Here is a 55,475-nt window from a genome sequence, read left to right on the forward strand (position 1 = left end):
ATCGGTTGGATCAGCCGCAACCGCCGCCTCGCCCGCGACTTCGAGCGACACTGCCGCATCGCCGCCGCCTTCGTCCGCATGGCAATGATCCGCATCATGCTCCGCCGGCTGGCCAGAAAGCCCTCAGCGTGAATCGAAACTTCCCGGATGGGCTCTCAGACCGGTGCCTTCACCATCACCACCTCTGGCGAAAACTACACCCTCGGCGATAGCGCCTCGGCGGAGACCTTCACCGCTCGCGCCAGCGGCCTGCCGAAAACCTACACCTACCTGGGCCTCGCCTCCACCGACGGCACCTCGGGCTTCTATGCCTCCAACACCACCAACGGCATCACCACCATCTACTACTTCACCAAGCAGACCATTGCCTCCGGTGCTACGGTTACCACCACGCCCGACACGGTGGGCCCCGGCGGCGCGGACTACACCTTCTGCTTCATGCCCGGCACGCTGATCCGCACCCCGGCCGGCGAGGCGGCGGTCGAGAGCCTCGCCATCGGCGACCTGGTGCTGACCGCCGCCGGCGAGACCCGGCCGATCCGCTGGATCGGGCGCCAGACCGTCTCGGCGCTCTTCGCCGACCCGATCACCAAGCTGCCGGTCCGCATCAAGGCCGGCGCCCTGGCCGAGAACGTGCCGAGCCGCGACCTGCTGGTCTCGCCCGGCCATGCCCTGCTGATCGACGGCGTGCTGATCCAGGCCGGCGCCCTGGTCAACGGCACCAGCATCCTCCGCGACGACAACGTGCCGGCGAATTTCACCTACTACCACATCGAAACCGCCGACCATTCGATCATCCTGGCCGAGAACACCCCGGCCGAGACCTTCGTCGACAACGTCACCCGCGCCAGCTTCGACAACATCCACGAGTATGTGGCGATGTTCGCCGACGCCCCGGCGGTGGAAGAACTCGACCTGCCGCGCGCGCTGTCGCACCGCCAGGTGCCGATGGCGGTCCGCCAGCGCATCGCCGCTCGCGCCGCCGCGATGTTCGGCGCGGAGGCCGCCGCGGCCGCCTGAGCGCATCCGCCGGACCAGAACAAGGGCGGCCCGCCATGCGTGGGCCGCCCTTTTTTGCTGCGCGCCCGCCGCCCTATATCCGGGGCAGCGGAGCGGGGAGCGAAGGCCGATGTCGGAGACAATTCTGCTGGGGGCCGGCGAGCGCCCCTGCACCTTGCTGCTCTCCCGCGCCAATCGCCACGGGCTGATCGCCGGCGCCACCGGCACCGGCAAGACCGTCACCCTGCAGACCCTGGCGGAGGGCTTCTCCCGCGCCGGCGTCCCGGTGTTCTGCGCCGACATCAAGGGCGACCTCTCCGGCCTCGCCGAAGCCGGGCGATCCAACCCCAAGATCGAGCAGCGGGCGCATGAGCTCGGCGAGGCGGATTTCGCCTATGAACCCTCTCCGGCGGTGTTCTGGGACGTCTTCGGCCAGCAGGGCCATCCGCTGCGCGCAACGGTGGCGGAAATGGGCCCGGTGCTACTCGCCCGGATGCTGGAACTGAACGAGACGCAGGAGGGGGTGCTCAGCATCGCCTTCGCCCTGGCCGATGACGAAGGGCTGCTGCTGCTCGACTTCAAGGACCTGCGCGCCATCCTCAGCCATGTCGCCGATCGCGCGGCGGAGCTGGGCACCGCCTATGGCAATGTCAGCAAGGCCACGGTCGGCACCATCCAGCGCCGCCTGCTGATGCTGGAACAGGCCGGCGGCGAGCAATTCTTCGGCGAACCGGCGCTCGCGCTGGCCGACCTGATGCTCGTCACCCCGGATGGCCGCGGCGCGGTGAACGTGCTGGCCGCCGACAAGCTGATCGCCTCCCCCCGGCTCTACGCCACCTTCCTGCTCTGGCTGCTGTCGGAACTGTTCGAGGAACTGCCGGAGGTCGGCGACCTGCCGAAGCCGAAGCTCGTCTTCTTCTTCGACGAGGCGCATCTGCTGTTCCGCGACGCGCCGCGGGCGCTGGTCGAGAAGGTGGAGACGGTGGTGCGGCTGATCCGCTCCAAGGGCGTCGGCATCTATTTCGTCACCCAGAACCCGCTGGACCTGCCGGCGGCGGTGCTCGGCCAGCTCGGCAACCGGGTGCAGCACGCGCTGCGCGCCTTCACCCCGGCCGAGCAGAAGGCGGTGCGCGCCGCCGCCGAGACCTTCCGCCCCAACCCAAGGCTGCGGGTGGAGGCGGTGATCGGCGAACTCGGCGTGGGGGAGGCGCTGGTCTCCACCCTGCAGGCCGATGGCACGCCGAGCCCGGTGGAGCGTGCCCGCATCCTGCCGCCGCGCGGCCGGATCGGTGCCCTGACTGCCGAGGAGCGCGCGGCGATCATCGACCGCAGCCCGCTGGCCGGGCATTACGACACGGCGGTGGACCGCGAGAGCGCCTATGAGCATTTGGTCGGCCGCACCACCGCCGCGCCGGCCGAGGGGCCGCGCCGCACCGGCGGCGCCCCGGTCCGCAGCGGCAACCCCTGGGGCGGCGCCGCCCTGCCGCCCCGGCCGCTGCCGCCGGTGCCGCCGCCCACACCCCGCGGCAGCCGCATTCCGCAGCTCCCCCAGGGCCAAGCGGGCGGCGGGCTCGGTGGCATGCTGGGCGATATTCTCACCGGCCGTGGCGGCAAGCGGGAAGGGGTGGCGGAATCCATGGCGAAATCGGTCGCCCGCAGCATGGGCAGCTCGGTCGGGCGGCAGATCGGCAATGCGGTGCTGCGCGGGGTGCTGGGATCGATCCTGAAGCGGTAGCTGCCCGGCCCAAGCATGGCCGGGGCGCCGTGCCCAGGGTTGGAAGCCCGGGCCGGACGGGGCATATCTGCGCCCGTGATGGTTCCCTTCCGCAAGATGCACGGCCTCGGCAACGACTTCGTCGTGCTGGATGCGCGCGCGACCCCGCTGCCGATCACTCCCGGCCGCGCCGCCGCCATCGCCGACCGCCGGCGCGGCATCGGCTGCGACCAGTTCATCGTGCTGGAGCCCGGCCGGGACGGGGCCGATGTCTTCATGCGCATCCGCAATCCGGACGGCTCCGAATCCGGCGCCTGCGGCAACGCCACCCGCTGCGTCGCCTCGCTGGTGGCGGCGGAGGCGGGGCGGGACCGCGTGGTGGTCCGCACCATTGCCGGCGACCTGCCGGTGGAGGCGCTGCCCGGGGGGCTGTGGCGGGCCGACATGGGCCCGGCCCGGCTCGGCTGGCAGGAGGTGCCGCTGGCGGCCGAGATGGACACGCTGCACCTGCCGCTGACCCGTGGCGTGCTGGCCGAGCCCGCCGCCTGCTCCATGGGCAACCCGCACGCGACCTTCTTCGTGCCGGATTTGGATGCGGTGCCGGTGGAGGTGCTTGGCCCCTCATTGGAACACGACCCGATCTTTCCCGAGCGGGCCAATATCGGCTTCGTCCAGGTGCTGGACCCCGCGCACATCCGCCTCACGGTCTGGGAGCGCGGCGCCGGGCTGACCCTCGCCTGCGGCTCCGGCGCCTGCGCCGCGCTGGTGAATGCGGCGCGGCGCGGGCTGACCGGGCGGCACGCCACCGTCGCCCTGCCCGGCGGCGAGCTGGTGATCGAATGGCGTGACGACGGCCATGTGCTGATGACCGGCCCGGTCGCCACCGCCTTCACTGGCAGCCTCGACCTCGCGGCCTACGGCGCATGACCGCACCCGGCGCGGCCCGCGATCCGGTCGAGGTGCTGACCTTCGGCTGCCGCCTCAATACCTATGAATCGGAGGGCATGCGGGCCTTGGCGACTGCGGCCGGCCATGACCGAACCATCGTCGTCAACACCTGCGCCGTCACCGCCGAGGCCGAGCGCCAGGCCCGCCAGGCGATCCGCCGCGCCGCCCGCGACAACCCCGGCACCCCCATCATTGTCACCGGCTGCGCCGCGCAGATCGCGCCAGACCGTTGGTCCACCCTGCCCGGCGTCACCCGCGTCATCGGCAATGCCGAGAAGCTGAAGCCCGAGAGCTGGGCGCTGGACGCCCCACCCGCCCCGGTCTCCGACATCATGGCGGCAACCGAGACGGCGGCGCATCTCGTCACGGAGTTCGCCGGCCGCGCCCGCGCCTTCGTCCAGGTGCAGCAGGGCTGCGATCACCGCTGCACCTTCTGCGTCATCCCCTATGGCCGCGGCCCGTCGCGCAGCGTCCCCGTAGGCGCCATCGTTGAGCAGGTGCGCACCCTGGTGGCCCATGGCTACCGCGAGGTGGTGCTGACCGGCGTCGACATCACCAGCTATGGTCCTGACCTGCCCGGCACCCCCACTCTCGGCCAGATGATCCGCCGCCTGCTGGCGCTGGTGCCGGAGCTGCCGCGGCTCCGGCTCTCCTCGCTCGACCCGGTCGAGATCGACCCAGACCTTTGGCGGTTGATCGAGGCGGAGCCGCGGCTGATGCCGCATCTGCATCTTTCGCTGCAGCACGGCGCCGACCTGATCCTGAAGCGGATGAAGCGGCGGCATTTGCGCGCCGATGCGCTGGCGGTCGCCCGCCGCGCCCGGGCGGCGCGGCCGGACATCGCCTTCGGTGCCGATCTCATCGCCGGCTTCCCGACCGAGACCGAGGCGGCCTTCGCCGAGACGCTCGATCTGGTGGCGGCGATGGAACTCACCTTCCTGCACGTCTTTCCCTACTCCGAGCGGCCGGGCACCCCGGCCGCCCGCATGCCGCAACTGCCGGTGCCGCTGCGGCGGGAACGCGCCGCCCGGCTGCGCGCCGCGGGCCAGGCCAGCGCCGCCCGCTTCTACGGGACGCGGCTGGAGGCGGCTCGGTCGGGAGGGGAGGAAGCCGTGCTGTTCGAGCGTGAGGACCGCGGCCACACCGCGCATTTCGCCCCGCTGCGGCTGGTGGGCGGCAGCGCCGCGCCCGGCGAGTTGCGCCTGGTCCGTGTCACCGGCGCCGATGCGGAGGGGCTGCTGGCCGAGGTGGCGCCGCGGATGGGGCAGAGCTGATGGCATTGCGAGACTGGATCGGCCGGCTGCGCGGCAAGGAGGCGCCGCCGCCTGCCGAAGCGCCGCTGACCTCCCCGCCCGGCCAGCCGCCGGCGCCGGTCCCGCCACAGGGCATGCCGACCGCGCCGCCGGTCGCCGCGCCCGACATCCCGGTGCCGCCGCAGCCAGCGAAGCCGCCGCCCTTCGCCGCGCCAAGCCCGCTCACCCGGGTCGGCGCGGAGCCCAGCCCGCCGCCCCAGCCCGTCATCGACCACGAGCTGCCGCCGCAGGATGACGAAGGCGCGCTGCGCGAGGTGGAGGCGCGCGAGGCGGTCCCCGCGCCGCCGCCACAGCCCACGGAACCGCAGGGCGAGGCGGAGCAGAAGACCGGCTGGTTCGCCCGCCTCAGGTCCGGGCTGTCGCGCTCCACCGCCAAGCTGACCGACAGCGTCACCTCGCTGTTCCGCAAGCGCCGGCTGGACGAGGCGGCGCTGGAGGAGCTGGAGGAGATGCTGATCGGCGCCGATCTCGGCGTCGCCGCCGCTGGCCGCATCGTCGAGGGCTTCCGCAAGACCCGCTTCGGCAAGGAAGTGACCGACGAGGAGGTGAAGGCGGCGCTGGCCGAGGAGATCGCCGCCATCCTCGCCCCGGTCGCCAGCCCGATGCCGCTCGACCCCACGCGGGCGCCGCATGTGGTGCTGGTGGTCGGCGTCAACGGCACCGGCAAGACCACCACCATCGCCAAGCTCGGCCAGCAGTACCGCGAGCAGGGGCTGCGCACCGCCTTCGTCGCCGGCGACACCTTCCGCGCCGCGGCGGTGGAGCAGTTGCAGATCTGGGCCGACCGCACCGGCGCCAAGGTCCATGTCCCGGCGAAACAGGGCGCCGACGCCGCGGGCCTCGCCTTCGATGCGCTCTCGGCAGCACGGGGTGACGGCACGGATGTGCTGCTGGTCGATACCGCTGGCCGGCTGCACAACAAGTCAGCGCTGATGGAGGAATTGCGCAAGGTCATCCGGGTGATGCGGCGCGTCGATGACAGTGCGCCGCATTCGGTGCTGCTGGTGCTGGATGCGACCACCGGCCAGAACGCCATCCAGCAGGCCAAGGTGTTCAAGGAGATGGTGAACGTCAGCGGCCTTGCCGTGACCAAGCTGGACGGCTCGGCCAAGGGCGGCGTGGTGGTGGCGCTGGCGCAGGAATTCGGCCTGCCGGTGCATTTCGTCGGCGTCGGCGAGAAGGCCGCCGACCTGCGGCCGTTCGAGGCACGGGATTTCGCCCGCAGCCTAGTCGGGCTGGAATGAGCCCGGCGCGCCGCCTGGCCCTGGCCGCCGGCGCGCTGCTTGTCGCCGCCGCCGCCATGGCACAGGATCTGCCGCCGCCGACGGCCGCCACCGCCAGCGCCTTCATCGACATCGTGCCGACCGAGGGGCGGGTACCGGTGCGGCTGGCCGTCGCGCATGTGGTCCGCATCGGCCGGGTCGAGGGCCATACGGTGATCGACACCACCGCCTGGGTGCAGCAGCGGACGGTGGAGCCGGTGGAGTCGGTCGCCCGCCGGCTCACCGCCGCCGGCCAGCGGCTAATCGCCCTGACCGATCTGAACGGCGCGCGGATCTACCTGGCGACCAATCGCGTCGTGCTGGTGCGCGATTCGCAGGAACGCCATGCGGCGGGCGCCCGCGCCGCCATCGTCATGGTCGGGCTGCGGTTCAACACCGACATCGCGGTGCGCGAATCGCCGGATGAGGTGATGGCAGCCCTGCGCCAGGCAGCCGGGCCGTTGGAGATCCCGGCCGCTGGCCAGCCCGCCCGCTGATCCCGGCGCGGCCGCCTTCCCACGCCCCGGCCCGCTGGGGTTGCCCCCATTCACCACAACGGAGGCCCTCCGCCATGCCCGATTCCGCCCCGGTCAGCCGCTACCCCGTGCCGCGGCTTGAGGAGATGCCGGAGGACATCCGCGCCCGCATTCTGAAGGTGCAGGAGAAATCCGGCTTCATCCCCAACGTCTTCCTGATGCTGGCCTACCGGCCGGAGGAATTCCGCGCCTTCATGGCCTATCACGACACGCTGATGGACAAGCCGGAGGGGCTGACCAAGGCGGAGCGGGAGATGATCGTCGTCGCCGTCTCCTCGCTCAACCAGTGCCAGTACTGCGTCATCGCGCATGGCGCGATCCTCCGCATCCGGGCGAGGAACCCGCTGATCGCCGACCAGATCGCCGCCAATTTCCGCAAGGCCGACATCACCCCGAAGCAGAAGGCGATGCTGGAATTCGCGCTGAAGGTGACGCAGCGCGCCAATGAGGTGGAGGAGGCCGACAGCGAGGCGTTGCGTGCCTTGGGCTTCTCCGCCGACGAGATCTGGGACATCGCCGCCATCGCCGCCTTCTTCGGCATGTCGAACCGGCTGGCGAATTTCACCAGCCTCAGGCCCAATGACGAATTCTACGGCATGGGCAGGGGCTGACACCGATGACCGAGATCCGCTGGGACCGCATGACCGCGCCGGAGCTGAAGGCGCTGGCGGCGCGGGAGGCGCTGGTGGTGCTGCCGATCGGCAGCCTGGAGCAGCATGGCCCGCACCTTCCGGTTTGGACCGACAGCGTCTGCGCCCATGAGATCGCGCTGCGCGCCGCCGCGGCGGTGGCGGAGGATACGCCCATTGCCGTGCTGCCGCCGCTCTGGCTCGGCCTCTCGGAGCATCACCTGCCCTTCGGTGGCACCATCACCCTGGACCATGCGACCTTCCAGGCGGTGCTGCGCTGCGTGGTGCGGTCGCTGCTGGCGGATGGCTTCAAGCGGCTGCTGATCGTCAACGGGCATGGCGGCAACATCGACCCGCTGGCGGTCGCCTCCCGCGAGCTGGCGGTGGAATTCGGCATCCCGATCGTCGTCACCACCTGGCCCCATCTGGCGCCGAAGGAGATCGGCGCCATCCTGACGACGCAGCCCGGCATCCAGCACGCCTGCGAGGGCGAGACCAGCCTCTGGCTGGCGCTGGATGGGGCGCAGGTGCGGCAGGACAAGCTGGCCGAGACCATCTCCAATCCGCCGCCTAGCCCGCCCGCCGGCATGGTCCGCTTCTGGTCCTTCGAGGAGCGGGCGCCGCGCACCGGGGTCCGTGGCGACCCGCGTGCCGCGACGGCGGAGAAGGGCGAGGCCATCCTCGCTGCCGTCACCACCGCGCTGGCGGCAGCAATCCGCGATCCGCTGCTGTGGAGCGTGCCGGACCCGGTCTGGGCGCCGGGCCGCGCCCAGCGGGATCAGTAAGGGAAGCCCAGCCTCACAGCCCTGCCGGCTGCGGCAGCGGGCGGGTGCCGCGGGCATCCTCCGGCGGGTTGGTCGCTGGCGCTGCCAGCGGCTTGCCCGCCATCTCCTGCCAGCGGGTCAGTGCCCAGCGGGCGGAGGGGAAGGCGATTTCCGCCCAGGGGATCTCCTCCCAGCCGAACAGCCGCACCTCCAGGCTTTCCGGCCCGGCGGCGAAGCCTGGCTCGGCGAAGCCGGCGCGAAAGATGACCTGCACCTGGCCGAGCCGGGCGATGGAATAGACCGCCAGCACGCCCTCCAGCGCGATGCGGACCTGGGCTTCCTCCCAGGCTTCGCGCCGGGCGCCTTCCTCCACCGTCTCGCCCATTTCCATGAAGCCGGCCGGCAGGGTCCAGAAGCCGCGGCGCGGCTCGATGGCGCGGCGGCAGAGCAGGATGCGGCCTTCGGCGGAGACGACGCTGCCGACGACGATCTTTGGGTTCTCATAGGCAATGAAGCCGCAATCCGGGCAGGTCAGCCGTTCGCGGTCATCGCCATCCGGGATGGCGCGGATGAAGGCAGGCATGCCAGGACGATGGGCGGGTGCGGGCGCCGGCGCAAGTCCGGCGCTGCTGGGGCTGCCGAGGTCCTGGACGGCTGGCAGAGGGTTGAGCAGGGGCGGATCGCCCGCCATCGGTCATGCGCGGGCTTGACCCGCGCATTCGCCTCCGCTGTGAAAACCCGGGTTGGATGGCCCAATCAAATCCGGCCATGACGGGCTGCGCGCGGCTGGCCGGGCGGTCAGACCCGCAGGTCGAGCAGTGAGCCGCGCGGCGTGGGACGGTTCGGTGGCGGCGGGACGGTTTCCAATGTGCGTTGCTGCGGCCCGGTGTCGCCGCCGGGGGTGGGCGCGATGCCGCGTACCGGCTGGGCGCGCTCGGGGCCGTTGACGGGCGGCGTGCCGCCGATTCCGGAGGTGAAGGCCGCCAGGGAGTTCGTCGCGATCATGCGCAGGACCATGACACGGATATCTGAATCGCCGGTTAAGGCACCCCGCGCCCAGAAGCGGCGGCGGCCGGGCGGCGGGCGGAGCTGCGGGATCGGGGCGATGCGCATGCCCCAGCCTCGGCCGAGGCGGCATTAACCATCCAGCAGCCTAAGGTTGTGTTTTCCGCATTTATGTAAGGATGGCGAACGCGACCTACCCGAGCAGCAGCGCCCCCATCACCCCGCCCCCGGCCAGCATCCAGAGCGGGCTGTAATCCGTCCGCCAGACGAAGACGCTGGCCACCGCCACCAGCAGCAGCGGCATCACCCCTTGGCTGTGCGCCGAACCGTGTGTCGCCTGGGCCATGGTGATGCCGGCCGCCAGGATCAGCCCGATCGCCACCGGCACCAGCCCGCCCTGCGCCGGCTTCAGCCAGGGCGCGCCGCGCAGCCTTTGGGTCAGCCCGGCCATGCCCCAGGCCAGCACCGCCGCCGGCACCAGCATCCCGAGCGTCGCCGCCGCCAGCCCGGGGCCGCCGGCGATCCGCCAGCCCATCACGCTGGCGACCAGGATGTTGGGCCCCGGCGCCGCCTGCGCCAGCGCGTAGAGCTGGGAGAAGGTCGCATCGTCCAGCCAGCCGTGCAGCTCCACCAGCTGGCGGTGCATCTCCGGCAGCACCGCATTGGCGCCGCCGATCGCCACCAGCGACAGGATGGAGAAGGTCAGCAGGATTTGCAGCACCAGGGTCATCGCGCCGCCCCCTTGCCCAGCAGCCCGGCCCGTCGCAGCGACAGCGCGATCGAGACCGGCGCCAGCACCACGACGATCAGCGGCAGCGATATCCGGAACCAGGCCGCCGCCACCGTGGCCAGCAGCAGCACCACCAGCGCCTCTGCGTGCAGCTTCAGCTTGCCCGCCATCTTCAGGGCGGTGCCGATCACCATGCCGGCGGCGCCGGCGGCGATGCCGGCCATCACCGGCGCCACCGCCGGAAGCTGGCCGTACCGGTCGTAGAACAGGCACAGGATGATCAGGATGATCAGCGGCGCGAAATAGAGGCCGGAGGTCGCCAGCAGCGCCCCGGCCAGGCCATGGAAGCGCCGCCCGATCATCACCGCCGCATTCCCGACGTTCGGCCCCGGCAGGATCTGCCCGAGGCCGAGGACCTCGGCGTAGTCCCGCTCCGTCAGCCAGCGCTGCTCCTGCACGATGACATGCCGCGCCCAGGCGGCGACGCCGCCGAAGCCGAGCAGTCCGATCTTGAGGTAACCGAGGAACAGGCCGGCATGGCTCGGCCGCGTCAGGGCCGGGGCGGCGGCGTCGGACAAGGGCGGGGACTCCAGAATGGGGCGGCATGGTCGCGCGGATCGGCGCCCGGGGAAAGCCGGGACGGCCGCCAAGGTGGTGGCGCTGGGCCGGTGCCGCCGGCATCATCGGCGCCGAACGACAAGCCGAGGTGGACGCATGCATTGCACGGATCACTCGCCGCCGGGCTGCTGGCGATGACGCTCGGCGCCGGCGCCGCAGCCGAGCCGGTCGCGCTCGAGCGCTGGGGCAGCTTCCACGTCGGCGGGCGGGAGGTGGTGATCAGCGGCCAGCCGGTGCGGGAAATGGCCTTCAACCCTGGCAGCGTGCCCGTCCGCATCGACCCCAACGGCACTTATCTGATGGGCAGCATGTACGCCCAGTACATGATCCCGGCCAACCCGCGCGGCCAGGCGCCCCTGCTGATGTGGCACGGCGGCGGCCTTACCGGCGTCACCTGGGAGACCACGCCGGACGGCCGCGAGGGCTGGCAGCATTTCTTCCTCCGTCGTGGCTGGCCGGTCTATGTCTCGGATGCGGTGGAGCGCGGTCGCTCCGGCTGGAGCATGATTCCGGAGCAGACCGGCGGCCAGCATGTGCTGCTCACCCAGGACAATCCCTGGGAGCGCTTTCGCATCGGCGACGGCGCCGGAAGCTTCGCCCGAGGCACCACCAACCCCGGCGTCCAATTCCCCACCGACCCGGAGAGCTACCGCAACTTCGTCCGCCAGGTGGTGCCGCGCTTCACCACCACCGATGCGCTGACGCTGGATGCCTATCTGGCGCTGCTCGACCGCGTCGGGCCGAGCGTGGTGATGGTGCACAGCCAGTCCGGGCAATTCGGCTGGCGGGCGGCGCAGGAACGGCCGGACAAGGTCCGGGCTCTGGTGCTGGTGGAGCCGGCTGCGACCGGCGATCCGGCGAAGGTGGCGGCGCTGCGCGACATCCCGATGCTGGTCGTCTATGGCGACTACATCGCCACCGACGCCCGCTGGCCGACCATCCGCGCCAATGGCCTCCGCTTCGCCGAGGCGGTCCGGGCGGCGGGCGGCACCGTCGATGTGGTGGACCTGCCGGAGCGCGGCATCCGCGGCAACAGCCACATGGTCATGATGGACCGCAACGGCGACCAAGTGGCGGCGATGATCCAGGATTGGCTGACGGCGAAGGGGCTCTGGCGGTAGCGCGGCGCGGCTGAGGCGAATCGGACGGCGACAAAACGATGTTTTGCGCCGCCGCCGGAGTGTTGCATTGCTGTGGCAATGCTTGACCGGGCTGCGGAGGGGCGTGGACGCCGATCCGCTGGAGAGGCCCGCCTGCCGGAGATCGCCGCATGGACCGCTGTCGCCGCATCAGCTTCGCCGTCATCGGGTTGCTGCTCGCCGCGCTGCCGGCGCGGGCCAGCCTGGTCGGCAGCGTCATCGACGGCGCCTACTACTTCGGCACCACGGCCTCGCCGTACGAGAACGCCAGCGTCTCGCCCACGCCCTTCACGGTCGGGGCCGGCACCGAAGCCCTGCTGACCGTGGATGGCAACGTCTTCACGACCATCGACTTCGCCGCCAGCAGCCTGATCCTGACCGCCACGACCGACGTCGACTATGCCAACGCCGCCTACAACGGCCTGAAATTCACTGTCCTCTCCGGCGACGGCTTCGGCACGGTGCGCGCCGTCACCACCTCGGCCGGGCAGGTGGTTTCAACCGCCGTGATCAACGGCGTGCTGGAGATGAACTGGGCCGGCCAGCACTTCGCGGCGGGCGACAGCATCACCGTCACCTTCACCCCGATCGACATACCGGAACCGGCGACCCTGCTCCTGCTCGGCGCCGGACTGCTGGGCCTGCAGGCGGTGCGCCGCCGTCGCCCCGTCGCGGGCTGAGGCCGGGGCAGGCATTTGCAGGCGAAGCAACGACCGCAGCCATGGCATGCGGTGGTCTCAATCATTTATACCGGTTATATAGTCGTTTGTCACCCAGGAGTTGCCATGCCGGAGCCCCGGTCCAAGCGCCGAGCCTGACCCCATGCCGGATGGGCTGTCGACAGGCGCCGCCGCGCGGCTGCTGCCGCTGCCGCGCACCGGGCTGCCCGGCTGGTGCGACCGCTACCTGTCGCCCGCCGGCGAACTTGCCACCGGCCGCATCTGGCTCGACACCACCCTGGCCCATGCCCTGCCGCCGACGGCAACGGCCCTGGCCGCGGTGACCGATGCGGTGCTGGTGCCACTGCTGCGCCAGGGCCGCCGTCTCGGCAGCCTGACCACCGATTACTCCCTGCTCTGGCAGCCGCTGATCGCCCCCGGCACCGATGACGCGGCGCTGCGGACGGCGGGGCGCACCCTTGGCCGGCTGTTGCGCTTCCGCCCGCCGCTGCGGCTGGAGGCGATGGACGCCGAGGCACCAGGGCTGGAGCCGCTGCTGGAAGGCTGCCGTGCCGCCGGGCTGATGGCGCTGCGCTACCGGCATTTCGGCAATTGGCATGAGGAATTCGCCGAGGGGCTGGGCTGGGACGCCTATCTCGCCGCCCGGCCGCCGGCGCTGCGCACCACCATCGGCCGCAAGCTCGCCCGCGCCGGGCGGGAGCTGCGCTTCGAGCTGCTGACGGCGCCGGGCCTGGCGTTGGAGACCGGCATCGCCGCCTATGAGGCGGTGCGCGCCGGCAGCTGGAAGCCGCATGAGCCCTTCGCCGGCTTCGACGCCGCGCTGATGCGGGCCATGGCGGCGGCGGGCGCGCTGCGCCTCGGCGTATTGCGGAACCAGCAGGATGGCGCCCCGGTCGCGGCGCAATACTGGGTGGTGGCGGGGAGGCGCGCCACCATTCCGAAGCTCTACCACCTGGAAGCCGCCCGCGCCGCCTCCCCCGGCACCGTGCTGACCGCGCTGATGATCCGGCGGCTGCTGGAGACGGACCGAGTGCGGTCGATCGACTTCGGCCGCGGCGACGATGCCTACAAGCAGCTCTGGGCCGGGACGCGGCGGCAGCGTATCGGCGTGATCCTGCTGGACCCGCGCCACCCGGAAGGCTTGCTCGCCCTGGCACGGGACACTGCCGGGCGGCTGCGCCGCCGCTTCCGCCCCGCAATCGAAAGCCTTGCATGAAGATCCTCTACAGCCACCGCATCCAGTCACGTGACGGCATGAGCGTGCACCTCGAGTCGATGGTCGCCGCCCTGCGCGCGGAGGGGCATGAGGTGCGGGTCGTCGGCCCCGCCGCCTATGCCGAGGCCAGTCTCGGCGGCGAGAGCCGTTTGACCGCGCTGCTGCGGCGCTGGCTGCCGGGTGCCGCGGCAGAGCTGGCGGAGCTGGCCTACAGCATTCCCGCCTATCTCCGCCTCGCCCGCGCCGCCGCCGGGTTCCGGCCGGATGCGATCTACGAGCGGTACAACCTGTTCTTCCTCTCCGGCGCGCTGCTGGCGCGGCGGCGGCAAGTGCCCTTCCTGGTCGAGGTCAACGCCCCCTTGGCTGAGGAGCGGTCGCGCTTCGGCGGGCTGACGCTGCAGCGCTTGGCCCGCTGGACCGAACGCTTCGTCTGGCGGACCGCCAGCCACGTGCTGCCGGTGACGGAGGTGCTGGCCGGACATGTGCGGAATGCCGGCGTGCCGGCGGCGCGCATCGTCGTGGTGCCGAACGGGATCGAAATAGCAGAATTCCCCACGCCTGCGCCTGCGCCTGCGCCGGCGAAGCCCGTCGTCACCCTTGGCTTCGTCGGCTTTGTCCGCGACTGGCATGGGCTGGATACGGTGGTGCGGGAAATTGCCGGCTTCCGTGGCGCGACGCCGCTGGAACTGCTGGTTGTCGGCGAGGGCCCGGCGCGGCCAGGGCTGGAGCTTCTGGCGGCGGAGCTCGGCATCGCCGACCGGGTACGCTTCACCGGCCTTGCCGAGCGGCAGGCGGTGCCCAGCCTGGTCGCCGGCTTCGACATCGCGCTGCAACCGGCAGCGGTCGCCTATGCCTCACCGCTGAAGGTCTTCGAATACATGGCTGCGGGCCGCGCCATAGTCGCCCCGGACCAGCCGAACATCCGCGAGGTGCTGGAGCACGAACGCACTGCCCTGCTGTTCGAGGGCGGCAAGCCTGGGGCGATGTGGGCGGCGGTGAAGCGCCTGGCGACCGACCCTGTGCTGCGGGCACGGTTGGGCGCCGCGGCGCGGGCGGAGGTGCTGGCGCGCGACCTGACTTGGTCCGGCAATGCCCGCCGCGCCGTGGCGCTGGCCGAGGCCGAGATTGCCCGCCGCGCCAAGGCCGCGCCCGAGGCCGCACGATGAGCCACGCCGCCCCCCTGCTGCTGCACGTCTTCCCGGGCTTCGGCGTCGGCGGGGCGCAGGTGCGCTTCGCCGCGCTGGCCAACCGCTTCGGGCCGCGCTGGCGGCACGCGATCCTGGCGCTCGACGGCAATACCGCCTGCACCGAGCGGCTGCGGCCGGAGGTGCCTTGCACCCTGGTCCCACTGCCGCATGCGCGCGACGCCACGCCGGCGCAGCGGCTGCTGGCGATCCGCAGGCTGTTCCACCGGCTGCGCCCGGCGCTGCTGGTGACCAGCAATTGGGGCAGCATCGAATGGGCGATTGCCAACCTGCTGCCGCCCCGCCTGCCGCATCTGCACACCGAGGATGGCTTCGGCCCGGATGAGGCGGCCGGTCAGAAGCCGCGCCGCATGTTGGCCCGTCGCCTGGCCCTGCGCCGGAGCGAGGTGGTGGTGCCTTCCACCCTGCTGCTGGACGCGGCGCGGCAGGGCTGGCGGCTGCCGGAGGCGCGGCTGCATCATATCCCGAACGGGCTAGACCTGCGGCGCTTCCGACCGGACGGGCCGCCGGCGCCGCTCCAGGTGCCGGGCGAGGGCCCGCTGATCGGCACGGTGGCGGCGCTGCGGCCAGAGAAGAACCTCGGCCGGCTGCTGCGCGCCATGGCGCTGCTGCGGGCGGAAGGGCTGGTGGCGCGGCTGGCGATCCTCGGCGACGGGCCGGAGCGGAGGGGGCTGGAGGCGCTGACGGGGCAGCTCGGCCTCGGCGGCTGCGTGCGCTTCCTCGGCCATGTGCCGGATCCGGCGGCGGCCTATCGAGGGATGGATCTGCTGGCGCTCTCCTCCGACACCGAGCAGATGCCCTTCTCGGTGCTGGAGGCGATGGCGAGCGGGCTGGCGGTGGCGGCGACCGAGGTGGGCGACCTGCGTGCCATGCTGCCGGCTGAAGGCTGGCCGCATCTCGCGGCGCGCGAGGATGCCGCCCTGGCCGTGGCGCTGCGGCCACTGCTGGCGGATGCCGCGCTGCGCGCCCGCCTCGGCGCCGCCAACCGCGCCAAGGCGGAGCGCGACTATGACGAGGAGGTCATGTACCAGGCCTATGCGCGGCTGTTCGACGGGCTGGCGCGCGGCTGAGGCCTGCGGCCGGAGGCCGGAAACCGTCATGACCGGAGTTGATCTGGCCATTCAGCCTCCGGTTCTTGCTGTGGAGGCGGATGCGCGGGTCAGGCCCGCGCATGACGGAAGATGGGCGGCCTGTCCTGCTTCAGCGCATATCTGGCTCCAGACGAAATCCCGCGCCGGGAGACTGGCCGCGCTCATCCCGGTCAGCGTGATGCCGAGATCGGCCACGGCATGGCCATTCGCACCGGTCTGGAACTGCGGCGTCGCGATGGCGAACCGCGCCTCGGTCTTCCCTAGGCACTGAAATTGCCGACGCCGCGTGCGATGAAGGAGGGCAGCGCGGTGTTCCCCAGCCATGGCATTCCTCCGGCAGGCATCGGGCAGGATTCGCTGTGCCGCTGGTCCGGCAGAATGATCTGTATGAAACAACATGTTGAAGGCTGGATCAGCGACGCTGGGCCAAGCCGGATCGACGGGCTGCCAACCGCGCTCCCTTTCGAACTTCTGTCGGTTTCCTGGCGCGAACTGAATCCGGCTGGCGATTGCCGGCATGGCGTTCCGCTGCGGCAGCCGCCGCATCCTTCCGGCGCCGCGTTGACGGTCCCGGATAGCGCGCTTAGTGGTGGAAACAGTGGGAGGAACCGGCGGGTCAGGCGTCGCTGGGTCGGACCATTGCGCGCAGGGCTGGTCGCGCGGACCACCGGCGTCGCCGTCCCGTAACATGCCGCAACAACCGCAGGAGGAAGCGATGGCGAACAAGGTCAAGGAAGCTTGGAAGGCCGGCAAGGCCGTGGTCAACGGCTGGCTCGCCATCCCGAATGCGTTCAGCGCCGAGATGTACGCCCAGTGCGGCTGGGACAGCGTGACCGTCGACATGCAGCACGGCGTGCAGGACTACCTCTCCTGCGTCGCCTGCTTCCAGGGCATCCAGCCTTCCGGCGTGACGCCGATGGTGCGGGTGCCGTGGAATGAGCCGGGCATCATCGGCAAGGTGCTCGACGCCGGCGCCCAGGGCGTGATCTGCCCGATGGTGAATACGCCCGACGAGGCCAGGCGGCTGGTGCAGTACAGCTACTACCCGCCGCAGGGCACCCGCAGCAACGGCCCGATCCGCGCCGGTGTCTACGGCGAGGCCGGCGGCTACCAGAAGACCGCCAACGAGAACATCCTCGTTATCCCGATGATCGAGACCAAGCAGGCGATCGAGAACATCGAGGCCATCCTCGACGTGCCGGGGATAGACGGCATCTATGTCGGCCCCTCGGACCTCTGCTTCTCCTATGGGCTTGAGCCCAAGCTGGACGTGGAGGACCCCTTCGTCCTCGGCATCTACGAGAAGCTGCTGAAGGAGACCAGCAAGCGCGGCATCGCCGCGGGCCTGCACAACGGCAGCCCCGCCTATGCCCACCGGATGATCCAGATGGGCTTCAAGCTGGTGACGATCTCGAATGAGGTGGGGCTGATGGTGAACGCCGCGAAGGCGGCGGTGAAGCAGGCCCGCGGCGGCTGAATTACCGCCACGCAGTCGCAATAGAGACGCGATCGTTTCGATTTTCGCGTTGCACCATACGCGACTGTTAGAAGCGCTAGCCGTAAAATTGTCTACCACATTCCGGAACATCTTAAAGGGATGCATCCGGAATGGCCATCGTGAACTCCCCCCGTTACGGCACCCTGGTGCTCGGCACGCCGCTGCGGGACGCTATCGGGCCGTTCAGCCCGGCGACCGTGGTCCCCGGGCTGGGCGACGACTACATCGTCCTGGGCCCGGGGGCGGACATCTTTGCCTATGCGCCAGGGCATGGGATGGATTGGATCGATAATTTCACCCCTGGCGTGGACAAGCTGCAATTCGGCGGCGGACTGACCGCCGCATCCATCATCGTCAATGCTGTATCCATCGAGGGGGTGCCGGGCCTCGCCGTCTACGACGGGCGCTTCGGCGACGCGATCTTCCTCGCCAGGGTCACCGCCCTGCAGCCGGGGGACATCACCTTCGCGCCATTGCCGAGCAATTTCCTCAACCTCGCCGCCAACGACCTCAACGCCGACGGCTACTCCGACATCTTGCTGCAGCATGTCACCGGCGGGATCTCGCGCTGGTCGATGAATGGTGCCGCGGTGGTGGATGCCCCGGCCTACGGCGTCCTCAACCCCGGCGCCGAGGTGATCGCCAGAGTCGACCTGAACGGCGATGCCCAGGACGAGGTGCTGTGGCGCCTGCCGGATGGCACCATCGGCGTATGGAACCTGCCCGGCGCGGTGGCGACGGGCGCGGTCATCGCCCCGGGGGTGCCGCTGGCCTATTCGGTGGTCGCCACCGGTGATTTCAACGGCGACGGCAAGGACGATCTGATGTGGCGGCACACGGATGGCACCGTCTCGGCCTGGCAGATGAACGGCCTGGGCGTGACCAGCGCCCTGGTCGTCGCCACCGCCAGCGCCGAATGGTCGGCGGTGGGCAGCGGCGACTTCACCGGCGATGGCCGCGCCGATGTGCTGTGGCGCAACACCGATGGCGTCATCTCGCTGTGGGAGATGAATGGCAGTGCGGTGGTGAACGCCACCATCGTCGCCATGCTCGGCGCCGCCTGGAACGTCGCCGCCGCTGCGGATTTCGACGGGGACGGCAAGACCGACATCCTGCTGCGCCACGACGACGGGCAGGTCGGCCTCTGGCTGATGGACGGTGATGCGGTGCGGGAGGCGGTGACGCTGGAGAATCCGACCACCCGTTGGACGGTGATGGACACCGGCGACTACAACGCCGACGGCAGGGCCGACATCCTCTGGCGCCAGGACGATGGGATGATCAGCCAGTGGCAGATGGATGGCACCAGCATCCTCGCCAAGACCTTCGTCGCCAGCCCGGGCACCGACTGGACCATCGTCTGAGCCCGTCCCTGCATTGAGTCGCCGCCGCCATCCCGGCAGACTGCGGCCGGGATGGCGGAGACGGTGGTGGCGCAACGGAGCGGGATTGCGGCGTGCTGCGACTGATCGGCGGGCGGCTGGTGCAGATCGCCGTCACCCTGGTGGTCGTCTCGGCGCTCAGCTGGCTGGCGATGGGGCTGATGCCGGGCGATCCGCTCGACCTCGCCATGCTGGGCGACCCCACCCTGACCGCGGCGGATCTGGCGAAGCTGCGGGAGATCCATGGCCTCGACCGGCCGCTGCATGAACGCTACCTGGCCTGGGCGGCGGCGGTGCTGCGCGGCGATTTCGGCTATTCCCGGCTGTATTCGGTGCCGGTGCAGGCGGTGCTCTGGCCGGCGCTCGGCTCCACCCTGGTGCTGCTCGGCTGGGCGCTGGCGCTGGCGGCCGGCGGGGGCGTGCTGCTGGGGGTGGCGGGGGCGGTGCGGCCGGGGCTGGGGCGGCTGGCCGATGGCTTCAGCATCCTGGTCCAGGCGACGCCGGCCTTCTGGCTCGGGCTGCTGCTGATCATCCTTTTCGCCGTCACCCTCGGCTGGCTGCCGGCCGGCGGCGTGGCGGAGGATGCCGGCCTAGTGGAAGCGTTGCGCTTCCTGGTGCTGCCGGTGGCGACCCTGGCGCTGGTCAACATGGCGGCCTACGCAAGGCATGGGCTGGCGGCGATGCAGGCCGAACTCGCCGCGCCCTACATCCGCACCGCCCGGATGAAGGGGCTGTCCGAGGGCGCGGTGCTGTGGCGCCACGCCTTCCCCAATGCGGCGGTGCCGCTGGTGACCATCGCCGCGCTGGATGCCGGGGCGCTGGTCTCCGGCGCCTTGGTGACGGAGACCATCTTCGCCCGGCCCGGCATGGGCAAGCTGATCTACGATTCGGTCATGGGCAATGACTACAACCTTGCGCTGCTCGCCCTGCTGCTGGCGGCGCTGGTGACGATGCTGGCGACCCTGGCGGCCGATGTGGCGCAGCGGCTGATCGACCCGCGGCTGGCCGGCTGATGCGGCTCTGGCTCGGCCTTGGCCTGCTGGCCCTGCTGGCGGCCGGCGCGGCCGGCGCCGGGCTGGTGCGCGACTGGCTGGGCCATGACCCCTTCGCCCCGGATCTGTTCCTGCGTTACGCCGAAGCTTCTGCCGCGCATCCGCTCGGCACCGACGAGCTGGGTCGGGACATCCTGCTGCGGTTGCTGTTCGGCGCCCGGGTCTCGCTGGTGGTGGGGCTGACGGTGGCGCTGGGAGCGACGCTGCTGGGCACCGCCGCCGGGCTGGCGGCAGCCTGGCGCGGCGGCTGGCTGGATGCGGTGCTGATGCGCCTGGCGGATGGGCTGCTGTCCTTGCCGGCCCTGCCGCTGCTGATCGTGCTGGCGGCGATCGATACCGGCCGCTTCGGCCTGCCGCGCGGCGAGGCGGGGTCGGACATCGCCCGCATCACCGTCATCCTGACCCTGTTTGGCTGGGTCGGCGTCGCCCGCCTGGCTCGCGCCGCGGCGCTGACCCAGCTCTCGCTCGACTACGTGGCGGCGGCGCGGGTGGCGGGGGCCTCGGAGCCGCGCGTGCTGCTGCGGCATGTGCTGCCCAACATCCTTGGCCCGATCGCGGTGGCGACGGCGCTGGCGGTGGCCGGGGCGGTGCTGGCCGAGAGCACGCTGAGCTTCCTCGGCCTCGGCATCCAGCCGCCGGCGCCCTCCTGGGGCAACATGCTGGCCAATGCGCAGGAGATGGTCTTCGCGGCGCCCTGGGCCGCGGTATGGCCGGGGGTGGCGATCCTGCTGACGGTGGCGGGATGCTCGCTGCTGGCGGATGGGGTGCGGGGGCGGCTGCCGCGCTGACGCGCCCATGCAGCGGGTGATAGCGTCGGGGCGAGGGCGGCACCCGATCGCCCCAGGGCCACCCCGGCCGCATGAGGAGCGCCAGGATGAAAATCGGAGTTTTCGCCACCTTCATGTCGCCGCTGGCGACGCCACAGATGATCCGCGACTTCGGCCGGCGCGCCGAGGACACGGGCCTCGACTCGATCTGGATGGGCGAGCACGTGGTGTTGTTCGACAGGAACACCTTCGGCTATCCCAGCTCGAAGGACGGGCGCATCCCGGTGCCGGACGGCGGCGGCATGCTGGACGTGACCGCGACCTTCGGCTTCCTCGCCGCGGCGACGAGCCGGCTGCGGTTCGGCACCGGCGTCGCGCTCGTGCCGCAGCGCAATCCGATCTACACCGCCAAGGAAATCTGCACCCTGGACTGGCTGACCGAGGGCCGCATCGACTTCGGCATCGGCGTCGGCTGGAACAAGGAGGAGGTCGAGGCCTGCGGCTACCGCTGGGAAGACCGCGGCGCGCGCTGCGACGAATTCCTCGAGGTCATGCGGCGGCTGTGGACCGAGCCGGTGGTGGACTTCGCCGGCAAATGGGTGAGGTTCGAAACTGCCCGGCTGGACCCGAAGCCGATTCAGAAACCGCATGTGCCGATCATCGTCGGCGGCTATGCCGATGCCGCGATGCGGCGCGCCGTGCGCTTCGGCGCCGGCTGGTACGGCTTCAACCGCGACCCCGCCGGCGTCCGGGAGATGCTCGGCCGGCTCGACGCGGCCTTCGCCGCGGCCGGCCGCACGCGTGGGCCCGAGTTCGAGATCATCATCACGCCGCCGATGTCGATGCCCGTCGATGCGATGGCGGCCTATGCCGAACTCGGCGTGCACCGGCTGGTGGTGAACCTCGACAGCCAGCGGCCAGAGCGTGTCGATGGCCGCATGGCGGAGATTGAGAGACTGGTGCGCTTGGCCGCGTGATCCGCAAGGCCGCGGGGGCGGCAACCCGCCTGTCCCGGCGCCGTTGCTTTGCCGGGCCAGGCGCGCATGCCCTGCACCAAGGGTCGCGTGGCGGAACGCCCCGGCCGCAGAGGCCGATCGCCCCGAAGCCCCTGCCCGGAGGATTAGCCATGGCAACCCCGCAGAACCTGGCCGTGATCGTCGGCAGCCTTCGCGAGGCCTCGCTCAACCGGCTGGCCGCGCGGCAGCTCATCCGCCTCGCGCCGGAAGGGCTGAAGGGCGAGATCGTCGAGATCCGGCAGCTTCCGCTGTATGACCAGGACCTCGACGAGACGCCGCCACAGGAATGGACGGCGTTCCGCGGCAGGATCCGCGCCGCCGACGCCGTGCTCTTCGTCACGCCCGAATACAACCGGTCGGTGCCGGGGGTGCTGAAGAATGCGATCGACGTGGGTTCGCGCCCCTACGGGAAAAGCGCCTGGAACGGCAAGCCCGCGGCGGTGATGAGCGTCTCGCCCGGCGCCATCGGCGGGTTCGGCGCCAACCATCATCTGCGCCAGTCGCTGGTCTTCCTGAACATGCCGATATTGCAGCAGCCCGAGGCCTATGTCGGCCAGGCCGGCACGCTGTTCGACTCCAGCGGCAACATCGCCGATGCGGGCACGCTGAAATTCTTCCAAAGCTTCATCGATGCCTTCGCCACATGGATCAGGCGCAACACCGGCTGAGGCGAGACCGTCATCCGCAGCATGGCTACCGTCAGCCCAAAACCAACGGATCGGTCGCTGGACCGGCCCGAGGCCGCTCCGCGGCCCGCCGCCAGTACGGCGAAGCCAAGCAAACCGGAGGGCCGTGCCGCAAGGCACGACGCCCGGCGTTTGACAGGGCCTGAACGTCTCAACGCTCAGAGCCGCTGGTAGAAAGTTTAGCGGCATGCAAGCCACAGACGCGCCGGAAGGACCGGCGCGCGTGGCCAAACCGCACGAACCCCGCCATAAACGTCGCGGACATGGCTCAGCGCGGCGCGGGAACCCGACAGCATGCTACGGCGCGAATCGCCATGCGGCTTCGCGCCGCCGGGTGGCCCATGCCCGGACGATCCGCCTGCGCCGCGGCGCTGCTCGTCGGGCTGCTGCTGGCTGGCTGTGCAGGCGACCCGGTGCCGGTCGCCAGCGGGCGCGGCGCCGTGGATCGCAGCTGCGCTCCCTCAGGGCCGACGGGGCAGAGCCTGCCGGACCCGCTCTCCCTGCCGGAGGCCGAGCGGCAGGCGATCGCCGCCAGGCTGGCCGCGTTGGACTACCCACCCGCCGCCATCCGCATCGCCACGGTGATCGGCGCGTTGAGCGAGCTGCGCGACCTCGCCGCCGCCGAGGCCGCGACCGGCCCGGATGCCGTGCTTCGCTGGCTACGGCTGCGCCAGGTGATCACCGAACGGGTGCTGCTGGCGATGCTCGACGTGTCGTCGGCCCTGGCCGAGATCGACTGCGAGGGCGAGCGTGGCGACCAGCTGCGGGACCGGCTCCAACGGGCCGATACGACACTGACCCGCCGGCTTGGCCTTGCCGGCGTCATGCTCGGCGCGGCGACCGCGGCGGTGACCGGCGGCCTTTCGCTGGCCGGGGCCGGTGGCGGCGACATCGCCGGCATCGTTGGCGGCACCGCCGAAGCCGCGGTCAGCGGCTCGGTCCTCTTCATCGGCAGCTCGGCCGAGTTCCACACGCCGCGCAACATGCTGGCGGAGATCCGCGACCAGCCGGAGCGCTCGGCGGTCTTCCCGCCGGTGGTCTGGCGCTACCTGAGGCGCGGCGGCCCCGAGGGCAGCACCGCCGCAACCCTGGCCGCCGATTGGGCAGACGGGGATCGCGCCCGCTTCGCGCTGCTGTCCGGCCCGGGCGGCCGCTACACCGTCGAGGATCTGGAAGCCCGCGATGGCATGCTCGACCTGATCGAGACCAATGTGGCGCGGATGAGCCAGGAGCTGCGCAGCCTGCTCGGCGCCCTGCTGGTCCGGCCGGAGCCGCGCCTCCGCCGCTGAACCGGCCGGCGCTTCCGGCGCTTCACGCCGCATGGCGGCACCGCGGGAGGATCCGAAGCACCAGCTGGAGGCGCTCGGCGCGCATCTCGCGCGCTACCCTTACCTCGGTCTCGACCACCCGGTGGGGAGGCGCATCCTGGCGGCGGTGCGACGCGCTCCGAAAGTGACGCTGGAAGCGGCCCTGTGGCATCGTGCCCGGCTGCCCCAGGGGCCGGAACGCCACACCGCCGCACAGATGGGCCCGCCGCCCGCCAACTGGACCGAGGGCCGCTTCAACCATCACGGCCAGACGGTATTCTACCTGGCATCCACCCCCTGGGGCGCCTGTGCCGAGACCGCGCCGCTGCCGTGCTGCATTCTCTGGGTGCAGAATTTCCGGGCGCGGCAGGTGCACGGGCTATTGGACCTGGCCGGCACATCTGGCGTCGACGGCAAGCGTCGGTCAGGCACCGCGCTGCTTACCGCCGGGCTGAATGCGGTGATGCACCGGCTGCGGCCCGACCCCGACAGCCCATGGAAGCCGGAATACTTCGTCCCGCGCTTCGTTGCCGATGCGGCGCGGGCGGCAGGGTTCCGCGGCATCCTCTACTGCAGCACGCGCTTCGACGGCTACAACGCCGTGCTGTTCGAATGGACGGCGCGGGAGATCAGGCCCGAGGGCCATCCCACCATCTTCGACTACGACGCGGGACGCGCGCCGGGCGTCACAGGTAGCGCAGCGCCGCGAAGCCGAGGAGGATCCCGGCCGCCGCGCCGGTAGTCACCAGGGTCAGCCGCCGCTCGATGAACTCGCGGATGGGCGGTCCGTAGCGGCGCACCAGGAAGGCCAGCAGGAAGAACCGGGCGCCCCGGGTCACGATGCTGGCGGCGAGGAAGATCAGGAAGTCGAATTTCGCCGCGCCAGAGGCGATGGTGACGATCTTGTACGGGATCGGCGTCAGCCCCTTGATGAGGATGACCAGCGCCCCCCAGCGCTCGTACCAGCCCTGGAAGCGCAGCAGCGCATCGGCGTGGCCATAGGCGCGCAGCACCGGCTCGGCCAGCGCCTCGAACAGCCAATAGCCGATGGCATAGCCGGCGACGCCGCCGAGCACCGAGGCGATGGTGCAGACCAGCGCGTAGCGATAGGCCCGCTCCGGCCGCGCCAGGCACATCGGGATCAGCATCGCATCCGGCGGGATGGGGAAGACGCTGCTCTCGGCGAAGCTGACGCCGGCCAGCCAGGCCGAAGCCCGCCGGTGCGCCGCCAGGGCCAGGACGCGGTCGTATAGGGCACGCAGCATGATCGATTCCCACGATAGCTGCGCGCGGCTTCGCATACCCCCGGGCGAGGCGCAATTCACGCCGGCTTTGCCCCGCGGGTCCCGCATGCCTCGCCGCTGCTGCCATGCAGCAGGGTGCCTTGCCGGCTCCGCGCCCGGAATGGGACCATCACGGCCGACCGAGGAGAGCACGATGTCAGGAGCGACCGGGGCCGCTGCGCCCGTCCCGAAAGTGGCCATCGGCCTGTTGCTGGCCTGCGGGGTCCTGGTGGCCGCGATGGCGATGGGCCTGCGGCAGACCTTCGGCCTGTTCCTGGCGCCGATGACCGCGGCGCGCGACTGGGGCGCCGCCGACTACTCCTTCGCCATCGCCCTGCAGGTGCTGATCAACGGCGTCACCCAGCCGCTGTGGGGCCAGCTCGCGGATCGCATCGGCGGCCGGCGGGTGATCATGCTGGGCGCCGCGCTGCAGGCGGCTGGTGTGCTGGGGATGGCGCTGACCGAGAACCTGCTGGTGTTCACCGCCTTCGCCGGCCTCGTCGTCGGCGCCGCGGTTTCGGCCGCCGGCATGCCGGTGATCATGGCCAGCCTGACCCGGCTGCTGCCGGAGCGCCTGCGCGGCCGCGCCACAGGCCTTGGCACCGCCGGCTCCTCCTTCGGCCAATTCCTGGTGGTGCCGCTGGCGCATCTGGCGATCAGCGGCTTCGGCTGGCAGGTGGCGCTGTTCATCGTCGCCGCCAGCGCGCTGGTGATGATCCCGCTGGCGCTGCCGCTGAACGATGCCCCGGCGCCACCCGCGGCCGGCGCCGTGGCGGAGGAAACGGCCCGGCAGGCGCTGCGCCGCGCCTTCGCGACGCCGAGCTTCTGGTTCCTGTTTTTCGGCTTCTACGTCTGCGGCCTGCATGTCTCCTTCATGGGGATCCACCTGCCGGGCTTCGTCGCCTCCTGCCACCTGCCGGCGGCGGTGGGGGCCGGCGCGCTCAGCCTGATCGGGCTGTTCAACATCGTCGGCTCGCTGACGGCGGGGGAGATTTCCGGGCGCTGGTCGCGGCGCGGGCTGCTGGTCTTCATCTATGCGGCGCGCGGCGTGGTGATCGCGGGTTTCCTCCTCGTCGAGAAGACCACCGCCTCGGTGCTGGTGTTCTCCGCGGTGATGGGGTTGCTGTGGCTGTCCACCGTGCCGCCGACAGTGGCGCTCTGCGCCCGGAATTTCGGCACCCGCTGGCTGGCGACGATCTTCGGCATCGTCTTCCTCGGCCACCAGATCGGCGGCTTCACCGGCGCCTGGCTGGGCGGGCTGATCTTCGACCGCACCGGCAGCTATGATTTGATGTGGAGCCTCTGCATCGCCGCCGCCGCCTTCGCCGCGCTGGTGCATCTGCCGGTGGCGGATGGGCCGCCGAAGCCGGTCGCCGTTCCGGCCTGACGGCCACCGGTGATTCCCGGCGTTCCTCCCGAGGCGATCGCGGGCTAGAAGGGTTGCCGGAGCCAGAAGGGGGAGAGTGCCGCATGCGGCGTTGGGTTTTGCTGATGGCTTTGGGACTCCCGCTGGCAGCAACGCTGGATGCGGACGCCCAGGGACCGGCGCCGCAGCGTCAGGGGCCGCCGCATGAATGGACCTTCGGCGCTTGGACTGGCGGGCAATTCCCGGCCGGCGACACCGATACCCCGGCCTGCTTCGGCAGCCCCACGGTGATCTTCACCCGCGACGTCGTGATGCGCGCCACGCCGCTCGATACCGCCTATCGCCAGCGCAACATAGAAACGGTGGCGGTGCAGCCGAATGGGCTGGAATTCCGCTTCACCCCGGCCGCGCCGGTGATGGGCGCGATGGGGCCGCGGGCGGCGAATGACGCCGGCTTCGGCTGCTCCGGCAACCCCAACCTGCTGCGCGTCGAGCGTCGCGGGCCGGATGAGATCGTCTTCCCGGACTGCAGCGAATTCCCCTCGCCGCTCAAGCGCTGCGTGACGAAATAGCAACGGCGGAGTGGCGTTCGGATCCGAATGCCACTCCACCGCAGCCCGTTGTTTGCCGAGCGGATTCAGCCTCCGGGCCCGGCCGCCGACCTGCCCGCCAGGAACCCCGATGATGCGCATTGCCCTGATCCACGCCCTTCGCCACTCGCCGCCACCGATCGAGGCTGCCTTCGCCCGCGCCTGGCCGGAGGCGGTGCTGATGAACCTGCTGGACGACAGCCTCTCGGCCGATCTGGCCCGCGCCGGCACGCTGGATGCGCGGATGACCGAGCGTTTCCAAACCTTGTCCCGCTATGCCGTGGGCACCGGAGCGGATGGCATCCTCTTCACCTGCTCCGCCTTCGGCCCCTGCATCGAGGCGGTGGCGGCGGAACAGGCGCCGATGCCGGTGTTGAAGCCGAATGAGGCAATGATCGAGGAAGCCTGCGCCGCAGCCTTCGAAGCGGCAGGCGGGCGGCGGCCGCGCATTGGGCTGCTGGCCAGCTTCGCCCCCACCCTCGACAGCATGCCGCCGGAATTCCCCGCCGACGTGACCCTGGTGCCGAAACTTGCGGAGGGCGCGCTGGCCGCGCTCGACCGCGGCGACCACGCCGGGCATGACCGGCTGGCGGCCGAGGCGGCGAAGGATCTCGCCGATTGCGATGTCATCGCGCTGGCGCAATTCAGCCTGGCCAGCGCCGCCCCGCTGGTCGCCGCAGCCACCGGCAGGCCGGTGTTCACCACGCCGGACAGCGCGGTGCGGAAGCTGAAGCGACTATTGGCGACGTAACGCCCGGAAGGCCGCCAGGAAGGCGTCCACATCCGCCTCGTCATTATAGACATGCGGGCTGATGCGCATCCGGCCCAGCCGCGGCGCGACATACACGCCACGCGCCGCCAGCGCCTCGATCAGCCCCGCCGGCATGCCCTGCGGGAAGCCAAGGCTCAGCACATGCGGGGCCCTGACCCGCGCCGCCGGGATCTCGACACCGGCATCGGCCAGGCCGGCCGCCAGCCGCTCCGTCAGCATCGCCAGCCGTGCGGTTATGGCGGCGGCGCCCCATCCTGCCATCATCTCCATCCCGACCGCCGCCATCTCCAGCGAGATGAAATGGTCGCGCTCCCCCATGTCGAAGCGGCGGGCGCCATCGGTGAAGGCAAGGTCGGCGAAATAGGGCGCGCGTTCCGAATCGACGCCGCGACGCCCATAGGCGGTCTGCTCCAGCGGCACCCCGCCCTGGTGCCGCTTCGCCACATAGAGGAAGGCGCGGCCATAGGGGCCGAGCACCCATTTATAGGTCGGGAAGACCAGCACATCCGGGTCGAGCCGCGCGACATCCAGCGGCAGCACCCCGGCATGGTGGGTCGCATCCACCAGCAGCGCCGCCCCCGCGCCCCGCAGCGCGGCCGCCACCGCCTCCAGATCGATCAGCCCGCCGTCCGCCCAATGCACCGAGGAGATCGAGGCCAGCGCCAGCGGCGCCGCGCCCGGCCGGGCGATCGCCGCCAGCAGTGCCGCGGTCCAGTCGCCATCGCCGGGCCGGGCCACCGCCTCCACCACGAAGCCGCCTTCCGGCGCGCGTTGCAGCCATTCGAGGGTCGGCGAGGAATGGTCCTCCGCCAGCACCAGCACCCGGCTGCCGCGGGGCACCGGCAGCAGCTTTCCCGCCGTGGCGACGCCGTAGCTAACCGAGGAGACCAGCGCGACATCCTCCGGGACGGCGCCGATCAGCGCCGCGGCGGCGGCGCGGGCGCGGGCGATCTGCCGTGGCTGGTACTCCGCCGGCAAGGTCCAGGGCTGCGCCTTGCGGCCGACGCCGGCATGCCCGGCCGCCTGCACCGCCCGCGGCAGCGGGCTCCAGGAGGCGGCATTGAGGTAGGCGACATCACGGGGAATGTCGAAGGCGTCGCGCTGCGAGGCGAGCATGGGCTGGGTCCGGGTCTGCCGGCGAAAACCCTGCCCTGGTGCTGCGCCGACGGCAAGCCGCTCAGGCTGGCTGCCGCCGGATCCTGCCCGCCGCCGAAGCGGATGAGGGCGGCGATCCGTGCCTCCAGGCTCGGGTGCGTCGCCAGCCAGCGCTTGCCGAGAGTCTCCTCCGCGCTCTCCAGCAGCATCGCCTGCAGGCCGGAGGGCAGCGCCGGCATCGCCGCCTGCTGCGCCACCTTGCGCAGCGCCGTGATCATCGCATCCGGGTCGCGCGCCAACTCCACCGCCGCGGCATCGGCGAGGAAGTGGCGGTTGCGCGACAGGGCGAAGCGCAGCCCCGATCGCCAGCACCTAGGCCAGCACGACGATCACCAGCGCCAGCAGCCGGCCAGGCGCCTGGCCCAGCACGCTTTCCACCACGGCGGCCTGCTCCGGCCCCGTGCCGGGAGCGCGGCTACACCACGGTCCCGAAGGTCGCGTGCTCGTGCCGGGCGTAGCCTTTCACCGTCCCACCAGATTGGGAATCAGGTCGTGCCGCCGCTTGAACTGCACATCCACATTCGACCATGCCTGGCTGGTGGTCTGCCGCAGCGCGATCATCCGGTTGTAGACAGCACCAGCCCCAGCAGGACGCCGCCGAGGACGATCCAGCCCAAGGTTCTCTTCCGCCGTCAGGTCAACTGGGTTGCGCGAAGCGCGCGAAATCGCGGGCGAGCACCGTATAGATCTCCCGCTTGAAGGCGACTGCCAGGCCCGGCAGCGATTCCAGCCGCGACCAGCGCCAGGCGTCGAATTCCGGATGCGGGTCGTGGTCGAGCCGGATGTCGGCATCGGTGCCGGTGAAGCGCAGCGCGAACCACTTCTGCCGCTGGCCGCGGTACCGGCCGCCGAGCGCCTTGCCCAGCAGTTCCGGCGGCAGGTCGTAGGTCAGCCAGTCCGGATGCTCAGCCAGGATCTCGGCCCGGGCGGTGCCGATCTCCTCCTCCAGCTCGCGGAACAGGGCGACGCGCGGGTCCTCGCCCGGGTCCATGCCGCCCTGCGGTAGCTGCCAGCCGCCCGCGGCGCCCTCGGCATTCGGCAGATCGGCGCGGCGGGCGACGAAGACGAGGCCGGCGGGGCTGAACAGCACGGCGCCGACATTGTCGCGGTAGGGAAGTTCCATGCCGTCCCTATAGCATCAGCACAGGCTGCGCCGCATCGCCCGCCTCAAGGCATGCTGGCCCGCACCGGCTGCACCGCGTTGCCCGAGGTGGCCAGGGCCGGCGCACGCAATGCGCTGACCGGGGCCAGGACGAAGCCACGTGCCTCGACGCTGCCGGCCCAGGCGGCGATGCGGTCCACCACCACCGGCGAGGCCTCCCCGGCATAGCCGAGCGCCACGCCGCGTTCCTGCGCCAGTCGCTCCAGCGCCGCCAGCTTTCGCTCGATCTCGCCGCGGGTTGCCGGCTCATCCACCACCAGGTCGATGGCGCGGCCCCAGACCTGCTCCGGCGCCCGTGCTCCCGGGCGGGGGTCGACATAAAGCAGGCCGCGGCGGCGCAACGCATCCTGCAACATGGCGTGGCGTTCGCCGAGCGCGGCGAAGCGCTCGCCACGCATCGGGCCGAGGGCGCCGATGGCGCCGACATAGCCGGTGAAGCGGGAGAGCACCCAATCCAGCCGGTCCTGGTTCTGCGCCTCGGTCTGGCCGGTCAGCAGGGCCCGGTCGCCGGGATTGTTCAGCGGGTAGCCGGTCGGCTCCAGCGGCAGCGCCACCAGCAATTCCATGCCCTTGGCGCGGGCCTGGTCCAGCAGCAGCGGCAGCTGCGGCGCATAGGGGCTGAAGGCCAGGGTCACCGCGCCGGGCAGGCGGCGGATCGCATTCTCCGAGACCGCCGCATTCATCCCGAGCCCGCCGATGATCAGGCCGAGCCTGGAGCGCGGGTCCTGCCGGTCGAAGGCCCGGCCATAGGCGCGGATGGGGGTGCGGCCCTCGCTGCTGATGCGCGGCAGATCCCCGTAGGGGCCGGCTTCCAGCAGGGCGGGATCGGCGGCAGGGATAGGGCGGCTGGGTTGTGGCGGGCCGCGCGGAATGGCGGCGGGCAGGGGTGGCGGCTCCGGCGCCGGGGGCGGCACCGCGCGGGGAGGGGCGGCGGAGGGAATGGCCAGAGGCGCCGCGGCGGCAACCTGCACGGCAGTTGGCGGCGGCTCGGGCAGTGTCGCGGCGGCCGGGCTGGGGACAGATTCGGGGCGAGGCGTCTCGGCCGGTGGTGGCGGCGCGGCGGCAACCGGGCCTATCCGGTCCGGCGGGCCGAGCCAGGCCAGCACGCCGACGCCGCCGGCCAGCAAGGTCAGGGTCACCACCCAGAAGCCGAACAGCGCCCGCCAGCCGAGAGTCAGACGCCTTGCAGGTTCGGGGTCATCCGCAGGCATCGGGGTCGGACAACCCTCCCCTCGGTCAGCGGGAGGCGGCGCGGCGCGCCGGGGATTGCGCCTGCGCCGAGGCGAGGTTGCGCAGCAGCTGGACGCCCTGCTGGAGTTGGAAATCCGTCTCCGGCTTGGTCAGGTCGAGCGCCGGCGCGCCTTCCGGCGGCAGCCGGGTGACCCGCTCGGCGACCCCGGCCGGCAGTTGCAGCGGCGGGATGGCGGCGCCGGCCGGCTGCTGCACCCCGCCCTCGTTGCGCAGCGCCCGGCGCAGATCCGCCTCGCGCTCCCGCGGGATGCTCGCGGTGGCTTCCTGCCGCTGGGCCAGCACCTCGATGTCCGGCTCGATGCCGGTGCCCTGGATGGAACGGCCGGAGGGCGTGTAGTAGCGCGCCGTGGTCAGCCTGATGGCGCCCTGGCCGGGGATGGGCATGACGGTCTGCACGCTGCCCTTGCCGAAGCTCTTCACCCCGAGAACGATCGCCCGGCGATGGTCCTGCAGCGCACCGGCGACGATCTCGCTGGCCGAGGCGCTGCCGCCGTTGATCAGCACCACCACCGGCAAGCCGTTGGCGATGTCGCCGGCCTTGGCGTTCCAGCGCTGCGCATCCTCCTGCCGGCGGGCGCGGGTGCTGACGATCTCGCCCTGGTCGAGGAAGTCGTCCGAGACCTGCACCGCCTGGTCGAGCAGCCCGCCCGGGTTGTTCCGCAGGTCGAGGACGATGCCCCTGAGGTTGTTCCCGGCCTGCTGCCGCAGGCTGCTCAGCGCGCGGCGGAGGCCGACATCGGTCTGCTCGTTGAAGGAGGTCAGGCGGATATAGCCGATGTCGTTGCCTTCCATGCGGAAGCGCACGACCTGTGGCCGGATCACCTCCCGGGTCAGGGACAGCTCGATCGGCCGGTCGGCGCCTTCCCGCCGGATGGTGATCCTGATGGTGGTGCCGCGCTCTCCGCGCATCTGCTCCACCGCTTCCTGCAGCGTGAGGCCCTGCACCGAATTGCCGTTCAGATGGGTGATCAGGTCGCCCGCCTTGACCCCGGCGCGGGAGGCCGGGGTCTCGTCGATCGGCGAGATCACCTTGATGTAGCCGCTCTCCTGCGTCACCTCGATGCCGAGGCCGCCGAACTCGCCCCGCGTCTGCACCTGCATGTCGCGGTAGCTGCGCTGGTTGAGGTAGGAGCTGTGCGGGTCGAGGCCGGTGAGCATGCCATTGATGGCATTCTCCACCGCCTCGCGGTCGTTGATCGGCTCGACATATTCGGCACGAACCCGTTCGAACACGTCGCCGAACAGGTTGAGCAGGCGGTAGGTCTCGGCCCGCCCCCCATCCTGCGCCCATGCCGCGACGATAGGCCCGACCACGATGCCGGCCGCGAATGCCGCGGTCACCGTCGCCACCGTCCCAACCCTGCCCTTCATGCGGCCACCCGTATCCCTTGTGGCACGGTCTTCTGACCGCGCCATTATGCCATAGCGCCAAACGCCCGAAGGCGGGGTTAAGCCCCGTCCATCGGCATCCCCGGGCTCAGCCCCGGGCGGCAAGCCAACTCCGCGGGTCGACCGGGCGCCCACCCCGGCGGAGTTCCAGGTAAAGCGACGCCCGCCCCCGGCCATCCGGCGCCGCGGCACCGAGCTGCCCGACCGGCTCCCCGGCCAGCAGCCGCTGCCCGGGGGCAGTATCGAGCCGATCGAGGCCCGCCAGCACAAAATGGTACCCGTCGCCGCAATCCACAATCAACAAAAGGCCGTAGCTGCGAAAAGCGGCGGCGAAGGCGGTCCGGCCGGCGCAGGGGCTGACCACCCGGGCACCGGCGGGGGCGGCCAGGGTGATGCCGCGGGCGGGGCCGCCTTCGCCGGCGCTGCCGAAATCCCGCACCACCTGGCCGGCGACCGGCATGGCCCGGCCGCCGCGCGGGGCGGGCTGGGCCGGCTCCCGGCTCGGCGCGGAAGCGTCCTGCCGCCGCGCGGCCTCGGTGCGGGCACGGGCGGCCGCGGCGGCGCGCACCCGGGCTTCCTCGCGCCGCAGCCGGGCCAGCGCGCCCTCCAGGCTGGTGGCCCGGGCGGCGGCGGTGGCGGCCCGGCGGGCAGCGGCCTCCTCGGCATCCTCCGCCTGGGCGCGGCGCTCGCGCGCCTCCTTGAGGTCGGCTTCCAGCACCAGGGTCGCCAGCCGGGCGGCGGTCTCCGCCTCGCGCAGCGCGGCCGCCTGCGCGGCGGCGGCGGCGGCGCGGCGGCCGGCCTCGGCCTCGGCGGCGCGGAGCGTCGCCGCCTCCTCGGTCATCGAGCGTGACAGGCCCTGCAGCACTAGCAGGCCGCGCAGCGCATCCTCGGCCGGGGCGGGCACCGCCAGCAGGGATTCCGCCGGCCACAGCGCCAGACGGAGCATGGTCGGCAGCATCGGCGCCAGCGCCTCGGCCTGGGCCCGGGCGGCGCCGCGGGCGGCGGTGGCGGCCTCGGCGGCGGTGCGGCTGCGCTGCTCGATATCGGCCAGGTGGCGCTCGGCCGCCTGCAGCTGGCGGGCGGCCTCGACCCGGCGCTCGGCCAGGCGGCGCTCGGCGGCGGCGGCGGCGCGGCTGGCCTCGGCCGCGGCCTCGGCCGCCTCGCGCTGGGCCCGGGCGGCGCGCTGCGCCTGTTCGAGCGCCGCGGGGGTGGGTTGGGTCAGCGCGACGGCCGGCAGCAGCAGCGCCGCCGCCAGCCACCAGCCGAGCCGGGGGTCAGCCGGCCGGACCACCATGTCCCAGCAGGCTGCGCCCGGTCATTGCCGTGGGCTGCGGCAGGCCCATCAGCGCCAGCAGGGTCGGTGCCACATCGGCCAGCCTTCCCTCGGCCAGGGTCGTGCCCTGCGGCGCCCCGACGACGAGCACCGGCACCGGGTTGGTGGTGTGGGCGGTATGCGGGCCGCCGGTCACCGGGTCGCGCATCATTTCGCAATTGCCGTGGTCGGCGGTGACCAGCAGCGCGCCGCCCTGGGCCTTCACCGCGGCAACGATGCGGCCGAGCCCGGAATCCACCGTCTCCACCGCCTTGATCGCCGCCGGCAAGCTGCCGGTGTGGCCGACCATGTCGGGGTTGGCGAAATTCAGCACGATCAGGTCGAATTTCCCGGTCCCGATCGCCTCGACTGCCTTCTCGGTCAGCTCCGGCGCCGACATCTCCGGCTGCAAATCATAGGTGGCGACCTTGGGCGAGGGCACCATGATGCGGTCCTCGCCGGGGTAGGGCCGCTCCTCGCCGCCGTTCAGGAAGTAGGTGACGTGCGGGTATTTCTCGGTCTCCGCCATCCGCAACTGGGTGCGGCCGGCGCGGGAGACGACCTCGCCCAGGATGTCCACCATGCTCTGCGGCGCGAAGAGCGTGCCGAGGAAGGTGTCGAGCGCCGTGGAATACTGCGTCATCCCGGCGGCGGCGGCGAAGCGGATCACCCGGCTGCGCTGGAAGCCCTCGAATCCAGGGTCGAGCAGCGCCGTCAGGATCTCCCGCACCCGGTCGGCGCGGAAGTTGAAGCAGAGCACCCCATCGCCGTCCCGCATGCCGGCGTAATCGCCGATGGCGGTGGCCGGGATGAATTCGTCGGTGACGTCCTTCGCATGCGCCGCGGCAACGGTGGCGACCGGGTCGGCCGCGCGGGCGCCCTCGGCCGAGACCATCACATCATAGGCCTGGGAGACGCGCTCCCAACGGTTGTCACGGTCCATCGCGTAGTAGCGGCCGGTGACGGTCGAGACCCGCACGCCGGGCAGGCCGGCGATGTCGTCCAGAAGGGTGCGGATGTAGTCAAGCGCGGCGCGCGGCGAGGTGTCGCGGCCATCGGTGAATAGGTGCAGGGCGACCGGCACCCCGGCGCCCGAGACCACCCGGGCCAGCGCCGCGGCATGCTTCTGGTGGCTGTGCACGCCGCCGGGCGAGAGCAGGCCGATCAAATGGCAGGTGCCGCCGCTGGCCTTGAGCCGGGCGATGAGGTCGGTCAGCGCCGGCAGGCCGGCGATCGAGCCATCCGCCACCGCGGCGTCGATGCGCGGCAGATCCTGCATCACCACGCGGCCGGCGCCGAGGTTCAGGTGGCCGACCTCGGAATTGCCCATCTGCCCACCGGGCAGCCCGACATCATGGCCGGAGGTGTGCAGGAAGGCGCGGGGGCCGGCAGCCCAGAGCGCATCGAATGTCGGCGTGCGGGCCTGGCGCACGGCGTTGTCGGCGGGATCCTCGCGCCAGCCCCAGCCGTCGAGGATCACCAGCATCACGGGCTTCGGGGCGTGCGGCATCGGGCTCCTCGCGCTGGGTGGGTCGCCTTAACGCCGCAGGGGGGCGGGAGGCAAGGCGGGGCTTCGCCCCAGCCGGCCCGGCTTCGCGCGGCAGGCAGGGATGATGCCCCGCCCCTCAGGCTTCGGTTGACCCGGCCCGGCGGCGCGGCGATTGTGTCGGCTTGGGGATCAGCGCCCCGGTCGCACCGAGGCGGGACGGATGATCCGCGTCGGGGCCCGGTGCGCCGCAGCAGGCATGGGGGTTAGCGTGGGGACCGGGCTCGATCTGCTTCTCGACCAGGTGATGGTCGGGGATTGCATCGACCTGATGCGGCGCCTGCCGCCGGCCTCGGTCCATGCCATCTTCGCCGACCCACCCTACAACCTTCAGTTGAAGGGCGATCTGCGCCGGCCGAATGACACGCTGGTGGACGGTGTCGACGACGCCTGGGACCGCTTCGACGACCTGCCCAGCTACGACGCCTTCACTCGCGCCTGGCTAACTGAGGCCCGGCGGGTGCTGCGCAAGGACGGCACCATCTGGGTGATGGGCAGCTACCACAACGTCTTCCGCCTGGGCACGGCGCTGCAGGACCTCGGCTTCTGGGTGCTGAACGACGTCATCTGGCGCAAGTCGAACCCGATGCCGAATTTCCGCGGCCGGCGCTTCACCAATGCGCATGAGACGCTGATCTGGGCCGCCCGTGGCCCCGAGAGCCGCTACCGCTTCAATTACGCGGCGATGAAGGCGCTGAACGAGGAGGTGCAGATGCGGAGCGACTGGTTCATCCCGCTCTGCACCGGCTCCGAGCGGCTGCGGGACGACAAGGGCGCCAAGCTGCACCCCACCCAGAAGCCGGAAGCGCTGCTGCACCGGGTGATCCTGTCCTGCACCGCGCCGGGCGAGGTGGTGCTGGACCCTTTCCTCGGCACCGGCACCACCGCCGCGGTCGCCCGCCGGCTCGGCCGCCGTTACATCGGGCTGGAACGCGACCCCGGCTATGCCGCCGCCGCCATGGCGCGGATCGAGGCGGTGGAGCCGCTCTCGGAGACCGCCGCCCTGACCACCGCAGGGAAGCGGGAACAGCCGCGCATTCCCTTCGGCCATCTGGTCGAGCGCGGCGTGGTGCCGCCCGGCTCCATCCTGGTCGACCGCGCAAGGCGCTGGTCGGCAACGGTGGCGGCGGATGGATCGATACGCTGCGGCCGCGCGCAGGGCTCGATTCACCAGGTCGGCGCGGCGGTGCAGGAGGCTCCCTCCTGCAACGGCTGGGCCTTCTGGCATGTGGAGCAGCCGGGCGGCCGGCTGCGGCTGCTGGACGAGTACCGGGTGGAGGCCCTGGGCAGCCAGGGCTAGCAGGTTGCGAAGAAGGGCGATGCGCCCCGATCCCCGTCTGCGGTTTCCGCTATCCCCGCCGCACCACGTAATCCCCCGCTTCCAGCGCCGCGACGATGGCGTTGCCCTGGGCGATGTCGCGGACCTCGATCATCAGCTCCAGCTCGGCGCTCTGCACGCTGGGCGCGGCGAACAGCCGCTGATGGGAGACCTCGATGACATTGCCGCCGGCCGCGGCGACGCGGGTGGCGATGTCGGCCAGCACGCCGGGGCGGTCCGGGATGTCGAGGTGCAGCCGCAGGATCCGGCCGTCCCGCAGCAGGTTGCGCAGCAGCACATTGGCCAGGATGCGGGCATCGATGTTGCCGCCACAGACCACGGTGCCCACCGCCTTGCCGGCGAAATGCTCGGGGAAGGCGAGGATCGCCGCCAGCCCGGCGGCGCCAGCGCCCTCGGCCACCACCTTGGCACCTTCGGCCAGCAGGGCGATCGCCTGTTCCACCGCCCTTTCCGGCACCACCAGCACTTCGATACCCAGGCGCTGCAGCATCGCCAGCGGCACCTCGCCGACATCACGCACGGCGATACCCTCGGCGATGGTCGGGCCGCCGACGGCAACCGGCTGGCCGGCCAGGCGCTGGGCCATGGCCGGGTAGCCCTCGACCTCGACGCCGAACACCGCGACGCCGGGGCGCAGCGCCCGGGCGGTTGCGGCACAGCCGGCCAGCATGCCGCCGCCGCCGACCGGGAAGACCAGCGCCTCCAGCCCCGGCGCATCCTCCAGCATCTCAAGCACCATGGTGCCCTGGCCGGCGATGACGCCGGAATCGTCATAGGGATGGATGAAGGTCAGGCCATGCGCCAGCGCCAGTTCGTGCGCATGCGCCGCGGCCTCGGCCAGGGTCTCGCCGTGCAGCACGACGCGGGCGCCCCAGCCCTCGGTACGGACCACCTTGGTCGCCGGGGTGAAGCGCGGCATGACGATGGTGGCGGCGATACCGGCGAGTGAGGCATGCCGCGCCACCGCCTGGGCGTGGTTGCCAGCCGACATGGCGATGACACCAGCGGCCTTCTCCCGCGCCGTCAGCAGGGCGATGCGGTTCGCCGCGCCGCGCTCCTTGAAGGCGCCGGTCGCCTGCAGATTGTCGAGCTTGAGGAAGACCTGCGCGCCGGCGACGCGGGAGACGGCGTCGGAGGGGACGGTCGGGGTGCGCAGAATAGAGCCCTGGATGCGGGCGGCCGCGGCGCGCACCTCCGTCAGGCCCACGGGCGCGGCCGGCGCCGCCTGGGCACCGACCGGAGTCCGGAGTTGCATGGCGCGGCTAGCGGTAGGCGACGCCGGTGATCTCATAGGCGCGCGCGCCGCCGGGCGCGGGCACCTCGACACTGTCGCCGACCTTCCGGCCGATCAACGCCTTGGCCAGCGGCGAGGAGATCGAGATGGAGTTGACCTTCATGTCGGCTTCATAGGCGCCGACGATGCGATAGGTCTTCTCCTCCTCCGTCTCCTCGTCGACGACGGTGACGCGGGCACCGAACTTCACCTGGTCGCCGGATAGCTTGGAGACATCGATCACCTCGGCGGCCGGGATGATGGTTTCCAGCTCGGCAATGCGGCCCTCGATGAAGGACTGCTTCTCCCGGGCCGCGTGGTATTCGGCGTTCTCCGAAAGGTCGCCATGGGCCCTGGCCTCGGCGATCGCGCGGATGACCGCCGGCCGCTCCTCAACCTTCAGGACCTTCAGCTCCTCCTCCAGCTTCGCCAGACCTTCCGCGGTCATGGGGAACTTCTGCACGGCAAGCCCTTCCTTCAAACCGCCCCTGCCAAACCATCGCTTCTGCCGGAACATACCAGCCTGGGCGAACTCTGGCGGCGAGGGGGAACACCGGCAGCGGCGGTCGGGTTCCGGCCCGCCGGTGGCCCCGTTACAGGTGCCAGCCGTCAGGGTCCACAGAACCCCCGCGTCCGCTGCGATCAGAAAGAGCAGGTAAAGTAGGACTGCAAGGGGGCTACATCAAGGGTTCCAGCCCGCAGTGCAGCAATCGCATGCACCGCCGCCCGCGCTCCGGCCGCCGTGGTGTAGTGCGGGACGCCATGCGTCAGGGCGGAACGACGGATGTCGAAACTGTCAGCCACGCTCTGCCCGCCGCCGGTGGTGTTGATCACCAGCTGGATTTCGCCGGATTTGATGGCATCCACGCAATGCGGCCGGCCTTCCAGCACCTTGTTCACCACCTGGCAGGCCAGTCCGGCATCCCTGATGCGGGCGGCGGTGCCGCGGGTGGCGAGAACGGTGAAGCCCATATCGGTCAGTCGTCTGGCCAGCACCACCGCCGCCGCCTTGTCGCCCTCCTTCACCGAGATGAAGGCGGTGCCGCTGGCCGGCAGCTTCACACCGGCGCCGAGCTGGGCCTTGGCGAAGGCGCGCTCGAAGGAAGCGTCGAGGCCCATCACCTCGCCGGTGGATTTCATCTCCGGCCCAAGAATGACGTCGACGTTGGGGAAGCGGTTGAAGGGAAAGACCGCTTCCTTCACCGCGACGTGGCGGCTGACCGCAGCATCGTCCAAGTCGAACTCCGCAAGTCCGGCCCCGGCCATCACCCGCGCGCCGATCTTGGCCACCGGCACGCCGGTGGCCTTGGCAACGAAGGGCACGGTGCGCGACGCCCGCGGATTGACCTCGAGCACGAAGATCTCGCCGTCCTTCACCGCGTATTGCACGTTCATCAGCCCGCGCACCTTCAGCGCCTTGGCCATGGCTTCGGTCTCGGCCTTCAGTTCGGTAACGATAGCCGGCGGCAGGGAATAGGGCGGCAGGGAGCAGGCGCTGTCGCCGGAGTGGATGCCGGCCTCCTCGATATGCTCCATCACCCCGGCGACATAGACCCGGCCATGCGCATCGGCGATGCAATCCACATCCACTTCGATCGCATCGGCCAGGTACTGGTCGATCAGGATCGGGTTCTCGCCGGAGACCTTCACCGCCTCCTGGCCGAAACGCAGCAACTGTTCACGGTTGTGGGCGATCTCCATCGCCCGGCCGCCGAGCACGTAGCTCGGCCGCACCACCACCGGGTAGCCGATGCGCTCCGCCTCGACTACCGCTTCGTCCAGATTGCGGGCGATGCCGTTTTGCGGCTGCTGCAGCCCAAGGCCCTTCAGCAGCTGCTGGAAGCGCTCGCGGTCTTCGGCGATGTCGATGCTGTCGGAGGAGGTGCCGAGGATCGGGATGCCCGCCTTGTGCAGCGCCTGCGACAGCTTCAGCGGCGTCTGCCCGCCATACTGCACGATGCAGCCGAGCAGCTCGCCCTTCTCCTGCTCCTTGCGGATCAGGGCGATGACGTCCTCGCTGGTCAGCGGTTCGAAATACAGCCGGTCGGAGGTGTCGTAGTCGGTGCTGACCGTCTCCGGGTTGCAGTTGACCATGATGGTCTCGAAGCCGGCGTCCTTCAGCGCGTAGCAGGCGTGGACGCAGCAATAGTCGAACTCGATGCCCTGGCCGATGCGGTTCGGCCCGCCGCCGAGGATGACAACCTTCTGCCGCCCAGTCGGCCGGGATTCGCATTCCGGCGCGCCATACCCGCCCTCATAGGTCGAGTACATGTAGGGCGTCTCGCTGGCGAATTCCGCGGCGCAGGTGTCGATGCGCTTGTAGACGGGCTGCACGCCGAGCGCGGCGCGCGCCGCCTCCACCGAAGTCTCCGCCACGCCGGCGAGCTGCGCCAGCCGCTTGTCGGAGAAGCCGAGCGCCTTCAGCCGGCGCAGCCCGAGCGCGGATTGCGGCAGGCCATGTATCTTCACCTCGGCCTCGGCAGCGATGATCTTCTCGACCTCGCGCAGGAACCAGGGATCGAATTTGCTCGTCTCGGCGATCTCAGCCAGCGGCACGCCGGCGCGCATTGCCTGCGCCGCCATCAGGATGCGGTCGGGCCGCGGCGTCGCCAGCGCGGCGTGGAAGGCCTGGGCGCTGCCGTCGCCAAGCGCCGCCACCTCATCGAGGCCGGAGAGGCCGGTCTCCAGGCTGCGCAGCCCCTTCTGCAGCGCCTCCGCGAAGCTGCGGCCGATCGCCATCGCTTCGCCGACCGACTTCATGCTGGTGGTGAGGGTCGCCGGGGTGCCGGGGAATTTCTCGAAGGTGAAGCGCGGGATCTTCACCACCACATAGTCGATGGTCGGCTCGAAGCTGGCCGGCGTCACCATGGTGATGTCGTTGGCCAACTCGTCCAGTGTGTAGCCGACGGCGAGCTTGGCCGCGACCTTGGCGATCGGGAAGCCGGTAGCCTTGGAGGCGAGGGCGGAGGAGCGCGAGACGCGCGGGTTCATCTCGATGATGACCATGCGGCCATCGGCGGGGTTGATGCCGAACTGCACGTTGCTGCCGCCGGTATCGACGCCGATCTCGCGCAGGCAGGCGATGCTGGCATCGCGCATCCGCTGGTATTCCCGGTCGGTCAGGGTCAGCGCCGGGGCGATGGTCACGCTGTCGCCGGTGTGCACGCCCATCGCGTCGAGATTCTCGATCGAGCAGATGATGATGCAGTTATCCGCGGTGTCGCGGACCACCTCCATCTCATACTCCTTCCAGCCGAGCACGCTCTCCTCGACCAGCACCTCGGTGGTCATCGAGGCATCGAGGCCGGCGGCGACGATCTGCTCGAACTCCTCCTTGTTGTAGGCGATGCCGCCGCCGGTGCCGCCAAGGGTGAAGCTCGGCCGGATGACGCAGGGCAGCTTGACCAGATCGAGCGCGGCGCGGGCTTCCGCCATGGTGTGGGCGACGGCGCTGCGCGGGCTCTCGATGCCGATCTTGGTCATGGCATCGCGGAACTTCAGCCGGTCCTCGGCCTTGTCGATCACCTCCGCCTTGGCGCCGATCAGCTCGCAGCCGAATTTCTCCAGCACCCCGGCTTCGGCCAGCTTCAGGCTGGTGTTCAGCGCGGTCTGCCCGCCCATGGTCGGCAGCAGCGCGTCCGGGCGTTCCTTGGCGATGATCTTCTCGACCATCTCCACCGTGATCGGCTCGATGTAGGTGGCGTCCGCCAGCCCGGGATCGGTCATGATCGTCGCCGGGTTGGAGTTCACCAGGATCACCCGGTAGCCCTCCGCCCGCAGCGCCTTGCAGGCCTGGGCGCCGGAGTAGTCGAACTCGCAGGCCTGGCCGATGACGATCGGGCCGGCGCCGATGATGAGGATGGATTTGATATCGGTGCGCTTCGGCATGGCTATCGGTCCGGATCAGTTGGAAGGGCCACCGCGCGCCGCTTCGCGCCGGGCTGCGAGGAGCAGCGGCGCCAGCAGCAGCAGGTGGCAGGCGAGGATGAGGAGGATGGCGGGGAGCGGCTCGCCCGGGGCGGCGGTGCCGGCGCCGATGGTGTTGACGACGAGGCCGATGCCGAAGGCACGCCAGGCGGCTTGGCGCGGCGGCATCATGCGGCGGAACAGCATGGCCAGGATGGCGAGCGAAAGCCCTGTCCAGGACAGGGCAAGCAGGGTGATGAACACCAATGTCACGGGCTGTGGCTTTCCGTCGCCAGCTTCACCGCCAGCAGGCCGAGCGCCGCACCCAGCACCCAGCGCTGCACCGCCATCCAGCCCGGCCTGGTGCCAAGGAAGCGGGCGGTGCCGGCGGCGCCCCAGACCAGCAGCGCGTCGAAGGCAGTGCAGATGGCGATCTGCACGGCGCCGAGCAGCGCCGCCTGGGCGAAGGCATTGCCCCGCGCCGGGTCGAGGAAGGGCGGCAGCACCGCCATGTAGAACAGCGCCACCTTCGGGTTGAGCGCCGCGGTGGCGAAGCCAACGGCGAACAGCCGTGCGGCCGGTTCCCGCGGCATCGGCCGCGGCGCGAAGATCGGCTGGCCGCCCGGCCGCAGGCATTGCCAGGCGAGGAAGCCGAGATAGGCGGCGCCGCCGAGCCGCAGCACGTCCCAGGCATAGGGCACGGCGAGCAGCGCCGCGGTGATGCCCGCTGCGGCGCAGAGCATGATCGCCAGCGACCCGACCTGGCAGCCGATGAGCGAGACCATCCCGGCGCCCGTGCCCTGCGCGAGCGAGCGCGAGACGAGGTAGAGCATGTTCGGCCCTGGTGTCAGCGCAAGGCCAAGCGACAGGGCGGCGAAGACCAGCAGGGTTTCGAGGGTGGGCATCGGCGCCTGCCGCTCAACTATGCCTCAGCCGTTTACCGAGAAGCCGCCATCCACCGGGATGGCGACGCCGGTGATGAAGGCGCTGGCGTCACTGCCGAGGAAGGCCGCGATCCCCTCGAAATCGCCCGGCGTGCCCCAGCGGCCGCTTGGCGTTCGTGTCATCACATTGTCGTTGAGCGCCGGCATGTCGCTGCGCGCCTTACGCGTGAGCTCGGTGTCGATCCAGCCCGGCAGGATGGCGTTCACCGTGATGCCGTCCGGCGCCCAGGCCACCGCCAGCGACTTGGTCAGCTGCACCACCCCGCCCTTCGACGCCGCATAGGCGATGTGCAGCGGCAGGCCGAAGATCGACAGCATGGAGCCGTTGTTGATGACCCGCCCATGCCCGCCTGCCTTCAGATGCGGGTGGGCAGCCTTGGCGGCGAGGTAGGTGCTGGTCAGGTTGGTATCCAGCACCTTGTGCCAATCGGCTTCCTGGTAGCTCTCCGGCCGGTTGCGGATGTTGATGCCGGCGTTGTTCACCAGCACGTCCAGCCGGCCGAAACGGGCAACGGTGGCCGCCACTATCGCCTCGATGCTGGCGGCGCTGGTCACGTCGACCTCCACCGCCGCCGCCGTGGCGCCGAGCGCCTGCAACTCCGCCACCGCCGCGGCATTCTTCGCCGCATTGCGCCCGGCGACCATCACCGCCGCCCCGGCCCTGGCCAGGCCACGGGCGAAGCCGAGGCCGATGCCGCCATTGCCGCCGGTGACCAGGCCGACACGGCCCTGCAGGTCGAACATGCTCACGCCCCTCCCTTGTGTTCCTCGATCAATGCCACGAATCGATGGAACAGGTGGTGGCTATCGGTTGGGCCGGGGCTCGCCTCCGGGTGGTACTGCACCGAGAAGGCCGGCATGTCGGTCGCTGCCAGCCCTTCGTTCGAGCCGTCGAACAGGCTGACATGAGTCACCCGGACATTCGCCGGCAGGCTGTCCCCGGCGATGGCGAAACCGTGATTCTGGCTGGTGATCTCCACCTTGCCGGTGGCGAGCTCCTTGACCGGCTGGTTGGCGCCGCGATGGCCGCGGTCCAGCTTGTAGGTCTTGCCTCCCAGCGCGAGGCCCAGCAGCTGGTGGCCGAGGCAGATGCCGAAGACCGGCACCCGCTTCTCCAGCACGCCCTGGATCGCCGGCACGGCGTATTCGCCGGTCGCCGCGGGGTCGCCCGGACCGTTGGAGAGGAATACGCCATCCGGGTTGTGGCGCAGGATCTCCTCGGCCGTCGCCGTCGCCGGCACCACGGTGACGTCGAGCCCGGCCGAGGCGAGGCAGCGCAGGATGTTCCGCTTGGCGCCGTAATCCACCGCGACGACCTTGTGCTTCGGCGCGGTCTGCCGGCCGAAGCCCTGCGGCCAGGCCCAGGTCGTCTCATCCCAGCCATAGGCTTGGCGGCAGGAGACCTCCTTGGCCAGGTCCATTCCCTCCAGCCCCGGCCAGGCGGCGGCGGCGGCCCGCAGCGCGGGAAGGTCGAAGACGCCATCGGCGGGGAAGGCGATGATGCCGTTGGGCGGCCCGCCGTCGCGGATGCGGATGGTCAGGGCGCGGGTGTCGAGCCCGCTGATCCCCGGCACGCCATGCGACTTCAGCCAGTCGTCCAGGTGGCGGGTGGCGCGGTAATTCGCCGGCGCGGTCAGATCCTGCTGCACCACCATCCCGCGCGCCGCCGGCGTCACCGCCTCGATATCCTCGGGGTTGGCGCCGACGTTGCCGATGTGCGGGAAGGTGAAGGTGATGATCTGCCCGGCGTAGGAGGGGTCGGTCAGTGTCTCCTGGTAGCCGGTCATGCCGGTGTTGAAGCAGACCTCGGCCGGGGGCGCGCCGGTCTTCGGCGTATGCGCGCCGAAGCCGCGGCCCCAGAGCACGCTGCCATCGCCGAGCACGAGGCATGCGGTGGCGCCGGCGGGGGGCTCGGCGCCCGGCTGCGGGGCGGCATCATCGGGCATGGGGGTCTCCGCACGAGTGTCGGGTGCGCCGGGCAAATCCCGCAGCGCAAGGCCGGTGGCGGCCAGGATGGTAGGCCAGTGGCGGGGCGGGATGGCCCGGGTCTGGCGCCATTTGCGCACCGCCTCTGTGCCAATGCTGCAACGCTGCGCCGCGGCCTCGGGGCCACCGAGCAGGGCGATGATATCTTCGACCGTCCGCATGGGCGGAATATGTGGGAAAAAACTTCCCAGATCAAGCCAAACCCGCGTGGGTGGGAAATACATTCCCTCCCGGCGCGGCGTGATGTTCGCCCGGCCCGGCGCCATGCTACAGGCGCCGCCCCCGATGCGCGATCGCTCAAGGCCGGACCAATCGAGGGCGTGAATCGCGCGACCACCCATATGGTTGGAGCCTGCTTGCTCGCGGTTGAGGCAAGCAGGATCCAGCCACCTGCACCGGAGACCACCATGGCCGAGGATCTGCGCAGCCGCTTCACCGAAGCCCTGAAGGCCTCGATGATCGCCAAGGACGCCGCCCGCACCTCCACCCTTCGCATGATCACAGCGAAGCTGAAGGATGTGGACATCGCCGCCCGTCCCTCCGGCGTCGACAGGGTACCGGATGAGCAGATCACCGCCATGCTCCGCGGCATGGTGAAGTCGCGGCGGGAAAGTGCCGAGCTTTACCGCCAGGGCAACCGGCCGGAGCTGGAGGCGAAGGAACTCGCCGAGATCGCCGTCATCGAGAGCTTCCTGCCGCAGCAGATGGATGAGGCGGCGATGCAGGCCGCGGTGCGCGAGGCGGTGGCCGAGGCCGGCGCCACCAGCGTGAAGGAGATGGGAAAGGTGATGGCGGTGCTGCGGGCGAAGCACGCCGCAAGCCTCGACATGGCCAAGGCGGGGCCGCTGGTGAAGGCGGCGCTCGGCGGGTAGGGGCGCATCGCTTAGGGTGGGTTCAGGCTGACCGTACCGGCCAGCCCGACCCTGCTCCGGCCACGCCCCAACCAACCGCACGTCACGCGTGGGCTTGATCTGAGCATCCGTTTATTCGGCAACAACAGATAGTTAGAGATGGCCGGGTAAGCCCGGCCATGACGAATAAGGGGAGTGGTCTCGTTCAGGCGGCGCCGGGTGCCCTCAGGCCGCCCGCAGCCGGTCGAGGAACACCCCCATGTCGCGCTGCAGCGCCGTGGTCCGTTCCGTGGTCTGCCGCGCCGCCTCCAGCAAGGTTGCCGCCTCGCCGTCGATCTGCCGCGCCGCCTGCCGTACCGAGGCAGCACGGCCGCCGAGTTCCGCGGTTTCCTGTGCCGCGGTGGCGGCGCTGCGGGCGATCTCGGCGGTCGCCCCGCTCTGTTCGTCCACCGCCGCGGCGATCTGTCCGGCGATGGCATTGGAGCGGTCCACCGTTTCGCCGATGCCGCGGATGGTCGCCACCGCCTGGGCAGTCGCCGCCTGCATGGCGGTGATCTGGGTGCCAATGTCCTCGGTCGCCTTGGCGGTCTGCGCGGCCAGCGCCTTCACCTCGCTCGCCACCACGGCGAAGCCCTTGCCGGCCTCGCCGGCGCGGGCCGCCTCGATCGTCGCATTCAGCGCCAGCAGGTTGGTCTGGCCGGCGATGTCGCCGATCAGCCGCACCACCTCGCCGATCCGCCCGGCACCCTCGGCCAGGGCCCGCACCGTGCCGTCGGTGGCCCGCGCCTCCTCGGCGGCCTGGCGGGCGGTGGCCGCCGCCTCCGCCACCTGGCGGCTGATCTCGCGCACCGAGGCGGCCATCTCCTCCGCCGCCGCGGCCACCGCCTGAACCCCGCCATCGGCGCGCTCCGCCGCGCCGGCCACCGCATCGCCGGTGGCGCCGGCCTCGGCCGAGAGGCTCTGCAGGCTGGCCGCGGTGCCCTCCACCCCCTGCGCCGCCGTGCCCAGGGTCGCCAGCGCCTGCCGCGCCGCAGTCTCGAAGGCTTCCGCCGCTGCCGCCCGCGCCTCGCCGCGCCGCGCCCGGGCCTCCGCCGCCTCCCGTGCCGTGGAGGCCGCCGTGGCCGCCTCGATCATCGCCGTGCGCAGCCGGTCGGCGGAGCGGGCCATGCGGCCGAACTCATCCTGCCGGCCGATGTCCGGCACCGGCTGGTCCAGCGCCCCGCCGGCGATCGCATCCAGCGCGCCGGCCATCCGGGCCGCCGGGGAGACCACGCCCCGGCGCACCGCGGTGAGGCCGAGGCCGAGTGCCAGCGCCACCAGCGCCGTCGACAGCCCGGACCGCAGCCAGGCCTCGTGCCCCGTACTGGCGGCGAGCGCCGCCCCGATGGCGGCGGAATCCCGGGCGGCGGCACCGGCGGCGCCGTCCAGCGCCCGGTTCAGCGCCTGCCGGCTGGACCGCGCGGTGGCATCGGTGATGACCCGTTCCGCTGCCGCCATGTCACCGGCCTCGGCCAGCCGGGCGCCCTCGGTGCGGATGGCGGCGAAGCTGCGGGCGGCCTCGGCCAGAACGGTGTGGGACGCCATGGTCGCGGGCGTGGCCAGCGTGGCCCAATGCCGCATGTCGGCGTCCAGCAGTTGCAGCCGTTCCCGCAGGCTGCGGATGAAGGGGCCACGCTCCGCTGCGTCCTTGGCCATCAGCACGCCGCGCGCCTCGGCGACCGAGGCATGGACGTGCCCATTCACCTGGGCCGCCAGCCGGGCGGCTTCCGCCGCTCGCGCCGCCTCGGCCAGCGCCGCCCGCTGCGAACCGGCGGCCAAGACGCTGGCGGTGCCGCTGCCGAGCGCGGCCAGGGCCAGAAGGCCGAACACCACATAAAGACGGGTGGCGAGCGAAGTCCGGAACAGGCCAAGCATGGGGCATCCTCTGTGCGCAGGGATGCGGAGAATGCGGCCTTGGCGTGAATGCCCGGTTAGCGCGTGACTCCGCGCGACAGACCAGCGGCTGCTGCGGATTGCGTGCGGCCATGTGCGCAATCCGCAGCAGCGATGGTGGCCGGCGGCGCCGGCGGCGCTATGCTGGTGGCACGCCATGGCACTCCCCCCCGCCTTCCTTGAGGAGTTGCGTGCCCGCACGCCGCTGCCCGGGCTGATCGGCCGCAAGACCCGGCTGATCCGCAACGGCCGGCAGTGGAAGGCCTGTTGCCCCTTCCACAATGAGAAGACGCCAAGCTTCTACGTCTACGACGACCATTTCCACTGCTTCGGCTGCGGCGCCCATGGCGACGCCATCACCTTCCTTATGCGTGCCGAAGGTGCCGCCTTCCCCGAGGCGGTGGAGCGGCTGGCCGCCGAGGCTGGCATGGAGGTGCCGAAGCCCACCCCCCAGGCCGCGGCGCGGGAACGCCGGGCGCGTGACCTCTATGCGGTGCTCGCCGCGGCCGAGGCCGCCTATCGCCGCCGGCTGCGCCTGCCTGAAGGTCGCCCGGCGCTGGACTACCTGAAGCGCCGGGGGCTGTCCGACGACACCATTGCCCGCTTCGGTCTCGGCTGGTCCGGCGAGGGCCGCGGCGCGCTGGCGGCGGAGCTGAAAACCGAGGGGATCGAGCCGGCCCAGCTGGTCGCGGCAGGGCTGATGAAGCCGCGCGACCCGGACCGGCCGGAAGCGGGCCTCGTCGACATGTTCTTCGGCCGGGTGATGTTCCCGATCCGCGACCGCCGCGGCCGGGTGATCTCCTTTGGCGGCCGGATCCTCGGCGATGGGCAGCCGAAATACGTCAATGGACCGGAAACCGAGCTGTTCCAGAAACGTCACAGCCTTTACGGGCTGGATCTGGCCCGGGAAGGGGTGTTCCGTGGTGCGACCTTGCTGGTGGTCGAAGGTTACATGGATGTCATCGCCCTGCACCAGGCCGGCTTCAACGGCGCGGTCGCCCCGCTCGGCACCGCGCTGACCACGGAGCAGCTGGAAGCCTTGTGGCAAATCTCGCCCGAGCCGGTGCTGTGCTTCGACGGCGATGCTGCCGGCGCCCGCGCCGCCGGCCGCGCCGCCGAACTGGCGCTGCCGCTGCTGGCGCCGGATCGCAGCCTGGCACTGGCGGCACTGACCGGCGGCGAGGATCCCGATACGCTGATCCTGAAGGGCGGCCCTCAGGGCTTCCAGGCGGTGATCGATGCCGCCAAGCCGCTCTCGGTAGCGTTATATGATTTTTTGACGGAGGGTCGGCCACAGGCGACGCCGGAGCAGCGTGCGGCGCTGCGTCACCGGCTGGAAGCCGCGGCGCGGGCGATCCCGGACAAGGCGTTGGCCAGCGAGTACCGCCGTACCCTGCTCGACCGGCTGTTCGCCGCCGGGCGGCGGCCTGCCCCGGCGCGCGGCGCGGCCTCTCGCGGCGCCTGGAAGCGCGAGCCGCCGATGGGCGTGCCCGGCATCCGCCGCCTGCCGATCGACCCGCCGGCGGTCCGGCTGGAGCGGGCCCGCAACCTGCTTGCCATCCTGCTGCGCCATCCCGTCCTGCTGCCGGAAGTGGAGGAGTCCCTGGCCAGTCTCGACCTGCCGGAAGGGGATTGCACGGCGCTGCGGTCGGCGCTGCTGGCATGGCTTGGCCAGGCTGATGTCCTTGACTCCGCAGCCTTGATGGACCAACTCGCCCAGGGTGGACTTGAAGCCGTGGCCGCCTGGGTTGTGCGACCACAGGGTCTTAGCCAAGCGGCACACCCGGATGCGCAACCTGCGGAGGCGCTGGACGGCTGGTGGCACTTCTTCGGACTGCTGCGCGGCGAAGCGGAATTGATCGAGGATCAGGCCCAGGCCCAGCGCCTGCTGGTGGAGACCAACGATGCGGTCGCCCAGCAGCGGCTTATTCGCCTATCCGAGGCGCTGGCCGCCCTCCGTGGCGGCGACCCGGACCAGGGGCTGCGCGGACCATAGGGTAGAGAGAGCATTTGCACAGGCATCCCGAGGACCGGGGCGTCTGACGCAGCAACGGAGCGTACGGCATGGCGAGCAAGGCCGCGAACGGCACGGATACGGTCGAAAGCCGCGACGATGCGGTCGATGGTGTGCTGATCGACACCATGCAGGCGGCCGTCAAGAAGTTGATCGCCCGCGGCAAGGAACGGGGCTACGTCACCTATGACGAGGTCAATGCGGTGCTGCCGCAGGACCAGGTTTCCTCGGAGCTGATCGAGGATACGCTGGCGATGCTGAACGACCTCGGCATCAACGTCGTCGAATCCGAGGAATCCGAGGATGGCGAGGCAGCGCCGGTCGCCAAGCCCGCTACCGAGGACAAGGAAAAGGAGGAGGACGAGGAAGGCGGCGGCAATGTCGACGAGGAGAGCCTCGGCCGCACCGACGACCCCGTCCGGATGTACCTGCGCGAGATGGGTTCGGTCGAGCTGCTCTCGCGCGAGGGCGAGATCGCCATCGCCAAGCGCATCGAGGCCGGGCGGGACATGATGATCGGCGGGCTCTGCGAGAGCCCGCAGACCTTCAAGGCCATCATCGCCTGGCATGACGCGGTCAAGGAAGGCCGCATGCTGCTGCGCGACGTCATCGACCTGGAGGCCACCCACGCCGGCGACAACCCGGACGCCGCCGCACCCGACCCGAACGAGGAGTTCGAGGAAGGCGAGGAGGGCGAGGGGCTCGGCCTGTCGCTCTCCGCGCTTGAGGAGAAGCTGAAGCCCGAGGCGCTGGCCGCCTTTGAGGCGATCGAGGCGACCTACAGCAAGCTGCAGAAGCTGCAGCTCAAGCGGATGGAGGCCTATACCGCCGGCGAGGACCTGCAGGGCCGGTCGGAGAAGACCTACGAGAAGCAGCGGGCCGAGTTGGTGGCGCTGGTGCAGAAGGTGCACCTGCACAACAACCGGATCGAGGAACTGGTTGAGCAGCTCAAGCAGATCAACCGCAAGCTGACGGCCCTGGAAGGCCAGGTGCTGCGGCTGGCCGAGAGCGCCAAGGTGAAGCGGGAGGAATTCCTGCAGAACTGGCGCGGCAGCGAACTCGATCCCGGCTGGTTCGAGCGGCTGGGCAAGCTGAACGGCAAGGCCTGGAAATACTTCATCACCCGCTCCCGCGACGACGTGGAAGCGGTGCGGGCGCAGATGGCGGCCATCGCCAACGAAACCAGCCTGCCGATCGCCGAATTCCGCCGGGTCTACGCCACCGTCTCGCGCGGCGAGCGCGACATGACCCAGGCGAAGCGGGAGATGATCGAGGCCAACCTCCGCCTCGTCATCTCCATCGCCAAGAAATACACCAACCGCGGCCTGCAATTCCTGGACCTGATCCAGGAAGGCAACATCGGGCTGATGAAGGCGGTCGACAAGTTCGAGTATCGCCGCGGCTACAAGTTCAGCACCTATGCCACCTGGTGGATCCGCCAGGCGATCACCCGCAGCATCGCCGACCAGGCGCGGACCATCCGCATCCCGGTCCACATGATCGAGACGATCAACAAGCTGGTCCGGACCTCCCGCCAGATGCTGCACGAGATCGGCCGCGAGCCGACGCCGGAGGAACTGGCCGAGAAGCTCGGCATGCCGCTCGAGAAGGTGCGCAAGGTCCTGAAGATCGCCAAGGAGCCGATCAGCCTCGAGACGCCGATCGGCGACGAGGAGGACAGCCACCTCGGCGACTTCATCGAGGACAAGGCCGCCATCATCCCGCTGGATGCCGCCATCCAGTCCAACCTGCGCGAGGCGACGACCCGGGTGCTCTCCTCGCTCACGCCACGCGAGGAGCGGGTGTTGCGGATGCGCTTCGGCATCGGCATGAACACCGACCACACGCTGGAAGAGGTTGGCCAGCAATTCAACGTGACCCGCGAGCGCATCCGCCAGATCGAGGCGAAGGCGCTGCGCAAGCTGAAGCACCCGAGCCGCAGCCGCAAGCTGCGCAGCTTCCTCGACAACTGATGCGCCTCGACGCGGTCACCCCGGTCGCGGTCGATGTGACCTTCCTGCGCATGGACCGCCGGCCGGTGGATATTGCGCCGCCGCTGCCGGCCGATGCGCGGCTGGAGCGGCTGGCGCGCTGCACCGTGCCCTTCTACCGTTACCTCTATGACACAGTCGGCTATCGCTATGTCTGGTGGCTGCGCCGGACGGTGCCGGATGCGCATCTGGCCGAACTGCTGGCCGACCCGGCGGTCTCGATTCATGTACTGTACCGTGGCGGCGAGCCTGCCGGCTTCTACGAGCTGGACCGGCGCCATGGCGCAATGGTTAACCTCTCCTACTTCGGCCTGCTGCCGCATGCGGTGGGGCATGGGTTTGGCCGGGCCTTCCTGCGTGCCGCGGTGGACGACGCCTGGCGGGATGCCCAGCGCGGTGTCACGGTGAACACCTGCACCGCCGACCACCCCCGTGCCCTGCCGAACTACCTGGCCGCGGGCTTCATCCGGCTGCGGACCGAACGGGAGATCTGGAACGTGCCGAACCGGCTCGGCCTGCCGATCCCGGAGCGGCTACGCGCAGGCTGAGCATCGCGCCGGCGGCAGCGCAGAGGTGTAACGGCGGCAAGCGGCCATTGTGCCTGGCCACCATCGGGCCCATATGAAGCGCGTCAACCCGTCCGGTTCGGCCTGTTTCGTCTCGCTCCCCCAGGGGCACCGAGCCTGGTTTCCGTCCTGAGAGGCAGATTGGCCCGTCCTGCGACGTTCGCGGGATGGCACCCTTGCATGATGGGAATCCCCGCATGTCTACCGGTACTGTGAAGTGGTTCAACGCGACCAAAGGCTACGGCTTCATCCAGCCTGAGGAAGGCGGGGCCGATGTCTTCGTCCATATCTCCGACGTCCAGCGTTCCGGCCTCACCGGCCTGCAGGACGGCCAGCGCATCAGCTTCGAGGTGCAGCGCGGCAATCAGGGCAAGCTGTCCGCCTTCAACCTGACGGCCGAGTAAGCCCGTCGTGGGGCGGCACCCGGCCGCCCCACGCATCGGCCCATCAAGGAGGACCATCGCCGCATGGCACCGCACCTCTACAATGTTGGGCAGAACGTCGAATTCGTGCCCGGCCGCTACGACAGCAATGTCCCGCGTGGGCTCTACACCGTGGTGCGGCAGCTGCCCGGCCCGGCGAACGACCGTGAGTACCGGGTGAAGCACAAGCAGGATGGGCATGAGCGCATCGTGCTGGAAAGCCAATTGCGGAGCGGCCCGCCGGCGCCGCTGGGCTGACAGGAAACGGGGGACATCATGGCACGCAGACCGAATTATGGCCAGCAGCGGGCCGAGGTGAACCGCGGCAAGCAGGCGAAGCAGGAAGCCAAGCTGAAGGAGCGGGAAGAGGCCGTCGCCCGACGCAAGGCCGAACGCGACGCGGAACAGGGCAGCGCCGCGCCGCCGCGTGACGAGGATGCCAAGGCCGAGTAGCGGGTTCCCCGCTGACCTTATTCATATCGGCCGAAGGAAACACGACCATGGCCAAGCGCCGTGATGACGGCAAATGGGTGCTGTTCGACGTCTACTACGCCGATGGCAGCCGCAGATCGAACCGCAAGGTGCCGACGGATTTGCTCGGCGGGCTCGATGGCGACGCGCCGGCCCGTACCGAGATCGAGGAGCAGGACCGGCGCATCGCCGAGGCTTCCGGCAAGCCACAGTTGGAAATCGAGAGGCTGGTGCGCGCCGCTGCGAAATAGCCCGGCACCGGGCATGAAAAAGGGCCGGCGGATCTCCGCCGGCCCTTTTCCGTTGGACGCCCCGGCTCAGCTGTGCGCCAGCATCGCCAGCAGCAGCAGCGCCACGATGTTGGTGATCTTGATCATCGGGTTCACCGCCGGGCCGGCGGTGTCCTTGTAGGGGTCGCCCACCGTGTCGCCGGTCACTGCGGCCTTGTGGGCCTCGCTGCCCTTGCCGCCATGGTGGCCTTCCTCGATGTACTTCTTGGCGTTGTCCCAGGCGCCGCCGCCGGTGGTCATGCTGACCGCGACGAAGAAGCCGGTGACGATCACGCCGATCAGCATCGCCCCCAGCGCCTCGAAAGCCGCGGCCTTGCCGGCGATGGCCTGCACCCCGAAGTAGCAGACCAGCGGGGAGAGAACCGGCAGCAGCGAGGGGATGATCATCTCCTTGATCGCCGCCTTGGTCAGGATGTCGACGGCGCGGCCGTAGTCCGGCCGGTCACGGCCTTCCATGATGCCGGGCTTCTCGCGGAATTGCCTGCGCACCTCCTCGACCACGCTCATCGCCGCGCGGCCGACCGCCGTCATCGCCATGCCGGCGAAGAGGAAGGGCAGCGCACCGCCGAACAGCAGCCCGGTCACCACATAGGGCGAGGAGAGGCTGAAGGTCAGCGTGCCGATGCCCTGGAAATACGGGTAGGTCGCCGCATTCGCCGCGAAGTAGGCCAGGTCCTGGGTATAGGCCGCGAACAGCACCAGCGCGCCGAGGCCCGCCGAGCCGATCGCATAGCCCTTGGTCACCGCCTTGGTGGTGTTGCCGACGGCGTCCAGCGCATCCGTCGTGACCCGGATCTCCTTCGGCAGCCCGGCCATCTCGGCGATGCCGCCGGCGTTGTCCGTGACCGGCCCGAAGGCATCCAGCGCCACCACCACGCCGGCCAGCGCCAGCATCGTCGTCACCGCGATGGCGATGCCGTAGAGCCCGGCCAGGTTGTAGCTGATCAGCACGCCGGCGATGATGATCACCGCCGGGACCGCCGTGCTCTCCATGCTGACGGCGATGCCGCGGATCACGTTGGTGCCATGGCCGGTGACGCTGCTCTCGGCGATCGCCTGCACCGGGCGGAAGTTGGTGCCGGTGTAGTATTCGGTGACGACGATGATCAAGCCGGTCACCGCCAGCCCGACGACGCCGCAGAGGAACAGCGAAAAGGCGCTGAAGCTCGCGCCGGCCGCGCTGATCGTGCCGCTGCCGAACACCAGATAGGTCAGCGGCAGCAGCGCCACCAGCGACAGCAGGCCGGTGACGATGAAGCCGCGGTACATCGCCCCCATGATGGAGTTGTTGGCCGGCAGCTTGACGAAATAGGTGCCGGCGATGGAGGTGATGACGCAGACCGCGCCGATGGTCAGCGGGAACAGCATGCCGGCCGCCAGCATGTCGGCCGGGAAGGCGATGGCGGCCAGCACCATGGTGGCGACCATGGTCACCGCATAGGTCTCGAACAGGTCGGCTGCCATGCCGGCGCAATCGCCGACGTTGTCGCCCACATTGTCGGCGATGGTGGCGGGGTTGCGGGGGTCGTCCTCGGGGATGCCGGCCTCGACCTTGCCGACCATGTCGCCGCCGACGTCGGCGCCCTTGGTGAAGATGCCGCCGCCGAGCCGGGCGAAGATGGAGATCAGCGAGGCGCCGAAGCCGAGGGCGACCAGCGAATCGATCACCAGCCGGTCATTCGGCGCATAGCCGCCGAGCGACACCAGGATGAAGAAGTAGACCGCGACGCCGAGCAGGGCGAGGCCGGCCACCAGCAGCCCGGTGATGGCACCCGACTTGAACGCCACGTCGAGGCCGGCGGCAAGCGAGGTGGTGCTGGCCTGGGCGGTGCGCACATTGGCGCGGACCGAGACATTCATGCCGATGAAGCCGGCCAGGCCCGACAGCAGCGCGCCAATCAGGAAGCCGATCGCGACGGTGATGCCGAGCGTCACCACCACCAGCACGAAAAGCACCACGCCGACGATGGCGATGGTCATGTACTGACGCTTCAGATAGGCCTGGGCGCCTTCCTGGATCGCCCGGGCAATCTCCTGCATGCGGGCGGTGCCGGCGTCCAAGGCCATCACCTGCTTCGCGGTGACCACGCCATAGGCGATGGAGGCC

General features: G+C 70.8%; 54 protein-coding genes and 1 pseudogene (1 of these 55 running past the window's edge). 33 read left to right on the forward strand and 22 right to left on the reverse strand.

From position 1 onward, the window contains the following. Nucleotides 1-147: 147 nt before the first annotated feature. The 8 genes from H7965_RS06010 to H7965_RS06045 all read left to right on the forward strand — a co-directional run bounded on the left by H7965_RS06010 (nt 148) and on the right by H7965_RS06045 (nt 8,186). Nucleotides 148-1,020: a Hint domain-containing protein gene (locus H7965_RS06010; RefSeq protein ID WP_186769654.1), complete on the forward strand. Its 873-nt coding sequence runs from the start codon at nt 148-150 to the stop codon at nt 1,018-1,020. 109 nt (nt 1,021-1,129) lie between these two features. Beyond that, nucleotides 1,130-2,734: a helicase HerA-like domain-containing protein gene (locus H7965_RS06015; RefSeq protein WP_186769655.1), complete on the forward strand. Its 1,605-nt coding sequence runs from the start codon at nt 1,130-1,132 to the stop codon at nt 2,732-2,734. Between the two features lie 75 nt (nt 2,735-2,809). Continuing rightward, a complete protein-coding gene (gene dapF / locus H7965_RS06020) occupies nt 2,810-3,640 on the forward strand; it encodes a diaminopimelate epimerase (protein ID WP_186769656.1) in 831 nt (276 codons plus the stop codon). After that, complete coding sequence (gene mtaB, locus H7965_RS06025) at nt 3,637-4,935, forward strand: tRNA (N(6)-L-threonylcarbamoyladenosine(37)-C(2))-methylthiotransferase MtaB (RefSeq protein ID WP_186769657.1); 1,299 nt, start codon at nt 3,637-3,639, stop codon at nt 4,933-4,935. Before dapF ends, mtaB begins: the two co-directional genes overlap by 4 nt. A gap of 113 nt (nt 4,936-5,048) precedes the next feature. Further along, on the forward strand, nt 5,049-6,218 hold the full coding sequence (gene ftsY / locus H7965_RS06030; RefSeq protein WP_456308126.1) for a signal recognition particle-docking protein FtsY: 1,170 nt from the start codon (nt 5,049-5,051) through the stop codon (nt 6,216-6,218). Next, entirely contained in the window at nt 6,215-6,733 is a 519-nt protein-coding gene (locus H7965_RS06035) for a hypothetical protein (RefSeq protein WP_186769659.1), read from the forward strand. Before ftsY ends, H7965_RS06035 begins: the two co-directional genes overlap by 4 nt. 74 nt (nt 6,734-6,807) lie before the next feature. Then, a complete protein-coding gene (locus tag H7965_RS06040) occupies nt 6,808-7,383 on the forward strand; it encodes a peroxidase-related enzyme (RefSeq protein ID WP_186769660.1) in 576 nt (191 codons plus the stop codon). A 5-nt stretch (nt 7,384-7,388) separates the two neighbouring features. Next, nucleotides 7,389-8,186 carry a creatininase family protein gene (locus H7965_RS06045; protein WP_186769661.1) on the forward strand — a complete coding sequence of 266 codons (798 nt, stop codon included), beginning with the start codon at nt 7,389-7,391 and terminating at the stop codon, nt 8,184-8,186. A gap of 13 nt (nt 8,187-8,199) precedes the next feature. Here the strand turns inward: H7965_RS06045 and H7965_RS06050 are convergent, their stop codons facing one another. From H7965_RS06050 to H7965_RS06065, 4 genes are all read right to left on the reverse strand, one after another. Then, nucleotides 8,200-8,748: an NUDIX hydrolase gene (locus H7965_RS06050; RefSeq protein ID WP_186769662.1), complete on the reverse strand. Its 549-nt coding sequence runs from the start codon at nt 8,746-8,748 to the stop codon at nt 8,200-8,202. A 215-nt stretch (nt 8,749-8,963) separates the two neighbouring features. Then, on the reverse strand, nt 8,964-9,278 hold the full coding sequence (locus tag H7965_RS06055) for a hypothetical protein (protein WP_186769663.1): 315 nt from the start codon (nt 9,276-9,278) through the stop codon (nt 8,964-8,966). Nucleotides 9,279-9,363: 85 nt separating this feature from the next. Then, nucleotides 9,364-9,900 (reverse strand): chromate transporter, encoded by a 537-nt coding sequence (locus H7965_RS06060; protein ID WP_186769664.1) that lies wholly within the window; start codon nt 9,898-9,900, stop codon nt 9,364-9,366. After that, complete coding sequence (locus H7965_RS06065) at nt 9,897-10,478, reverse strand: chromate transporter (protein WP_186769665.1); 582 nt, start codon at nt 10,476-10,478, stop codon at nt 9,897-9,899. The genes H7965_RS06060 and H7965_RS06065 overlap by 4 nt, the downstream gene beginning before the upstream one ends. A 141-nt stretch (nt 10,479-10,619) precedes the next feature. Here H7965_RS06065 and H7965_RS06070 point away from each other — a divergent pair, with 141 nt between their 5' ends. From H7965_RS06070 to H7965_RS06090, 5 genes are all read left to right on the forward strand, one after another. After that, nucleotides 10,620-11,639 carry an alpha/beta hydrolase family protein gene (locus H7965_RS06070; RefSeq protein WP_229682497.1) on the forward strand — a complete coding sequence of 340 codons (1,020 nt, stop codon included), beginning with the start codon at nt 10,620-10,622 and terminating at the stop codon, nt 11,637-11,639. Between the two features lie 149 nt (nt 11,640-11,788). Next, the gene (locus H7965_RS06075; protein ID WP_186769666.1) at nt 11,789-12,337 is read left to right on the forward strand and encodes a PEP-CTERM sorting domain-containing protein; all 549 of its coding nucleotides are present in this window, start codon (nt 11,789-11,791) and stop codon (nt 12,335-12,337) included. Between the two features lie 142 nt (nt 12,338-12,479). After that, on the forward strand, nt 12,480-13,553 hold the full coding sequence (locus H7965_RS06080) for a GNAT family N-acetyltransferase (protein ID WP_186769667.1): 1,074 nt from the start codon (nt 12,480-12,482) through the stop codon (nt 13,551-13,553). Next, on the forward strand, nt 13,550-14,719 hold the full coding sequence (locus tag H7965_RS06085; RefSeq protein WP_186769668.1) for a glycosyltransferase family 4 protein: 1,170 nt from the start codon (nt 13,550-13,552) through the stop codon (nt 14,717-14,719). The genes H7965_RS06080 and H7965_RS06085 overlap by 4 nt, the downstream gene beginning before the upstream one ends. After that, nucleotides 14,716-15,828: a glycosyltransferase family 4 protein gene (locus H7965_RS06090; protein ID WP_186769669.1), complete on the forward strand. Its 1,113-nt coding sequence runs from the start codon at nt 14,716-14,718 to the stop codon at nt 15,826-15,828. The genes H7965_RS06085 and H7965_RS06090 overlap by 4 nt, the downstream gene beginning before the upstream one ends. 51 nt (nt 15,829-15,879) lie before the next feature. Here H7965_RS06090 and H7965_RS06095 read toward each other — a convergent pair whose 3' ends face one another. Beyond that, complete coding sequence (locus tag H7965_RS06095) at nt 15,880-16,395, reverse strand: hypothetical protein (RefSeq protein WP_186769670.1); 516 nt, start codon at nt 16,393-16,395, stop codon at nt 15,880-15,882. A 169-nt stretch (nt 16,396-16,564) separates the two neighbouring features. Here H7965_RS06095 and H7965_RS06100 point away from each other — a divergent pair, with 169 nt between their 5' ends. From H7965_RS06100 to H7965_RS06135, 8 genes are all read left to right on the forward strand, one after another. Further along, entirely contained in the window at nt 16,565-17,326 is a 762-nt protein-coding gene (locus H7965_RS06100) for an HpcH/HpaI aldolase family protein (RefSeq protein ID WP_186769671.1), read from the forward strand. 131 nt (nt 17,327-17,457) lie between these two features. Next, nucleotides 17,458-18,711 (forward strand): FG-GAP repeat domain-containing protein, encoded by a 1,254-nt coding sequence (locus tag H7965_RS06105; protein ID WP_186769672.1) that lies wholly within the window; start codon nt 17,458-17,460, stop codon nt 18,709-18,711. A 92-nt stretch (nt 18,712-18,803) separates the two neighbouring features. Then, entirely contained in the window at nt 18,804-19,742 is a 939-nt protein-coding gene (locus H7965_RS06110; protein ID WP_229682496.1) for an ABC transporter permease, read from the forward strand. Continuing rightward, on the forward strand, nt 19,742-20,569 hold the full coding sequence (locus H7965_RS06115; RefSeq protein WP_186769673.1) for an ABC transporter permease: 828 nt from the start codon (nt 19,742-19,744) through the stop codon (nt 20,567-20,569). Before H7965_RS06110 ends, H7965_RS06115 begins: the two co-directional genes overlap by 1 nt. A gap of 86 nt (nt 20,570-20,655) precedes the next feature. Next, the gene (locus H7965_RS06120; protein WP_186769674.1) at nt 20,656-21,525 is read left to right on the forward strand and encodes an LLM class F420-dependent oxidoreductase; all 870 of its coding nucleotides are present in this window, start codon (nt 20,656-20,658) and stop codon (nt 21,523-21,525) included. A gap of 149 nt (nt 21,526-21,674) precedes the next feature. Then, the gene (locus tag H7965_RS06125; RefSeq protein WP_186769675.1) at nt 21,675-22,232 is read left to right on the forward strand and encodes an NADPH-dependent FMN reductase; all 558 of its coding nucleotides are present in this window, start codon (nt 21,675-21,677) and stop codon (nt 22,230-22,232) included. 359 nt (nt 22,233-22,591) lie between these two features. Beyond that, entirely contained in the window at nt 22,592-23,539 is a 948-nt protein-coding gene (locus H7965_RS06130) for a hypothetical protein (RefSeq protein ID WP_186769676.1), read from the forward strand. A 31-nt stretch (nt 23,540-23,570) separates the two neighbouring features. After that, nucleotides 23,571-24,299, forward strand: a complete 729-nt coding sequence (locus H7965_RS06135; protein WP_186769677.1) for an RES family NAD+ phosphorylase — start codon at nt 23,571-23,573, stop codon at nt 24,297-24,299. Here the strand turns inward: H7965_RS06135 and H7965_RS06140 are convergent. Beyond that, nucleotides 24,244-24,822 (reverse strand): YqaA family protein, encoded by a 579-nt coding sequence (locus H7965_RS06140; RefSeq protein ID WP_186769678.1) that lies wholly within the window; start codon nt 24,820-24,822, stop codon nt 24,244-24,246. The genes H7965_RS06135 and H7965_RS06140 overlap by 56 nt on opposite strands. 172 nt (nt 24,823-24,994) lie before the next feature. Here H7965_RS06140 and H7965_RS06145 point away from each other — a divergent pair, with 172 nt between their 5' ends. From H7965_RS06145 to H7965_RS06155, 3 genes are all read left to right on the forward strand, one after another. Then, entirely contained in the window at nt 24,995-26,227 is a 1,233-nt protein-coding gene (locus H7965_RS06145; protein WP_186769679.1) for an MFS transporter, read from the forward strand. A 104-nt stretch (nt 26,228-26,331) separates the two neighbouring features. After that, on the forward strand, nt 26,332-26,778 hold the full coding sequence (locus H7965_RS06150) for a hypothetical protein (protein WP_229682495.1): 447 nt from the start codon (nt 26,332-26,334) through the stop codon (nt 26,776-26,778). A gap of 112 nt (nt 26,779-26,890) precedes the next feature. Next, nucleotides 26,891-27,547: an arylsulfatase gene (locus H7965_RS06155; RefSeq protein WP_186769681.1), complete on the forward strand. Its 657-nt coding sequence runs from the start codon at nt 26,891-26,893 to the stop codon at nt 27,545-27,547. Here H7965_RS06155 and H7965_RS06160 read toward each other — a convergent pair. The 7 genes and pseudogenes from H7965_RS06160 to gpmI all read right to left on the reverse strand — a co-directional run bounded on the left by H7965_RS06160 (nt 27,533) and on the right by gpmI (nt 35,347). Further along, nucleotides 27,533-28,684, reverse strand: a complete 1,152-nt coding sequence (locus H7965_RS06160) for an aminotransferase class V-fold PLP-dependent enzyme (protein WP_186769682.1) — start codon at nt 28,682-28,684, stop codon at nt 27,533-27,535. The two genes, H7965_RS06155 and H7965_RS06160, sit on opposite strands and share 15 nt — an antisense overlap. A 116-nt stretch (nt 28,685-28,800) precedes the next feature. Further along, nucleotides 28,801-29,019 (reverse strand): annotated as a pseudogene (locus H7965_RS31905) (M48 family metalloprotease); the annotation flags it as partial. A gap of 341 nt (nt 29,020-29,360) precedes the next feature. Beyond that, on the reverse strand, nt 29,361-29,846 hold the full coding sequence (locus H7965_RS06170) for an RNA pyrophosphohydrolase (RefSeq protein WP_186769683.1): 486 nt from the start codon (nt 29,844-29,846) through the stop codon (nt 29,361-29,363). 44 nt (nt 29,847-29,890) lie between these two features. After that, nucleotides 29,891-31,096, reverse strand: coding sequence for a divergent polysaccharide deacetylase family protein (locus H7965_RS06175; RefSeq protein ID WP_186769684.1), 1,206 nt, complete (start codon nt 31,094-31,096; stop codon nt 29,891-29,893). Between the two features lie 25 nt (nt 31,097-31,121). Further along, a complete protein-coding gene (locus H7965_RS06180) occupies nt 31,122-32,507 on the reverse strand; it encodes a S41 family peptidase (RefSeq protein ID WP_186769685.1) in 1,386 nt (461 codons plus the stop codon). A 106-nt stretch (nt 32,508-32,613) separates the two neighbouring features. Then, nucleotides 32,614-33,819, reverse strand: a complete 1,206-nt coding sequence (locus H7965_RS06185) for a murein hydrolase activator EnvC family protein (protein WP_186769686.1) — start codon at nt 33,817-33,819, stop codon at nt 32,614-32,616. Then, nucleotides 33,800-35,347, reverse strand: a complete 1,548-nt coding sequence (gene gpmI / locus H7965_RS06190) for a 2,3-bisphosphoglycerate-independent phosphoglycerate mutase (RefSeq protein ID WP_186769687.1) — start codon at nt 35,345-35,347, stop codon at nt 33,800-33,802. Before gpmI ends, H7965_RS06185 begins: the two co-directional genes overlap by 20 nt. A gap of 235 nt (nt 35,348-35,582) precedes the next feature. On the opposite strand from gpmI, the gene H7965_RS06195 reads away from it, so the two are divergent. Continuing rightward, nucleotides 35,583-36,683 carry a site-specific DNA-methyltransferase gene (locus H7965_RS06195; RefSeq protein ID WP_186769688.1) on the forward strand — a complete coding sequence of 367 codons (1,101 nt, stop codon included), beginning with the start codon at nt 35,583-35,585 and terminating at the stop codon, nt 36,681-36,683. A gap of 49 nt (nt 36,684-36,732) precedes the next feature. Here the strand turns inward: H7965_RS06195 and H7965_RS06200 are convergent, their stop codons facing one another. The 7 genes from H7965_RS06200 to carA all read right to left on the reverse strand — a co-directional run bounded on the left by H7965_RS06200 (nt 36,733) and on the right by carA (nt 44,992). Beyond that, a complete protein-coding gene (locus tag H7965_RS06200) occupies nt 36,733-37,977 on the reverse strand; it encodes a threonine ammonia-lyase (protein ID WP_186769689.1) in 1,245 nt (414 codons plus the stop codon). 7 nt (nt 37,978-37,984) lie between these two features. Continuing rightward, nucleotides 37,985-38,458, reverse strand: coding sequence for a transcription elongation factor GreA (greA, locus tag H7965_RS06205; RefSeq protein WP_186769690.1), 474 nt, complete (start codon nt 38,456-38,458; stop codon nt 37,985-37,987). A 179-nt stretch (nt 38,459-38,637) separates the two neighbouring features. Then, a complete protein-coding gene (gene carB / locus H7965_RS06210; protein ID WP_186769691.1) occupies nt 38,638-41,883 on the reverse strand; it encodes a carbamoyl-phosphate synthase large subunit in 3,246 nt (1,081 codons plus the stop codon). Nucleotides 41,884-41,898: 15 nt separating this feature from the next. After that, nucleotides 41,899-42,174 carry a hypothetical protein gene (locus tag H7965_RS06215; protein WP_186769692.1) on the reverse strand — a complete coding sequence of 92 codons (276 nt, stop codon included), beginning with the start codon at nt 42,172-42,174 and terminating at the stop codon, nt 41,899-41,901. Next, complete coding sequence (locus H7965_RS06220; RefSeq protein ID WP_186769693.1) at nt 42,171-42,806, reverse strand: LysE family translocator; 636 nt, start codon at nt 42,804-42,806, stop codon at nt 42,171-42,173. Before H7965_RS06220 ends, H7965_RS06215 begins: the two co-directional genes overlap by 4 nt. 24 nt (nt 42,807-42,830) lie before the next feature. Next, a complete protein-coding gene (locus tag H7965_RS06225) occupies nt 42,831-43,589 on the reverse strand; it encodes an SDR family NAD(P)-dependent oxidoreductase (RefSeq protein WP_186769694.1) in 759 nt (252 codons plus the stop codon). 2 nt (nt 43,590-43,591) lie between these two features. Then, on the reverse strand, nt 43,592-44,992 hold the full coding sequence (gene carA / locus H7965_RS06230; RefSeq protein ID WP_186769695.1) for a glutamine-hydrolyzing carbamoyl-phosphate synthase small subunit: 1,401 nt from the start codon (nt 44,990-44,992) through the stop codon (nt 43,592-43,594). A 246-nt stretch (nt 44,993-45,238) separates the two neighbouring features. On the opposite strand from carA, the gene H7965_RS06235 reads away from it, so the two are divergent. Then, complete coding sequence (locus H7965_RS06235) at nt 45,239-45,703, forward strand: GatB/YqeY domain-containing protein (protein WP_186769696.1); 465 nt, start codon at nt 45,239-45,241, stop codon at nt 45,701-45,703. 204 nt (nt 45,704-45,907) lie between these two features. Here H7965_RS06235 and H7965_RS06240 read toward each other — a convergent pair whose 3' ends face one another. Continuing rightward, nucleotides 45,908-47,596: a methyl-accepting chemotaxis protein gene (locus H7965_RS06240; RefSeq protein ID WP_186769697.1), complete on the reverse strand. Its 1,689-nt coding sequence runs from the start codon at nt 47,594-47,596 to the stop codon at nt 45,908-45,910. A 175-nt stretch (nt 47,597-47,771) separates the two neighbouring features. Between H7965_RS06240 and dnaG the strand changes: the two genes are divergently transcribed. The 7 genes from dnaG (at nt 47,772) to H7965_RS06275 (ending at nt 53,329) form a co-directional block, all read left to right on the forward strand. Then, nucleotides 47,772-49,610: a DNA primase gene (dnaG, locus tag H7965_RS06245; RefSeq protein ID WP_186769698.1), complete on the forward strand. Its 1,839-nt coding sequence runs from the start codon at nt 47,772-47,774 to the stop codon at nt 49,608-49,610. Nucleotides 49,611-49,678: 68 nt separating this feature from the next. Next, nucleotides 49,679-51,601 carry an RNA polymerase sigma factor RpoD gene (gene rpoD / locus H7965_RS06250; RefSeq protein WP_186769699.1) on the forward strand — a complete coding sequence of 641 codons (1,923 nt, stop codon included), beginning with the start codon at nt 49,679-49,681 and terminating at the stop codon, nt 51,599-51,601. Beyond that, nucleotides 51,601-52,167, forward strand: coding sequence for a GNAT family N-acetyltransferase (locus tag H7965_RS06255; protein WP_186769700.1), 567 nt, complete (start codon nt 51,601-51,603; stop codon nt 52,165-52,167). Before rpoD ends, H7965_RS06255 begins: the two co-directional genes overlap by 1 nt. A 215-nt stretch (nt 52,168-52,382) precedes the next feature. After that, nucleotides 52,383-52,589: a cold-shock protein gene (locus H7965_RS06260; protein ID WP_186769701.1), complete on the forward strand. Its 207-nt coding sequence runs from the start codon at nt 52,383-52,385 to the stop codon at nt 52,587-52,589. A 63-nt stretch (nt 52,590-52,652) separates the two neighbouring features. Then, nucleotides 52,653-52,865 carry a hypothetical protein gene (locus tag H7965_RS06265; RefSeq protein ID WP_186769702.1) on the forward strand — a complete coding sequence of 71 codons (213 nt, stop codon included), beginning with the start codon at nt 52,653-52,655 and terminating at the stop codon, nt 52,863-52,865. Nucleotides 52,866-52,883: 18 nt separating this feature from the next. After that, the gene (locus tag H7965_RS06270) at nt 52,884-53,060 is read left to right on the forward strand and encodes a hypothetical protein (protein ID WP_186769703.1); all 177 of its coding nucleotides are present in this window, start codon (nt 52,884-52,886) and stop codon (nt 53,058-53,060) included. Between the two features lie 47 nt (nt 53,061-53,107). Next, the gene (locus H7965_RS06275) at nt 53,108-53,329 is read left to right on the forward strand and encodes a hypothetical protein (protein ID WP_186769704.1); all 222 of its coding nucleotides are present in this window, start codon (nt 53,108-53,110) and stop codon (nt 53,327-53,329) included. Between the two features lie 66 nt (nt 53,330-53,395). On the opposite strand, the gene H7965_RS06280 is transcribed toward H7965_RS06275, so the two are convergent. Then, nucleotides 53,396-55,475, reverse strand: the 3' portion of a protein-coding gene (locus tag H7965_RS06280; RefSeq protein WP_186769705.1) for a sodium-translocating pyrophosphatase. Its footprint extends 38 nt past the window's final position; the window shows 2,080 of its 2,118 coding nt (coding positions 39-2,118); its start codon lies beyond the right edge, outside the window; the stop codon is at nt 53,396-53,398.

Source organism: Siccirubricoccus deserti (genome assembly GCF_014283215.1).
In the GTDB taxonomy this organism is placed as follows: Bacteria; Pseudomonadota; Alphaproteobacteria; order Acetobacterales; family Acetobacteraceae; genus Siccirubricoccus; species Siccirubricoccus deserti.

What these genes read in the sequence shown, in the direction of transcription:
- H7965_RS06090 (WP_186769669.1), top strand. Translation starts at nt 14,716, where the DNA reads ATGAGCCACGCCGCCCCCCTGCTGCTGCACGTCTTCCCGGGCTTCGGC.
- H7965_RS06240 (WP_186769697.1), bottom strand. Translation starts at nt 47,596, where the DNA reads ATGCTTGGCCTGTTCCGGACTTCGCTCGCCACCCGTCTTTATGTGGTG.
- H7965_RS06160 (WP_186769682.1), bottom strand. Translation starts at nt 28,684, where the DNA reads ATGCTCGCCTCGCAGCGCGACGCCTTCGACATTCCCCGTGATGTCGCC.
- mtaB (WP_186769657.1), top strand. Translation starts at nt 3,637, where the DNA reads ATGACCGCACCCGGCGCGGCCCGCGATCCGGTCGAGGTGCTGACCTTC.
- H7965_RS06080 (WP_186769667.1), top strand. Translation starts at nt 12,480, where the DNA reads ATGCCGGATGGGCTGTCGACAGGCGCCGCCGCGCGGCTGCTGCCGCTG.
- H7965_RS06170 (WP_186769683.1), bottom strand. Translation starts at nt 29,846, where the DNA reads ATGGAACTTCCCTACCGCGACAATGTCGGCGCCGTGCTGTTCAGCCCC.
- H7965_RS06150 (WP_229682495.1), top strand. Translation starts at nt 26,332, where the DNA reads ATGGCTTTGGGACTCCCGCTGGCAGCAACGCTGGATGCGGACGCCCAG.
- H7965_RS06085 (WP_186769668.1), top strand. Translation starts at nt 13,550, where the DNA reads ATGAAGATCCTCTACAGCCACCGCATCCAGTCACGTGACGGCATGAGC.
- H7965_RS06050 (WP_186769662.1), bottom strand. Translation starts at nt 8,748, where the DNA reads ATGCCTGCCTTCATCCGCGCCATCCCGGATGGCGATGACCGCGAACGG.
- H7965_RS06185 (WP_186769686.1), bottom strand. Translation starts at nt 33,819, where the DNA reads ATGGTGGTCCGGCCGGCTGACCCCCGGCTCGGCTGGTGGCTGGCGGCG.
- H7965_RS06235 (WP_186769696.1), top strand. Translation starts at nt 45,239, where the DNA reads ATGGCCGAGGATCTGCGCAGCCGCTTCACCGAAGCCCTGAAGGCCTCG.
- H7965_RS06045 (WP_186769661.1), top strand. Translation starts at nt 7,389, where the DNA reads ATGACCGAGATCCGCTGGGACCGCATGACCGCGCCGGAGCTGAAGGCG.
- H7965_RS06040 (WP_186769660.1), top strand. Translation starts at nt 6,808, where the DNA reads ATGCCCGATTCCGCCCCGGTCAGCCGCTACCCCGTGCCGCGGCTTGAG.
- H7965_RS06195 (WP_186769688.1), top strand. Translation starts at nt 35,583, where the DNA reads ATGGGGGTTAGCGTGGGGACCGGGCTCGATCTGCTTCTCGACCAGGTG.
- H7965_RS06180 (WP_186769685.1), bottom strand. Translation starts at nt 32,507, where the DNA reads ATGAAGGGCAGGGTTGGGACGGTGGCGACGGTGACCGCGGCATTCGCG.
- carA (WP_186769695.1), bottom strand. Translation starts at nt 44,992, where the DNA reads ATGCGGACGGTCGAAGATATCATCGCCCTGCTCGGTGGCCCCGAGGCC.
- H7965_RS06095 (WP_186769670.1), bottom strand. Translation starts at nt 16,395, where the DNA reads ATGCGGCGGCTGCCGCAGCGGAACGCCATGCCGGCAATCGCCAGCCGG.
- H7965_RS06155 (WP_186769681.1), top strand. Translation starts at nt 26,891, where the DNA reads ATGCGCATTGCCCTGATCCACGCCCTTCGCCACTCGCCGCCACCGATC.
- H7965_RS06015 (WP_186769655.1), top strand. Translation starts at nt 1,130, where the DNA reads ATGTCGGAGACAATTCTGCTGGGGGCCGGCGAGCGCCCCTGCACCTTG.
- H7965_RS06115 (WP_186769673.1), top strand. Translation starts at nt 19,742, where the DNA reads ATGCGGCTCTGGCTCGGCCTTGGCCTGCTGGCCCTGCTGGCGGCCGGC.
- H7965_RS06255 (WP_186769700.1), top strand. Translation starts at nt 51,601, where the DNA reads ATGCGCCTCGACGCGGTCACCCCGGTCGCGGTCGATGTGACCTTCCTG.
- H7965_RS06265 (WP_186769702.1), top strand. Translation starts at nt 52,653, where the DNA reads ATGGCACCGCACCTCTACAATGTTGGGCAGAACGTCGAATTCGTGCCC.
- H7965_RS06055 (WP_186769663.1), bottom strand. Translation starts at nt 9,278, where the DNA reads ATGCGCATCGCCCCGATCCCGCAGCTCCGCCCGCCGCCCGGCCGCCGC.
- H7965_RS06145 (WP_186769679.1), top strand. Translation starts at nt 24,995, where the DNA reads ATGTCAGGAGCGACCGGGGCCGCTGCGCCCGTCCCGAAAGTGGCCATC.
- H7965_RS06035 (WP_186769659.1), top strand. Translation starts at nt 6,215, where the DNA reads ATGAGCCCGGCGCGCCGCCTGGCCCTGGCCGCCGGCGCGCTGCTTGTC.
- H7965_RS06220 (WP_186769693.1), bottom strand. Translation starts at nt 42,806, where the DNA reads ATGCCCACCCTCGAAACCCTGCTGGTCTTCGCCGCCCTGTCGCTTGGC.
- H7965_RS06125 (WP_186769675.1), top strand. Translation starts at nt 21,675, where the DNA reads ATGGCAACCCCGCAGAACCTGGCCGTGATCGTCGGCAGCCTTCGCGAG.
- H7965_RS06100 (WP_186769671.1), top strand. Translation starts at nt 16,565, where the DNA reads ATGGCGAACAAGGTCAAGGAAGCTTGGAAGGCCGGCAAGGCCGTGGTC.
- H7965_RS06105 (WP_186769672.1), top strand. Translation starts at nt 17,458, where the DNA reads ATGGCCATCGTGAACTCCCCCCGTTACGGCACCCTGGTGCTCGGCACG.
- ftsY (WP_456308126.1), top strand. Translation starts at nt 5,049, where the DNA reads ATGCCGACCGCGCCGCCGGTCGCCGCGCCCGACATCCCGGTGCCGCCG.
- H7965_RS06075 (WP_186769666.1), top strand. Translation starts at nt 11,789, where the DNA reads ATGGACCGCTGTCGCCGCATCAGCTTCGCCGTCATCGGGTTGCTGCTC.
- gpmI (WP_186769687.1), bottom strand. Translation starts at nt 35,347, where the DNA reads ATGCCGCACGCCCCGAAGCCCGTGATGCTGGTGATCCTCGACGGCTGG.
- H7965_RS06225 (WP_186769694.1), bottom strand. Translation starts at nt 43,589, where the DNA reads ATGTTCGACCTGCAGGGCCGTGTCGGCCTGGTCACCGGCGGCAATGGC.
- rpoD (WP_186769699.1), top strand. Translation starts at nt 49,679, where the DNA reads ATGGCGAGCAAGGCCGCGAACGGCACGGATACGGTCGAAAGCCGCGAC.
- carB (WP_186769691.1), bottom strand. Translation starts at nt 41,883, where the DNA reads ATGCCGAAGCGCACCGATATCAAATCCATCCTCATCATCGGCGCCGGC.
- H7965_RS06175 (WP_186769684.1), bottom strand. Translation starts at nt 31,096, where the DNA reads ATGCCTGCGGATGACCCCGAACCTGCAAGGCGTCTGACTCTCGGCTGG.
- H7965_RS06200 (WP_186769689.1), bottom strand. Translation starts at nt 37,977, where the DNA reads ATGCAACTCCGGACTCCGGTCGGTGCCCAGGCGGCGCCGGCCGCGCCC.
- H7965_RS06140 (WP_186769678.1), bottom strand. Translation starts at nt 24,822, where the DNA reads ATGCTGCGTGCCCTATACGACCGCGTCCTGGCCCTGGCGGCGCACCGG.
- dnaG (WP_186769698.1), top strand. Translation starts at nt 47,772, where the DNA reads ATGGCACTCCCCCCCGCCTTCCTTGAGGAGTTGCGTGCCCGCACGCCG.
- H7965_RS06130 (WP_186769676.1), top strand. Translation starts at nt 22,592, where the DNA reads ATGCCCGGACGATCCGCCTGCGCCGCGGCGCTGCTCGTCGGGCTGCTG.
- H7965_RS06270 (WP_186769703.1), top strand. Translation starts at nt 52,884, where the DNA reads ATGGCACGCAGACCGAATTATGGCCAGCAGCGGGCCGAGGTGAACCGC.
- H7965_RS06260 (WP_186769701.1), top strand. Translation starts at nt 52,383, where the DNA reads ATGTCTACCGGTACTGTGAAGTGGTTCAACGCGACCAAAGGCTACGGC.
- H7965_RS06060 (WP_186769664.1), bottom strand. Translation starts at nt 9,900, where the DNA reads ATGACCCTGGTGCTGCAAATCCTGCTGACCTTCTCCATCCTGTCGCTG.
- H7965_RS06120 (WP_186769674.1), top strand. Translation starts at nt 20,656, where the DNA reads ATGAAAATCGGAGTTTTCGCCACCTTCATGTCGCCGCTGGCGACGCCA.
- H7965_RS06135 (WP_186769677.1), top strand. Translation starts at nt 23,571, where the DNA reads ATGGCGGCACCGCGGGAGGATCCGAAGCACCAGCTGGAGGCGCTCGGC.
- H7965_RS06275 (WP_186769704.1), top strand. Translation starts at nt 53,108, where the DNA reads ATGGCCAAGCGCCGTGATGACGGCAAATGGGTGCTGTTCGACGTCTAC.
- H7965_RS06010 (WP_186769654.1), top strand. Translation starts at nt 148, where the DNA reads ATGGGCTCTCAGACCGGTGCCTTCACCATCACCACCTCTGGCGAAAAC.